52 protein-coding genes, 1 tRNA gene and 1 pseudogene (2 of these 54 running past the window's edge) are annotated in these 57671 nt (G+C 69.4%); 34 read left to right on the top strand and 20 right to left on the bottom strand.

Annotated features, from left to right (window positions below; translation table 11 throughout):
• Positions 1-419, top strand: partial view of a M29 family metallopeptidase gene (locus QRX50_RS49085; protein WP_285969886.1) — the end only. 886 nt of this gene lie to the left of the window's left edge; the window shows 419 of its 1305 coding nt (coding positions 887-1305); its start codon lies beyond the left edge, outside the window; its stop codon occupies positions 417-419.
• Between the two features lie 102 nt (positions 420-521).
• Positions 522-1169 carry an isochorismatase family protein gene (locus tag QRX50_RS49080; RefSeq protein ID WP_285969885.1) on the top strand — a complete coding sequence of 216 codons (648 nt, stop codon included), beginning with the start codon at positions 522-524 and terminating at the stop codon, positions 1167-1169.
• 62 nt (positions 1170-1231) lie between these two features.
• On the opposite strand, the gene QRX50_RS49075 is transcribed toward QRX50_RS49080, so the two are convergent.
• Together QRX50_RS49075 and QRX50_RS49070 are read right to left on the bottom strand one after the other, a co-directional pair.
• Positions 1232-2116: an ATP-binding protein gene (locus QRX50_RS49075; RefSeq protein ID WP_285969884.1), complete on the bottom strand. Its 885-nt coding sequence runs from the start codon at positions 2114-2116 to the stop codon at positions 1232-1234.
• The gene (locus tag QRX50_RS49070) at positions 2113-3183 is read right to left on the bottom strand and encodes a cupin domain-containing protein (RefSeq protein WP_285969883.1); all 1071 of its coding nucleotides are present in this window, start codon (positions 3181-3183) and stop codon (positions 2113-2115) included. Before QRX50_RS49070 ends, QRX50_RS49075 begins: the two co-directional genes overlap by 4 nt.
• 237 nt (positions 3184-3420) lie before the next feature.
• Between QRX50_RS49070 and QRX50_RS49065 the strand changes: the two genes are divergently transcribed.
• Both QRX50_RS49065 and nicT read left to right on the top strand, forming a co-directional pair.
• Positions 3421-4656, top strand: coding sequence for an MFS transporter (locus QRX50_RS49065; RefSeq protein ID WP_285969882.1), 1236 nt, complete (start codon positions 3421-3423; stop codon positions 4654-4656).
• A 68-nt stretch (positions 4657-4724) separates the two neighbouring features.
• On the top strand, positions 4725-5828 hold the full coding sequence (nicT, locus tag QRX50_RS49060; RefSeq protein WP_285969881.1) for a Nickel transporter NicT: 1104 nt from the start codon (positions 4725-4727) through the stop codon (positions 5826-5828).
• A gap of 556 nt (positions 5829-6384) precedes the next feature.
• Here the strand turns inward: nicT and QRX50_RS49055 are convergent.
• Both QRX50_RS49055 and QRX50_RS49050 read right to left on the bottom strand, forming a co-directional pair.
• Entirely contained in the window at positions 6385-6747 is a 363-nt protein-coding gene (locus QRX50_RS49055) for a thioesterase, FlK family (protein WP_285969880.1), read from the bottom strand.
• 321 nt (positions 6748-7068) lie between these two features.
• Positions 7069-7746 carry a DNA methyltransferase gene (locus QRX50_RS49050; protein ID WP_285969879.1) on the bottom strand — a complete coding sequence of 226 codons (678 nt, stop codon included), beginning with the start codon at positions 7744-7746 and terminating at the stop codon, positions 7069-7071.
• On the opposite strand from QRX50_RS49050, the gene QRX50_RS49045 reads away from it, so the two are divergent.
• Positions 7709-8278 carry a hypothetical protein gene (locus QRX50_RS49045; protein ID WP_285969878.1) on the top strand — a complete coding sequence of 190 codons (570 nt, stop codon included), beginning with the start codon at positions 7709-7711 and terminating at the stop codon, positions 8276-8278. The two genes, QRX50_RS49050 and QRX50_RS49045, sit on opposite strands and share 38 nt — an antisense overlap.
• 38 nt (positions 8279-8316) lie before the next feature.
• Here QRX50_RS49045 and QRX50_RS49040 read toward each other — a convergent pair whose 3' ends face one another.
• Together QRX50_RS49040 and QRX50_RS49035 are read right to left on the bottom strand one after the other, a co-directional pair.
• Complete coding sequence (locus QRX50_RS49040) at positions 8317-9024, bottom strand: hypothetical protein (RefSeq protein ID WP_285969877.1); 708 nt, start codon at positions 9022-9024, stop codon at positions 8317-8319.
• Positions 9025-9217: 193 nt separating this feature from the next.
• A tRNA-Ala gene (locus QRX50_RS49035) sits at positions 9218-9290 on the bottom strand.
• Positions 9291-9692: 402 nt separating this feature from the next.
• On the opposite strand from QRX50_RS49035, the gene QRX50_RS49030 reads away from it, so the two are divergent.
• Positions 9693-11963, top strand: a complete 2271-nt coding sequence (locus tag QRX50_RS49030) for an RICIN domain-containing protein (RefSeq protein ID WP_285969876.1) — start codon at positions 9693-9695, stop codon at positions 11961-11963.
• 241 nt (positions 11964-12204) lie between these two features.
• Here the strand turns inward: QRX50_RS49030 and QRX50_RS49025 are convergent, their stop codons facing one another.
• A complete protein-coding gene (locus tag QRX50_RS49025) occupies positions 12205-12504 on the bottom strand; it encodes an ester cyclase (protein ID WP_285969875.1) in 300 nt (99 codons plus the stop codon).
• Positions 12505-12678: 174 nt separating this feature from the next.
• Between QRX50_RS49025 and QRX50_RS49020 the strand changes: the two genes are divergently transcribed.
• The 7 genes and pseudogenes from QRX50_RS49020 to QRX50_RS48990 all read left to right on the top strand — a co-directional run bounded on the left by QRX50_RS49020 (position 12679) and on the right by QRX50_RS48990 (position 21778).
• On the top strand, positions 12679-13893 hold the full coding sequence (locus tag QRX50_RS49020) for a sigma factor (protein ID WP_285969874.1): 1215 nt from the start codon (positions 12679-12681) through the stop codon (positions 13891-13893).
• A gap of 130 nt (positions 13894-14023) precedes the next feature.
• Positions 14024-15676, top strand: coding sequence for a response regulator (locus tag QRX50_RS49015; protein ID WP_285969873.1), 1653 nt, complete (start codon positions 14024-14026; stop codon positions 15674-15676).
• A complete protein-coding gene (locus tag QRX50_RS49010; RefSeq protein ID WP_285969872.1) occupies positions 15673-17100 on the top strand; it encodes an ATP-binding protein in 1428 nt (475 codons plus the stop codon). Before QRX50_RS49015 ends, QRX50_RS49010 begins: the two co-directional genes overlap by 4 nt.
• Positions 17101-17333: 233 nt before the next feature.
• Positions 17334-18424, top strand: a pseudogene (locus tag QRX50_RS49005) (hypothetical protein).
• On the top strand, positions 18424-19575 hold the full coding sequence (locus QRX50_RS49000) for a toxic anion resistance protein (protein ID WP_285969870.1): 1152 nt from the start codon (positions 18424-18426) through the stop codon (positions 19573-19575). Before QRX50_RS49005 ends, QRX50_RS49000 begins: the two are co-directional and overlap by 1 nt.
• On the top strand, positions 19572-21194 hold the full coding sequence (locus QRX50_RS48995; RefSeq protein WP_285969869.1) for a vWA domain-containing protein: 1623 nt from the start codon (positions 19572-19574) through the stop codon (positions 21192-21194). The genes QRX50_RS49000 and QRX50_RS48995 overlap by 4 nt, the downstream gene beginning before the upstream one ends.
• Positions 21191-21778, top strand: coding sequence for a hypothetical protein (locus QRX50_RS48990; RefSeq protein WP_285969868.1), 588 nt, complete (start codon positions 21191-21193; stop codon positions 21776-21778). The genes QRX50_RS48995 and QRX50_RS48990 overlap by 4 nt, the downstream gene beginning before the upstream one ends.
• A gap of 8 nt (positions 21779-21786) precedes the next feature.
• On the opposite strand, the gene QRX50_RS48985 is transcribed toward QRX50_RS48990, so the two are convergent.
• Positions 21787-22989 (bottom strand): epoxide hydrolase family protein, encoded by a 1203-nt coding sequence (locus QRX50_RS48985; protein ID WP_285969867.1) that lies wholly within the window; start codon positions 22987-22989, stop codon positions 21787-21789.
• A gap of 148 nt (positions 22990-23137) precedes the next feature.
• Here QRX50_RS48985 and QRX50_RS48980 point away from each other — a divergent pair, with 148 nt between their 5' ends.
• Together QRX50_RS48980 and QRX50_RS48975 are read left to right on the top strand one after the other, a co-directional pair.
• Positions 23138-23791, top strand: a complete 654-nt coding sequence (locus QRX50_RS48980) for a TetR/AcrR family transcriptional regulator (RefSeq protein ID WP_285969866.1) — start codon at positions 23138-23140, stop codon at positions 23789-23791.
• Positions 23791-25032 (top strand): cytochrome P450, encoded by a 1242-nt coding sequence (locus QRX50_RS48975; protein ID WP_285969865.1) that lies wholly within the window; start codon positions 23791-23793, stop codon positions 25030-25032. Before QRX50_RS48980 ends, QRX50_RS48975 begins: the two co-directional genes overlap by 1 nt.
• 4 nt (positions 25033-25036) lie before the next feature.
• Here the strand turns inward: QRX50_RS48975 and QRX50_RS48970 are convergent, their stop codons facing one another.
• The 3 genes from QRX50_RS48970 to QRX50_RS48960 all read right to left on the bottom strand — a co-directional run bounded on the left by QRX50_RS48970 (position 25037) and on the right by QRX50_RS48960 (position 26227).
• Entirely contained in the window at positions 25037-25291 is a 255-nt protein-coding gene (locus QRX50_RS48970) for a hypothetical protein (protein ID WP_285969864.1), read from the bottom strand.
• Positions 25285-25830: a hypothetical protein gene (locus QRX50_RS48965; RefSeq protein ID WP_285969863.1), complete on the bottom strand. Its 546-nt coding sequence runs from the start codon at positions 25828-25830 to the stop codon at positions 25285-25287. The genes QRX50_RS48970 and QRX50_RS48965 overlap by 7 nt, the downstream gene beginning before the upstream one ends.
• Positions 25831-25933: 103 nt before the next feature.
• The gene (locus QRX50_RS48960; RefSeq protein WP_285969862.1) at positions 25934-26227 is read right to left on the bottom strand and encodes a hypothetical protein; all 294 of its coding nucleotides are present in this window, start codon (positions 26225-26227) and stop codon (positions 25934-25936) included.
• 97 nt (positions 26228-26324) lie between these two features.
• Between QRX50_RS48960 and QRX50_RS48955 the strand changes: the two genes are divergently transcribed.
• Genes QRX50_RS48955 through QRX50_RS48945 form a run of 3 tightly spaced genes read left to right on the top strand, consistent with a single transcriptional unit; the run spans position 26325 to position 28301 of the window.
• A complete protein-coding gene (locus QRX50_RS48955; protein WP_285969861.1) occupies positions 26325-26948 on the top strand; it encodes a pentapeptide repeat-containing protein in 624 nt (207 codons plus the stop codon).
• Positions 26949-26988: 40 nt separating this feature from the next.
• Complete coding sequence (locus tag QRX50_RS48950; RefSeq protein WP_285969860.1) at positions 26989-27588, top strand: sulfite oxidase-like oxidoreductase; 600 nt, start codon at positions 26989-26991, stop codon at positions 27586-27588.
• Complete coding sequence (locus QRX50_RS48945) at positions 27558-28301, top strand: ferredoxin reductase (RefSeq protein ID WP_285969859.1); 744 nt, start codon at positions 27558-27560, stop codon at positions 28299-28301. The genes QRX50_RS48950 and QRX50_RS48945 overlap by 31 nt, the downstream gene beginning before the upstream one ends.
• 22 nt (positions 28302-28323) lie before the next feature.
• On the opposite strand, the gene QRX50_RS48940 is transcribed toward QRX50_RS48945, so the two are convergent.
• Together QRX50_RS48940 and QRX50_RS48935 are read right to left on the bottom strand one after the other, a co-directional pair.
• Entirely contained in the window at positions 28324-30879 is a 2556-nt protein-coding gene (locus QRX50_RS48940; RefSeq protein ID WP_285969858.1) for a helix-turn-helix transcriptional regulator, read from the bottom strand.
• Positions 30876-32009, bottom strand: a complete 1134-nt coding sequence (locus tag QRX50_RS48935) for an Hsp70 family protein (protein ID WP_434533395.1) — start codon at positions 32007-32009, stop codon at positions 30876-30878. Before QRX50_RS48935 ends, QRX50_RS48940 begins: the two co-directional genes overlap by 4 nt.
• Before the next feature lie 531 nt (positions 32010-32540).
• Here QRX50_RS48935 and QRX50_RS48930 point away from each other — a divergent pair.
• From QRX50_RS48930 to QRX50_RS48910, 5 genes are all read left to right on the top strand, one after another.
• Entirely contained in the window at positions 32541-33569 is a 1029-nt protein-coding gene (locus QRX50_RS48930; protein ID WP_285969856.1) for an IniB N-terminal domain-containing protein, read from the top strand.
• A gap of 98 nt (positions 33570-33667) precedes the next feature.
• Positions 33668-35440 (top strand): P-loop NTPase family protein, encoded by a 1773-nt coding sequence (locus tag QRX50_RS48925; RefSeq protein ID WP_285969855.1) that lies wholly within the window; start codon positions 33668-33670, stop codon positions 35438-35440.
• Entirely contained in the window at positions 35437-36630 is a 1194-nt protein-coding gene (locus tag QRX50_RS48920; RefSeq protein WP_285969854.1) for a P-loop NTPase family protein, read from the top strand. Before QRX50_RS48925 ends, QRX50_RS48920 begins: the two co-directional genes overlap by 4 nt.
• Positions 36631-36724: 94 nt before the next feature.
• Positions 36725-38284, top strand: a complete 1560-nt coding sequence (locus QRX50_RS48915) for a long-chain-fatty-acid--CoA ligase (protein WP_285969853.1) — start codon at positions 36725-36727, stop codon at positions 38282-38284.
• Positions 38284-38823 (top strand): TetR/AcrR family transcriptional regulator, encoded by a 540-nt coding sequence (locus QRX50_RS48910; RefSeq protein WP_285969852.1) that lies wholly within the window; start codon positions 38284-38286, stop codon positions 38821-38823. Before QRX50_RS48915 ends, QRX50_RS48910 begins: the two co-directional genes overlap by 1 nt.
• Here the strand turns inward: QRX50_RS48910 and QRX50_RS48905 are convergent.
• Positions 38820-39221, bottom strand: a complete 402-nt coding sequence (locus QRX50_RS48905; protein ID WP_285969851.1) for a pyridoxamine 5'-phosphate oxidase family protein — start codon at positions 39219-39221, stop codon at positions 38820-38822. The genes QRX50_RS48910 and QRX50_RS48905 overlap by 4 nt on opposite strands.
• 1097 nt (positions 39222-40318) lie before the next feature.
• On the opposite strand from QRX50_RS48905, the gene ybiA reads away from it, so the two are divergent.
• The gene (gene ybiA, locus QRX50_RS48900; protein ID WP_285969850.1) at positions 40319-40900 is read left to right on the top strand and encodes a riboflavin biosynthesis intermediates N-glycosidase; all 582 of its coding nucleotides are present in this window, start codon (positions 40319-40321) and stop codon (positions 40898-40900) included.
• Here the strand turns inward: ybiA and QRX50_RS48895 are convergent.
• The gene (locus QRX50_RS48895; protein WP_285969849.1) at positions 40858-41838 is read right to left on the bottom strand and encodes a Gfo/Idh/MocA family protein; all 981 of its coding nucleotides are present in this window, start codon (positions 41836-41838) and stop codon (positions 40858-40860) included. The two genes, ybiA and QRX50_RS48895, sit on opposite strands and share 43 nt — an antisense overlap.
• 98 nt (positions 41839-41936) lie before the next feature.
• On the opposite strand from QRX50_RS48895, the gene QRX50_RS48890 reads away from it, so the two are divergent.
• From QRX50_RS48890 to QRX50_RS48875, 4 genes are read left to right on the top strand one after another with little or no spacing between them, the layout of a single operon-like run.
• Positions 41937-42899: an ABC transporter substrate-binding protein gene (locus QRX50_RS48890; protein ID WP_285969848.1), complete on the top strand. Its 963-nt coding sequence runs from the start codon at positions 41937-41939 to the stop codon at positions 42897-42899.
• Positions 42886-43779 carry an amino acid ABC transporter permease gene (locus QRX50_RS48885; protein ID WP_285969847.1) on the top strand — a complete coding sequence of 298 codons (894 nt, stop codon included), beginning with the start codon at positions 42886-42888 and terminating at the stop codon, positions 43777-43779. The genes QRX50_RS48890 and QRX50_RS48885 overlap by 14 nt, the downstream gene beginning before the upstream one ends.
• On the top strand, positions 43772-44539 hold the full coding sequence (locus tag QRX50_RS48880; RefSeq protein WP_285969846.1) for an amino acid ABC transporter ATP-binding protein: 768 nt from the start codon (positions 43772-43774) through the stop codon (positions 44537-44539). The genes QRX50_RS48885 and QRX50_RS48880 overlap by 8 nt, the downstream gene beginning before the upstream one ends.
• A complete protein-coding gene (locus QRX50_RS48875) occupies positions 44536-46260 on the top strand; it encodes an aminotransferase class V-fold PLP-dependent enzyme (protein ID WP_285969845.1) in 1725 nt (574 codons plus the stop codon). The genes QRX50_RS48880 and QRX50_RS48875 overlap by 4 nt, the downstream gene beginning before the upstream one ends.
• A gap of 36 nt (positions 46261-46296) precedes the next feature.
• Here QRX50_RS48875 and QRX50_RS48870 read toward each other — a convergent pair whose 3' ends face one another.
• Complete coding sequence (locus QRX50_RS48870) at positions 46297-47355, bottom strand: hypothetical protein (RefSeq protein WP_285969844.1); 1059 nt, start codon at positions 47353-47355, stop codon at positions 46297-46299.
• Between the two features lie 185 nt (positions 47356-47540).
• Positions 47541-48710 (bottom strand): macrolide family glycosyltransferase, encoded by a 1170-nt coding sequence (locus QRX50_RS48865; protein WP_285969843.1) that lies wholly within the window; start codon positions 48708-48710, stop codon positions 47541-47543.
• A gap of 297 nt (positions 48711-49007) precedes the next feature.
• Between QRX50_RS48865 and QRX50_RS48860 the strand changes: the two genes are divergently transcribed.
• From QRX50_RS48860 to QRX50_RS48835, 6 genes are all read left to right on the top strand, one after another.
• Positions 49008-50576 carry an alpha/beta hydrolase gene (locus QRX50_RS48860; RefSeq protein WP_285969842.1) on the top strand — a complete coding sequence of 523 codons (1569 nt, stop codon included), beginning with the start codon at positions 49008-49010 and terminating at the stop codon, positions 50574-50576.
• 172 nt (positions 50577-50748) lie between these two features.
• Positions 50749-51663 carry an ABC transporter ATP-binding protein gene (locus tag QRX50_RS48855; RefSeq protein WP_285969841.1) on the top strand — a complete coding sequence of 305 codons (915 nt, stop codon included), beginning with the start codon at positions 50749-50751 and terminating at the stop codon, positions 51661-51663.
• A complete protein-coding gene (locus QRX50_RS48850) occupies positions 51660-52394 on the top strand; it encodes an ABC transporter permease (protein WP_285969840.1) in 735 nt (244 codons plus the stop codon). Before QRX50_RS48855 ends, QRX50_RS48850 begins: the two co-directional genes overlap by 4 nt.
• Before the next feature lie 156 nt (positions 52395-52550).
• Positions 52551-53204: a hypothetical protein gene (locus QRX50_RS48845; RefSeq protein ID WP_434533222.1), complete on the top strand. Its 654-nt coding sequence runs from the start codon at positions 52551-52553 to the stop codon at positions 53202-53204.
• Positions 53201-53518, top strand: a complete 318-nt coding sequence (locus QRX50_RS48840) for a transcriptional regulator (RefSeq protein WP_220246822.1) — start codon at positions 53201-53203, stop codon at positions 53516-53518. The genes QRX50_RS48845 and QRX50_RS48840 overlap by 4 nt, the downstream gene beginning before the upstream one ends.
• A gap of 1 nt (position 53519) precedes the next feature.
• Positions 53520-54839, top strand: coding sequence for a DNA polymerase IV (locus QRX50_RS48835; RefSeq protein ID WP_285969839.1), 1320 nt, complete (start codon positions 53520-53522; stop codon positions 54837-54839).
• Between the two features lie 107 nt (positions 54840-54946).
• Here QRX50_RS48835 and QRX50_RS48830 read toward each other — a convergent pair whose 3' ends face one another.
• The 3 genes from QRX50_RS48830 to QRX50_RS48820 all read right to left on the bottom strand — a co-directional run.
• Entirely contained in the window at positions 54947-56020 is a 1074-nt protein-coding gene (locus tag QRX50_RS48830) for a glycoside hydrolase family 88 protein (RefSeq protein ID WP_285969838.1), read from the bottom strand.
• 92 nt (positions 56021-56112) lie between these two features.
• Positions 56113-56790 carry a FadR/GntR family transcriptional regulator gene (locus QRX50_RS48825; RefSeq protein ID WP_285969837.1) on the bottom strand — a complete coding sequence of 226 codons (678 nt, stop codon included), beginning with the start codon at positions 56788-56790 and terminating at the stop codon, positions 56113-56115.
• Positions 56791-56803: 13 nt separating this feature from the next.
• On the bottom strand, positions 56804-57671 hold the 3' portion of the coding sequence (locus tag QRX50_RS48820; RefSeq protein WP_285969836.1) for an ABC transporter permease. 176 nt of this gene lie beyond the right edge of the window; the window shows 868 of its 1044 coding nt (coding positions 177-1044); its start codon lies beyond the right edge, outside the window; its stop codon occupies positions 56804-56806.

Raw genomic sequence — 57671 nt, 5'->3', positions numbered from 1 at the left:
CGGTGCGGTCGCCGAACATCAACATGGTCTCCTCCGGAGGCTTTGAGTGGGAGCGCCGTCGCGCCGGCGTCATCCACTGCGGCATGGGCACGCGCTGGCGCGCCGGCGAGGAGGCCTGGGCCGCGAAGAACAACGTCAAGTACGGGCACCTTCACGTTCACCTGCTTTTCCCGACCTACGAGATCACCACTCGCGAGGGAAACGTCATTCCCGTCATCCAAAATGGACACTTGAACGCATTGGACGACCCGGCCGTGGTCGACCTTGCGCGCGGTTACGGCGGGGACCCCGACGTGTTCCTGAAAGAGCGGTGGATTCCGGCGGTTCCTGGAATCACGGTGCCGGGCTCGTACGACGACTTCGCTCGTGACCCAGCCCCGTTCATCTACGACGACAATCGGAAGCTTTACGTCGCCTGACGAAGCCCCGACAACAGGTGTTTCTCGACGGGGCTGCCGGACTTCGGTTCGGCAGCCCCGTCGCTTGCGTTACCGAAAGGTAGGTTTGTGGTGAAAGAGTGGATGACCGTCCTTCCGCCGGCCGAGATCGCCACTTACCGCCGCGCCGGGTTTCTCGACGGGTTCCGGCTCGGCGCGCGGCCGGCGCTGCTGGTGGTCGACGTGACTTACGGCTTCACCGGGTCGCGAGGACTGACCTTCGACGAGGCGATCAGGGAGTTTTCGACGGCCTGCGGTCCGGCCGCCTGGGCGACGATGCCCACCATCGAGAGGCTGATCGGGATGTTCCGTGGCCGGGGCGCCCCGATCATCTTCACGCGCGCCGATACGGACGGCCAGCGCTTCACCGGACGTGCGACGAAGAACAAGGGCTCGAGCAAGGCGGCGCCGGGATACGGCGAGTTTCCGGACGAGTGCGCGCCGCGCGAGGGCGAGTGGGTGCTGGGCAAGACGAAGGCCAGTGCGTTCTTCCACACGCCGCTCCTGCCGTACCTGGTCCAGGAGCGGGTCGACTCGCTCGTGGTCTGCGGCGTGTCCACGTCGGGGTGCGTTCGGGCGACGGTCGTCGACGCGTGCTCGTACGGGTTCGACACGATCGTCGTCGACGACGCGTGCTTCGATCGGTCGTGGTTTTCCCACTGCACCAACTTGTTCGACATGAACGCGAAGTACGCCAGCGTGCTGTCACTGCACGAGCTGGCCGACTCCTGAAATGCGCGTTGCCCGGGTCGGTGACCGAAGTGGCACCAACCCGGGCAACGCGCGGTTTCTGATCAGCCCAAGTAGTCGAGCTGCGTCGCGCGGCGCAGGTCGTCGGCCGTGAGCCGATTCGGGTCGAGGGCGACCTCGGTGCGCACGGTAAGCGCTCCGAGGATCGCCTTGCGGACCCGCCGCCCGTCGAGGCCCCGCAGGCCTTTGGCCAGTTCCGCGCGCAGGTCGGCATCCTGGGCGAGCGGCATGAGCCCGGTCCACTGCTCGGCCAGTTCGGTCAGCGAGGACGCCACGATCTGCTCGATGACGTCCTCATCGGGCAAGGTGGTGTTCATGACCAGGTCGGCCCGCGAGAGCACCGCTTCGTCGACCGCGTCGATGAAGTTGGTCGTGGCCACGAGCACCAGGTTCGGGCACTGCGCCCGCAGCTGGTCGAGACCGGACAGCACGGCGTCCGTCGCGCGGTGCACGTCGACCGGGTTGGTCTCGAACGACGCCGAACTCCGGCGCACGGCGAGCGCTTCGACCTCGTCGATCACCACCACGGTGTGCGGTCGCCGCGCGGCGATCTCGGGCAGGGTGTCGAGAAACAGCCGCGACACGGCCCGCTGGCTTTCCCCGAGCATGTCACTCGGGAACGCGTGCGGGTCGACCTCGACGAGCGTGGTGGCACCGCGCGGGGCCATTTTCCGGGCGGCGGCCTGCGCCAGGCCTTGCGCGAGTGTCGTCTTTCCCGTTCCCGGCGGTCCGGCCAGCATGATGAGGCCGTGCGGCGCGCCGGAGAGCCCGCTGAGCAACCGGCCCTGCCGCAGGACGAGCAGCGCGGTGCCGAGCAGTCTCTCCTTGGTGCCCGCCGGCACGATCATCGAGTCCCACGGCCCGTCGTGGTGGTCCGAGGGGAGCGCGTGCAGTCCGATGACTCCGGGCGGGAGCGTCCGCTCGCTCACGGCCAGGACGGCCGGTCGAGGGCGGGCCACACGATCGTGGTGACGTCGCCGGCCTGGGCGTCGCGGATGTGCTCCGGCGGCTCTTCGAAGAGCACCGCGGGATCCATCAGCGCCCGCATCGTCTCGAGCAGGCTGTCGAACATGTGGATGCGCACGACCCGCGCGGTGTTTTCCTTCGAGTCGTTGAAGTGCTGGTGCCACAGGAAGTGGTCGACCACGATCAGGTCGCCCTTCTTCCACGGGTGGTTCTCCCCGCCCTCCGGCTCGGTGCCGAGGTAGGAGTGACCGTCGCCTTCGACCACGTACAGCCAGGCCTCGCCGGCGTGGCGGTGCATCGACTGCTGCCGGCCCTGGCCGATCTCGAACATCGCCATCGTGATGCCGGAAGCCTGGTAGCCGATGGCGCGGTCGAGGAGGAAGGTCGTGCGGGTGCCGCGCGGGGTGTTGAGCATTTCGAGTTCGTCCCAGTCGGTGTGGAGCCGGCCGCTGCGGCGCTTCTGCTGCTCCTTGCCGAGGCGGCGCAGGCGACGGGCGTACGCGTCGTCACCCTGCACGTCGGGCGCGCTGAACTCGGGCCGGCCGGGGAGGTTCTCGACCGGCTCGTGCCCGCGGTCGTCGAGGACCGACATGCCCATCGTGGCGAGCATCGGCTCGCTGGAGAAGGTGAGGTAGCGGAACGTCGCCTCGCCGTCGTTGCCCGAACGGTGCCACGCCCACGCCGGGATGTGGGCCGAGTCGCCGGGAGCGACGTTCACCCGTTCGCCGTCGATCTCGAGCCAGCCTTCACCGCCGACGCCGAACACCATGGCGTCCCAGGAGTGCCGGTGGATCGTGGTGAGCTTCCCGTGGTCGACCTCGTGCACGAGGGCGTCGATCGAGCGGGTCGGGTTGTCGCCGTCCTCGCCCATGTAGACGCCGGTGCGCATGCCCCGCACGGTTTCGGCGAGGGTGACGTCCTCGCTCCGGATGATCGTGCGGTGGTTCGCGCGCCAGTCCTCCAGGAACTTCGCCCGCCGGGCTTTCTGCTGGTGGTAATGGCTTGTCTTCGTCGTGGTCTTCGTCGACACCTAAGCCTCCTTGATTGGCAGGACCATTATACCTTCAGCATTGTGGGTCGCCGGGCACACTACCGCAACTATGGACTTTTGGTCATACCATAAGGCAATATGATGGGCCGAATCGAAGATCCTCGCTGCTCGGTGCCGCCCGACTGCGGCTGAGTCGTTCTACAAGGAGGTAGGCGTGTCCGATTCGGCGACAACCACCCGGCTCGGCTGTGAGCGAGAACACCACGGTGGCGCCCGATGAAAGTTGCCGAGGTTCTGCGCAACCGCCACTTCGACATCTACTGGGGTGGCGTTGTCCTCTCGCAGATCGGCAGCCGCGGCACGATCGCGGCGAACCTGTACCAGGTCTACGAACTCTCCGGTTCGGTCGCGCAAACCGGCCTAGTGGGCGCCGCCCAGGTCGCGGCGCTGGTGGTCCTCAGCCCACTGGGGGGTGTTTACGCGGACCGGGTCGATCGGCGCAAGCTGCTTCAGTGGGCGCAAGCCGTGGCCATGGTCGTGGCGGTCGCGCTCGCCGCCACCAGCTTCACCGGTCACGCCGACGTGCTGCAAGTGGTTACCTCTGTGGTGCTCACGACCGCGGCGGCCAGTTTTGACCAGCCCGCCCGGCAGGCTCTGATCCCGGCCCTGGTTCCGCGAGCGCAGCTGCCGCAGGCGTTCGCGTTACTCAATCCCTCCAGGGAGCTGGCCGTGCTGTTGGGCCCGGCCGTAGCCGGTGTGCTCATCGCCGTGAGCGGGCCGGGCATGATGTACGCGGTCGACGCGGCGACCTACCTGCTGCTCATGGTCACCCTGGCCGTGCTCCGAATCCCGGAACTTCCCGTGTCGGGGGCGAACGTGCCCCTTCGAGTGCAGTTCACACAGGGTGTCCGTTTTGTGCTGGGACGACGAATCGTGTCGCAGATGGTGCTGCTCGACCTGGTGGCGACCGTGTTCGCGGCGTACCGGGTCCTCCTGCCGGCCCTCGCGGTCAACCGGTTCCACCTGGGCGCCACGGCCTACGGCCTGCTCTCGGCGGCGCCGTCAGCGGGAGCTCTCTTGGCGACGTACACGGTGTTCCGAGTGGTCGACCGCAGCAAACGACTCGGGAGAGTCCTGCTCTACTCGACCATCGCGTATGGGCTGAGTGCCGTGCTCCTCGCCTACGCCAACGCGCTGCTGATCGCGCTGCTGGCGTGCCTGCTGCTCGGCGTTTTCGACGCGATGGCCACGACGATTCGGCAAGCGGCCGTGCAACTCGAGACGCCGGACGACATGCGCGGCCGGGTTTCCGCGATCTACCAAATGGCCTCCCGCGGCGGCCCCGCCCTCGGCGACACGGTCATCGGTGGCGTCGCCGCCGCGATCGGTCCCGTGCTCGCCCTCATGATCGGCGGCCTCGCGACCGTCGCCTTCGCCATTGGCCACTTCGGCCGATCCAACCCGGTACGCAAGTACGCCCGAGCGCAAGCCGAGGAGCCGACACAGGCGTGACCCCAGGACTCCAGCGCCGTTCGTGACGGCAGTTTCAGAAGTCGAACGAAGAGAAAGAAGGTATCTCGATGGCCGTCTCCGCACCCTCCACCTCCGGCAGGCAGCCGCTGTCGAGGCGGGAGTGGGGGTCGCTGTCCGGGATGGCGGCGGTGATCCTGCTGCTGAACCTCGTGGGCTGGGGTGTGCTCGTGCTGTTCATCGCCCCGCACCACTACGACCTCGGTGCGTCGGGTGTGTTCGGGATCGGGCTGGGGGTCACGGCGTTCACGCTCGGCATGCGCCATGCGTTCGACGCGGACCACATCGCGGCGATCGACAACACCACGCGCAAGCTCATCACCGACGGCCAGCGTCCGCTGTCGGTCGGGTTCTGGTTCTCGCTCGGGCACTCGACGATCGTGTTCGGGTTGTGCCTGCTGCTCTCGTTCGGCGTTCGCGCGCTCGCCGGGCAACTCGAAGATGACGGGTCGACGCTGCACCAGACGACCGGGCTCATCGGTACGTCGGTTTCGGCCGTTTTTCTTTATTTGATCGCGATCATCAACCTCGTGGCGCTCGTCGGGATCGTCCGGGTCTTCGCGCAGATGCGCCGCGGCGAGCTCGACGAGGAGTCGCTGGAGCGCCACCTCGACAACCGCGGCCTGATGAACCGCCTGCTGCGCGGCGCGACCAAGGCCGTGCGCAAGCCGTGGCACATCTACCCGGTGGGTGTCCTCTTCGGACTCGGCTTCGACACCGCCACGGAGATCGGCCTGCTGGTCCTCGCGGCCGGCGCCGCGGCGTTCGCCCTGCCCTGGTACGCGATCCTCGTACTGCCCGTGCTCTTCGCCGGAGGCATGAGCCTGTTCGACGCCGCCGACGGCGTGTTCATGAACTTCGCCTACGGCTGGGCGTTCTCACGGCCCATCCGCAAGATCTACTACAACATCACCGTCACAGCACTGTCCGTGGCCGTCGCGCTGGTCATCGGCACGATCGAGCTCGTGTCGATCCTCGCCGAGAAGCTCGACATCACCCACGGCCCGCTCGCCGCGATCGCCGACGTGAACCTCGACTACGTCGGGTTCGCGATCGTCGGGCTGTTCATCTTCACCTGGGTGGTCGCGCTCGCCGTGTGGCGGTTCGGGCGCATCGAGGAGAAGTGGTCGGCGCGGCTCAACCCGGTTGGGTAGGCCGCGGCCGGCGAGGTTGCGCATCGCAGGCAAGGGGAAACGGTGAAACCGCGACTCCCTTATCTCGGCAGCCAGCGGGTGTCGTGGACGGGGCCTGCCGATTGGTCTGGGACGTTGCTGGCACGAGGAGAGATGAAGATCAGCAGTGGACGTCGCGCCCTCCGACGGCACGTTGTGGTTGACGATAAGCAACACGGTCACCAGTTCTTGCCGAACAGTGTGGCCGGGTGAGGGGCTGAGTGTGTCGGGCATGAGCTGTACCTGCGCTCCCTCGGGGAGGTCGTGGATGGAGCGGCGACAGGCTGCGGATGCGCATGCAGACGGCGGCGTGCCCTGACCGACTTGGGCGATAGTGCCGGGCCGTTGAGAAAAACGTTGCGGTAGCGGCGCCACACCGTTAACCGGACTAACCCGTTTGATGCAGCGATCAGCCTGGGCTTGGTGACGCCGTCCCATCGCCGGAGGGGACGGCGGAGTGCTGTTTCGGGACGACGCGCCGGCGTTCGAAGTCGGCCAGGTCGACCACGACGAAGCCGAGCGACCCACGCCAGAAATCTTAGTGTCCGTCGTGGACGGTCATCACCCGCCATTCGCTGTAGGCGCCTTGGGCCGCCGCGCAGCGGGCGGTGATCCGTAGCCGGGCGCCGATGACGACGGCTCCCCGGTGCTCGACGTGCTGGCGGGTGCCGAGGGTAGACCCGTGCGGGGCGATGTGTTCGCGCAGGGCGTCCATGCACGGCATCTCGACGAGTTCCAGTAGCCGGGCCGACGCCATGACATCCGGCTTGCGTTCGAGCGGAAAGAGGATCCCCGGAAGCGAGTCGACCACCTGCTCAAGATGGACAGCGGCATGGGACAGATCATCAGTCAGATGATCTTCGAAGCGGTCGACTCTCACGTGTTCTGCCACCCCGATCATGACCCGACCCCGCATTTGCGCCTTGAGGGGCCCAGGTTGGCAACGCCCTGGAACGGGGACAGCCGAACTCAAAATCATTGTCCCAGTTGTTGATCAGCAGGTTTCGACTCCCGACCAGCGGTTACCGAACGTGGTGGCGAAGGCGTAGATCACAGGTCCCGTGCATAGTCAGGACGTGCAGCTCCCCGACAGCCCCAGCCGCAGTGGCAGCTAGTCACGGATCGCACTCAATCGCAGGCGAGATCGTGCTGGGCTCAGCCGGACATCGACCGAGTTCGAGGTGAGCCGTGCTCGTACTCGACATCAGCAGCCCCGACCCCGTCAACGATAGGCAACGTCGCGGTCGGCCAGCGGCCGGGGCCTGGGCCGATTGGGTGGTCGGGGAAGATTCGACTCACGGCTGGTGACCGCGTCGATACGATATGACGTCGTGTGGATTTCGATTGAAGAGACCACAACGTCATCCGCTACCCCGTCCACGACTGCCAGACGGGTTCGCCCCTTCGTGCCGGCAAATGGACCGTCGGGCTCATAGGCGAACCCAAGCTGCGCTGCCACAGCCTGAGCAAACTCGTCCCCCTTCGCCCAGTCTGCCAGCAACACCCGCGAGTCGACGCGTTCATAGAGCGATGGACCGACAGTCAGCATCCGAAAACCTCCGCCGCCCGACCAGCCAACATCCTGGGTGATTCCGCCGGTGTGCTCACCAGCGACGACCTTCTCGAGTCTATGGCGTGTAAAGGAGTTGACGGTCTGCTCTAGCAACTCGACGGTGATCCATTGACGGTTCATCTTGTGAGCGACCGCAGCAGTGGGTCCTGATCCACCAAAACAATCGAGCACTATGTCGCCAGGATTCGAACTTGCATCAATGATCCGCCGGAGTAACTGCTCGGGCTTTTGCGTGTCATACCCACTGTCCTCCTTGGCCTGAGAGTTCACAGGGGGAATAACGGTCCAGATGCCCCAGCAGGCCGTCGAAGCGATCGCCAAACTCATCGTGAGCGCATACAACGCACGCAAGCTCAACCCGCAGCGGCGATGGCGGATCGTCGAAGTCCCAATTCGCCGCTCGATGCCCAGTGATCTCGGAAGCAAGTGGCAGTGGGCAGGCAAGGAACTTTGGTATGGCGACTGGAGCAAGTCAGTCCAGCCCGTCGCCAACTTCGATGCCAAGAGCACCGATTTCAATCTCGCGAATCTGTTCGACAGTTCGAAGATGGTGGACTGGTGGTTGCGCCTTTACGAGCCAGGCGACGCGTACATTGAGCTGGACAACGGCAAACGCTACTACCCGGACTTTGTCGTATTGGACACTGATGGCGTCTTCTGGGTGGTGGAAGGCAAGTCCGATCGTGACGCGGACCGTCTCGACGTGCTAGCAAAGATGAAGGCGGCCCAGGAGTGGGCGCGCTTTGTCCGGGACAAAGGCGAGTTCGGTGTCTGGCGGTACGTGTTCGCAACCGAGAACTTGATCAGGCAGGCCAAGAGCTGGGAAGAACTCCTAGTATTGGCCAAGCCGGAGCGCTGATCGATCCCTTCACCGAGAGGTCCAGCGCGCTCGCTGAGCTATGCGTCGGTGCTTGGCGTGCTCGGCAACAGATCATTGGGGCCTCGATAACGAAGACGGATGCCGGTATCAGCATGGTGCCGCTGAGCACGTAGGACGCCTTGCCGTTCATGGTTGAGGAGAACGGCTGCCTCCCCGAGCAGATCGAAGCCTGTAGACCAAATTTTGATCTTGTCTGGGGCAGCGTCGGTTACGCGCAACCAGTTGCCCGGCTCCGGTGCCGTCCCGTACCAGGTAACGTCGTCCAAGTCCTCGGTTTGACGACTCCACCGTCGCGAACGGCGTGTCCGGGAGGGGTTGACGAAAGTTTCCCATGCTGACCGTGAGCCGGGTGTGGGCCAGTCCGCGCTGAGGGTCTGCGCGGGTCCGAGGTCATCGATCCACTGGCGCATGCTGGCCGCCGAGTCGAACGTGGCGTTGGTGCTTGTGACTGCCGATATGGCCGCGAGACGGTGGTCGAAGCCGGAGCGGATGAGGACGGAGGCCGCCCGGTTGAAGGTTCCTGTTTCGATTGCGGTCACCGCCGAGCCCGACAGGGTGTCGGCGTCGGCATTGCTCTGGGCAGCTTCGTAGACTCTGGCGGCTTCCATTCCCCAAACCAGCCGGTAGATGACGTCGGCCTCGATGAACTGAGCTACGTCGACGCGATCGCCGGAAAGGGCGCTGAGCGGCGATCCGTGTACCCAGTGCCGCAACACCTCACGCAAGATTCACCCATCAGGGGCACGATCGCGGCAGCCCGGGTGACCCCGTTGCGCGGTCGCGGACCTGCTTTGCTCCAGGTTTGCTCCACTTTTCGCGTCACTGCGGAAGTTAGGTATCCAAAAACTCGATGTCTGTGACCACGAAAAAACCGCCCTACCTGGATCTTTGGATCCGGTGGACGGTGTTTCGTCACTGTGGAGCTAAGGGGACTCGAACCCCTGACCCCCTCACTGCCAGTGAGGTGCGCTACCAGCTGCGCCATAGCCCCGAAGCGAAGGTGAACTCCGCATCTCGTGTGAACAAAGAGTACACCCCGCCCTAGGCCGCTTCAGCAGGGGGGTGGACCAACGGGCCGGCAAGCCAAATCCCCAGGTCAGCCGACGCTATGACAGCTTCGCGGAGATCCACTCAGGCGGCGAGGGCGGGCCCGAAGCCGACGATCCCGCCTCCGGAGCGTGACCTCAGCCCGCCCGCTTCGAGAACTCCCAGCTCAAGAGCGTCTTCATGACTTATTTTTAGCTCTGTATTGACTCCCCGTGTGGCCGCCGTTACATTTTCACCCGGTTGTGACGCCGAGGTCCCCGCCCGCTACGCCGCGTCTTTCATCCTTGGGCATGAGCCTTGCCGTTTCCTGCTCGTCGAACGCCGTGGTGCGGTGGAGGAGGTTCCGATGGGATTGCGGAGAGTGGGCACGGTGGTGCTGTCCGCGTTCGCGCTGGTGAGTGGGTATGCGGGGGTGTCGCAGGCGGAGCCGGCAGCTCAAGCGCAACCCCCAGCCCAAGCCCAGCCCCAAGCACAAGCTCAGCCCCAAGCACAAGCCCAGGCAGCCGCCATCGCGCCTGATCAGTGGTACACGGTGCAGGCCGTGAACAGCGGGAAGTGTGTGGACGCGAAAGCCGCCGCGAGTGCGAACGGGACTGTCGTGCAGCAGTACGCGTGCAACCAGACGTCCTCGCAGGTCTGGCAGTTCCAGCCCACCAGCGACGGCTACATGCGCGTGAACACGCAGCTCAACGCGGCGCAGGCGTGGGACATCACGAACGTCTCGAAGGACGACGGCGGGCTGGTGCAGCTGTGGTCTTACTCGAACGGGGTCAACCAGCAGTGGCAGCCGGTGCAGGAAGCGGGCGGTGCATACCACTTCGTGAACCGCAACAGCGGCAAGTGCCTGGACGTGCCGGGCGCCTCTATCGCAGACAGCGTTCAGCTCGAGCAGTACACCTGTAATAACACCAGCGCGCAATCGTTCACAATTACTCCTGTGGGTGGCACTACAACTCCTCCGGACTCCGACCAGCCGGACCTCGGCCCGAACGTCGTGGTCTTCGACCCGTCGATGTCGAGCGCCAGCATCCAGAGCCGACTGAACAGCATCTTCAGCCAGCAAGAGAAGAACCAGTTCGGCAGCCAGCGCTACGCCGTGATGTTCAAGCCGGGCACGTACTCCAACGACGTGAACGTCGGCTTTTACACGCAGGTCCTCGGCCTCGGGCTCAACCCCGACGCCGTGACGATCAACGGCGCCGTGCACGTCGAAGCCGACTGGTTCCCGCCGCAGAACGCGACGCAGAACTTCTGGCGCGGCGCCGAGAACCTGTCGGTGAACCCGACCGGCGGCGCCGACCGCTGGGCCGTGTCGCAGGCGGCGCCCTACCGGCGCATGCACGTGCGTGGCGACCTGCAGCTCGACGACGGCGGCTGGGCCAGCGGCGGCTGGATCTCCGACTCGAAGATCGACGGCCAGGTCCGCTCGGGCTCGCAGCAGCAGTGGATCTCGCGCGATTCGCAGTTCGGCAGCTGGAACGGCTCCAACTGGAACATGGTCTTCGTCGGCGTGAACGGCGCGCCGCAGAACACCTTCCCGAGCCCGCCCTACACCACGGTCGGCCAGGCGCCGGTGGTCCGCGAGAAGCCGTTCCTCTACATCGACAGCGCCGGCAAGTACCAGGTCTTCGTGCCGGCCCTGCGCACCAACACCTCGGGCACCAGCTGGGCCAACGGCAATGCGCCGGGCTCCTCGCTGCCGATGGACCAGTTCTACATCGCCAAGCCGGGTGCCTCGGCAGCCGACATGAACGCCGCGCTGGCGGCGGGCAAGAACCTGCTGATCACGCCGGGTGTGTACCACCTCAACCAGACCCTGCACGTGACCCGCCCCGACACCGTGGTCCTCGGCCTCGGCATTGCGACCCTGGTGCCCGACAACGGCATCACCGCGATGAACGTGGACGACGTCAACGGCGTGAAGGTGGCCGGCCTGCTCGTCGACGCCGGCACGACGAACTCCAACACGCTCATGCAGGTCGGCGCGCCCGGCTCGACCGCCGACCACTCGGCCGACCCGACGTCGCTGCACGACGTGTTCTTCCGCATCGGCGGCCCGGCGGTCGGCAAGGCCACCAACAGCCTGGTGGTGAACAGCAACAACGTGATCGGCGACCACATGTGGATCTGGCGCGCCGACCACGCGGCGAACAACAGCTTCGTCGGCTGGAACACCAACACCGCCGACAACGGGCTGACGGTCAACGGCAACAACGTCACCATGTACGGCCTGTTCGTCGAGCACTATCAGAAGACGCAGGTCGTCTGGAACGGCAACGGCGGGCGCACGTACTTCTTCCAGAACGAGATGCCCTACGACGTGCCCAACCAGGCCGCCTGGATGAACGGCTCCTCTCAGGGCTTCTCCGCCTACAAGGTGGGGCCGGACGTCACGAGCCACGAAGCGTGGGGCCTGGGCAGCTACTGCTTCTTCAACACCAACCCGTCGGTGGCCAGCGCCCACGCGTACGAGGCGCCGAACACTCCGGGCGTGCGGTTCCACGACATGGTCACAGTGTCGCTGAACCACGCGGGCACGATCACCCACGTCATCAACACGACGGGCGCGACCACACCCGACGGGACGCGGCCGGTGAACCTGGTGAGCTACCCGTAGCCCAGGCGCTCCAGACAACCGGTGCGCGCCGTGGTGGCGGCCTCGGCGCGCACCGGTTCCCAGTCCACATGAGAACGAGCAAGAGATCGACAAGAATCGTCGACGCGCTCGTGCGCACGCAGCCGCTGCCGTTGCCGGGCACGGAGTGAACGTGTCGTTCGGGACGCAGCCGGTCCTGCCGGTGAGCTGAGCCGGGCCCGCCGTCGGAGACCGTGCCCCGGTCTCCGACGGCGGCCTTCGCTCAGGCGGCGACCTGCCGCAGCAGGCCGTGGAAGTCGAGCATCGGCCACAGCTCGGCGATGCGGCCGTCGCGCAGACCGAACACGACGGTGGCGCGCAGGCTGATCGCCTTGCCGGTGGGCGGGGTGCCGAGGAAGTCACCGTCGTGGGTGGCGGTCATCGTCCAGCGCACGGCGGCTTTGTCGCCGTCGATCAGGATGTCGTCCACGTGCAGCACGGCGTCGGAGAACGACGTGCGCACGATCTCGCCGGCACCGACGACGGCCTCGCGGGCCGGTTCGTCGGTGGGTCCGTGGTTCACGGCGTCGGGGGTGAGCAGTTCGTCGAGCAGGGTGAAGTCGCGCCCGTTGAACAGGGTCGGCGTAGAAGCGTTCGACGGTTTCGCGGGTGGTGGCCACAGGGGTCCCCTCTCTACTGTGGTGGTGATTGCGGTCTTCGTGTGTGGCGCAGTGAGGACTGAACAGGGGAGCGCCTTGTGACAACCACGCCCGAACTCTTCGACGGCGAACGCGGCCGGCTCTTCGGCCTGGCCTACCGGCTGCTGGGTTCGGCGGCCGACGCCGAGGACGCGGTGCAGGACGCCTACCTGCGCTGGCGCCGCGCCGACCACGCCGGCATCACCGCTCCCCGCGCCTGGCTCACGAAAGCGGTGACGAACCTCTGCCTCACCCGCCTGACGTCCGCCCACGCCCGGCACGAGTCCGCCGCGGGCGACGAGCTCCCGGAACCCGCGCTGACCGGCGGCGGCGCACTGGGGCCGCTGGAGACGGTGGAACAGCGTGAGTCGGTGTCGTTCGCGATGCTCGTGCTGATGCGAGCACTGACTCCGGTGGAACGCGCGGTCTTCGTGCTGCGGACGGCTTTCGACTACCCCTACCCAGAGCTCGCGAGCTTGCTGGAGCTCACGGAGGCCGGCGCCCGGCAGCACTGCAGCCGCGCCCGCCGCCGGATCGACGCGGGCGAGACCCGGTTCCCGACGTCCGACAGCGGCTCGATGCGGCTCACCGAGAGCTTCATGACGGCCGTCCGCTCGGGCCGGCTGGAGCTGCTCGAAGACCTGCTGATGGCCGACATCGCCACGTGGATGGACCTCGGCGGCGGCGAACGCGTGCACGTCCGCGGCCGCGACGCCGTGCGCCGCAACGCCGCCGCGACGCTCGCGCGTTTCGCGTCCGTGTCGGAGTTCGTGCTCACGGAGGTCAACGGCGGCCCGGGCATCCTCTTCCTCTCAGGCGGCACAGTCGTCGGACTGACGGTCGTGGAGACGCGGGGTGGGCGCATCGCTGCCCTGCGCACCGTCGCGGACCCCGCGCGGCTGGGTTTCCTGCGGGCGCAGTGGAACGCGGTTGCCGGCGTCTCGCGCGAGAACGAGGAGTCCTTCTTCCGGCGCCTGGTCATCGCCGTCGGGGATCTGGCGCAGCCGGCCGCGGCGCAGATCGCGCTGCTCGAGAAGCAGGGGCTGCGCGACGCCGACGAGCTCGCGCTGGAGTTCGACCAGTACTTCGCGGTGCTCAAGCACGCGCTGCCCGCCGGCACCGTCGCGGTGCCGGCGGAGCTCGATGCCCTCCTCGAAGAGATGAGCGGCCCGACGGGGCCGTGGTCGTTCGAAGCACTGGCGACCGCGCCGGAGTGGGCTCGGGTGCGGGAGCTGGCCGCGCGGGCGTTCGTGTTGCTGGGCCGCCCGGCCTGAACCGGAGTGGCACGAACGGACCGTTCGCGCAGGCACTTCCGGCACCGATCCCCAGGTCCAGGCCCGGCTGGAGCAGGTCCACCCCGCGATGCCGTTCTCCGCTCGTGGACACGGCCGTAGGCTGTCGGGTGTGAGCCAGCCGATCCTGATGACCGTCGACGACGACCCCGCTGTTTCGCGGTCGGTCGCGCGTGACCTGCGTCGCCGCTACGGCAAGGACTACCGCGTGATCCGTGCGGACTCCGGGGCCGACGCCCTCGACGCCCTGCGCGAGATCAAGCTGCGCGGCGACGCCGTCGCGGCGATCCTCGCCGACTACCGCATGCCCCACATGGACGGGATCTCCTTCCTCGAGAAGGCGATGGACCTGTTCCCCAACGCCCGCCGCGCGCTGCTGACGGCCTACGCCGACACGGACGCGGCCATCCAGGCGATCAACGTGGTCGACGTCGACCACTACCTGCTCAAGCCGTGGGACCCGCCGGAGGAGAAGCTGTACCCGGTCATCGACTCCCTCGTGGAGACGTGGCTCGCGGTCGGCGACAAGTCCGTCGAGGAGACCAAGCTGGTCGGTCACCGGTACTCGGCGCCCTCGTTCAAGGTGCGCGACTTCCTCGCCCGCAACGCCGTGCCCTACCGCTGGTACTCGGTGGACGAGGACGAGGGCGGCCGCATCCTGCAGGCCGCCGGCGCCGTGGAGACCGACATCCCGGTGGTCGTGACGCCGGACGGCACGGTGCTCAAGCAGCCCACCGGCGGCGAGATCGCGGTCGCGGTGGGCCTGTCCACGCGGCCGGCGCAGGAGTTCTACGACCTCGTGGTGATCGGCGGCGGCCCGGCCGGGCTCGGCGCGGCCGTGTACGGCGCTTCGGAAGGCCTGCGCACGGTGCTCGTCGAGCGCAAGGCCACGGGCGGACAGGCGGGCACGAGCTCGCGCATCGAGAACTACCTCGGGTTCCCCGACGGCGTCTCCGGCGCGCAGCTCACCGACCGCGCCCGGCGTCAGGCTCAGAAGTTCGGCGCCGAAGTCCTGACCGCCCGCGACGTGGTGGGGCTGGAGGTGCGCGGGTCGAGCCGCGTGGTCACCTTCGGCGACGGCTCCGAGATCGCCGCCCACGCCGTGATCCTCGCGAGCGGCGTCACCTACCGCGCGCACGAGGCCGACGGCATCCGCGAGCTCACCGGCAGCGGCGTCTACTACGGCTCCGCGGCCACGGAAGCGCCCGAGTGCAAGGGCCAGCACGTCTACATCGTCGGCGGCGCGAACTCCGCGGGCCAGGCGGCGGTGTTCTTCGCGCAGCACGCGAGCGAGGTGTCGCTGCTGGTGCGCGGCGACTCGCTGGAGAAGTCGATGTCGCACTACCTCATCGAGCAGATCGCGGCCATCGACAACATCACCGTCCGCACCGGCACCACCGTCGTCCAGGCCCACGGCGCCGACCACCTCGAAGCCGTGACCCTGTGCCACAGCGATACGACGGAGACCGTCGAGACCGGGCACTTGTTCATCTTCATCGGCGCGGCACCGCGCACCGACTGGCTCGGCGAGGTGATCCAGCGCGACCACCACGGGTTCGTCCAGACGGGGCCCGACCTGGTCACCGAGGGCCGTAAACCCGCCGGCTGGCCGCTCGACCGCGACCCGTACCACCTGGAGTCGTCCGTGCCCGGGGTGTTCGTGGCCGGTGACGTCCGGTCGCAGTCGGTGAAACGCGTGGCCTCCGCCGTCGGCGAGGGCGCCATGGCCGTCACCCTGGTCCACCGCTACCTGGAGGAGCAGTGAAGGAGCCCGCACTGCCGCGCGAAGAACTCCGCGGCCTCTTCCTGTTCGAGCACCTCTCCGACGAGCAGCTCGACTGGATCGAACAGCACGCCGTGCTGGAACACTACGACGGCGACACCGCGGTGCACCGCGAGGGCGATCCGGCCACCTGCTTCTACATCCTGCTCTCGGGCGCGCTGCGGATGTCGCGGCTGGTGAGCGGCGCCGACGTCGAGGTGAAGCGCTCCGACCAGCGCGGCTCCTACTTCGGCGCCACGCAGTTCTTCGTGCACCAGGAAACCGAGCACACCTACGGTGCCACCGTGCATGCGATCGGGGACCTGACGCTGCTCGCGCTGCCGTCGGCGGAGTTCGCGGTGGAGTTCCGCAATTGGTTCCCGATGGCGGCGCACCTGCTGGAGGGCATGTACCTCGGCTGGCGCAACAGCGACACCGTGATCTCCTCGCGGCGCCGGCTGCTCGCGCTCGGCGAGCTGTCGGCCGGGCTCACCCACGAGCTCAACAACCCGGCCGCGGCCGCGGTGCGCGCCACGGCGTCGCTGCGCGAGCGCGTGGCCGGCATGCGCCACAAGCTCGCCCTGCTGGCGAAGAAGGACATCGACCCGGACCTGCTGGAGCAGCTGCTCGACGTGCAGGAACAGCTGGTCAAGACGGTCGCCGACGCGCCGCGGCTCTCGGCGATGCAGCAGTCCGATCGTGAGGACGAGATCAGCGACTGGTTCGACGACCACGACATCGACCAGGGCTGGGACCTCGCCGCGATCTTCGTCGCGGCCGGACTCAAGACCGAGAACCTCGACGGCGTCCTCGAATCCGTCGGCGAGGGCCTGCTCGACGGCGCCCTGCGCTGGCTCGCCTACGCGCTCGAGACCGAGATCCTCATGGGCGAGATCGAGGACTCGACCACGCGCATCTCGGTGCTCGTGGGCGCGGCCAAGCAGTACTCGCAGATGGACCGCGCGCCGCACCAGTGGATCGACGTCCACGAAGGACTCGACTCCACGCTGGTGATGCTCTCGGGCAAGATCGGCGACGGGATCCGGGTCGTGAAGAACTACGACCGCGGCATCGACCACATCCCGGCCTACGCCGCCGAGCTGAACCAGGTGTGGACCAACATCATCGACAACGCCGTGCAGGCCATGGGCGGCGAGGGCACGCTGACGCTGCGCACGTGGCAGGAGAGCAAGCAGGTGCGCGTCGAGATCGGCGACACCGGCCCCGGCATCCCGGAAGAGGTGCGCCAGCGCATCTTCGAGCCGTTCTTCACCACCAAGGGCGTCGGCGAGGGCACGGGCCTCGGCCTCGACATCTCGTGGCGCATCGTCGTGGAACGGCACTCGGGCGACATCAAGGTGACGTCCGTGCCGGGTGACACGCGGTTCGAGATCTGCCTGCCGGTGGAGGAACAAGCCTCACTCTGAGCCGTTCGCTTTCGAACCGCCCGCGTGCGGTCGCCGTGATCAACCGGCGGCAGCACGCGGGCGGTTCGTGATTTCCCTTCCGTCGCAAGGAAAGCCGGGGCCTCACCGGATCCCGATCGACCCCGTTCGTTCATTGATCGTTCACTTCGAACTCCTCGTGCCGCGAGTCAAACGAGTTGCGGGGGCTGAAGGATCCGAGGTGACGCGTCGCGGGACGTGCGGAAGGTGGGTTCGTGAAACGCCGGTTGTCCATCGGGCTGGCTGTGGTTCTGGTGCTCGCCGTCGTGGCCGTGATCGTGTGGGGGCGGTCCGGGAGCGACGAAGCGTCGGGAGGGGGGACCTCACCGTCGTGCGCGGGGTGATCGGCTCGGAGAAGCAGGCCTTCTTCACCGACCAGCGCGTGGTCGACGCGTTCGCCAAGCACGGTCTGAAGGTGGAGGTCGACACCGCGGGTTCGCGCCAGATCGCGACCACGGTCGACCTCGCCAAGTACGAGTTCGCGTTCCCCTCGTCGTCGCCGGCGGCGCAGAAGATCCAGCGCGACCGCAAGGTGACCACGGTGTACACGCCGTTCCAGTCGCCGATGGCGATCGCGACGTTCGAGCCGATCGTGCAGCTGCTCAGCGCCGCGGGCGCCGTGCACAAGGGCGCGGGCGACTACCAGGTGCTCGACATCGCGAAGTACCTGCAGCTCACGCAGGCCGGCACGCGCTGGGACCAGCTGCCGGGCAACACCGCCTACCCCGTGCGCAAGAACATCCTCGTGACGACCACCGACCCGCGGGAGTCGAACTCCGCGGCGATGTACCTGTCGATCGTCTCCTTTGTGGCCAACGGCAACAACGTCGTCTCGACGCCGGACCAGGAAGCCAAGGTGCTGCCGCAGGTGTCGAAGCTGTTCCTCGACCAGGGGTACACGCAGAACAGCACCGAGGGACCGTTCGAGGACTACCTCTCGGCCGGCATGGGCAAGACGCCGCTCGCGCTGATCTACGAGTCGCAGTACGTGGATCGGCTCGTGCGCCACGACGGGTCGATCCGGCCCGACATGCGGATGCTCTACACGGCGCCCACGGTGTACTCGAAGCACACGCTGGTTCCGTTCTCTCCCAACGGGGACAAGATCGGCCAGCTGCTCTCGACCGACCCGGAGCTGGGCAAGCTCGCCGCGACGTTCGGCTTCCGCACCACGAACCCGCAGCTGTTCCGCGACGTCGTGGCCGCGGCCAAGGCCCCGGTGCCGGCCGATCTCGTGGACACGGTGCAACCGCCGTCGTTCGAGACGCTGGAACGGCTGCTCGACGCGATCCAGAAGCAGTACTGATGGACGAGTTCACCCTCACCCCACCGGAGCCGGTGGCGGCGGTCCCCGTGGAGCGTGCCGCCGGGCTGATCGCGCTCGGTGACGACACGCGGGCCGACATCGCCCGTCGCGCCGGCGAGTTCGCGACGCGGCTGGAAGCACTCGACGTCAAGGCGCCCGAGTTCACCACGCTGCTCGACGAGATCCTCGCGGTCGGCGAAGCGGACATGCGGGCGGCTGCCACGGTCGCCGGCACGATGCTCGACCGCTCGACGAAGGCGCTGGAATCCGCGCGCGGCTCCGTCGGCTCGCCGCAGCAACAGGTGACCACGAGCTTGGTCGAGCTCCGCCGCACAGTCGCCGAGCTCGACCCGGCCAAGCTGCCGATCACCGGCCGCAAGCTCCTTGGCATCTTCCCGGCGGCCGCGACCGCCAAGCGCGCCCTCGACCGCTACCGCGCGGCCAACGAGCCGGTGAACGCGCTGGTCCGCGAGCTGCGCACCCGCCAGGACGTGCTCCGCCGAGACAACGCGGCCCTCAAGGGCGAGCGCGAACGGCTCTGGGCCACGCTCGGCCGGCTCGCCGAGGCGGCGGCGTTCGCGGAGGCCGTGGACGGCGCGATCGACCGGCAGGCCGGCGTCTTCGACCTCACGGATCCCTCGCACGCCAACGCATTGCGCGCCGACATCCTGTACCCGATCCGCCAGCGCCACCAGGACGTGCTGACGCAGCTGGCCGTGAGTGCGCAGGGCTACCTCGCGCTGGACCTGGTGCGCCGCACCAACGACGAGCTGATCCGCGGCGTCGAGCGGGCGGTGTCCACCACCGTCTCCGCGCTGCGCGTGGCCCTGCTGGTGAGCGCGGCGCTGGCGAACCAGCGCGACGTGCTCGACGAGGTCGCAGCTCTGCAGTCGACTACCGACGGCTTGCTGCGCGCCAACGCCGCCCTGCTCGAGTCGCAGAGCGCGGAGATCCGCAAGGCGTCGAGCGACCCGGCCGTCGCCGTCGACACGCTGCGCGACTCGTTCGACCGGATCTACTCGGCCCTCGACGCGATCGACGGGTTCAAGGCCGAGGCCGTGATGCACATGGCGTCCACAGTGGAGTCGTTGTCCGGCGAGCTGCGGCGCGCCGAGGACCGGCTGCGCCGTTCGCACGAGGGGGAGCTGTGAAGAAACTCGCGGTACTGGCGCTCGCCGCCGCACTGCTGGTGACGGGGTGTTCGTCGGCGGATCCGAGCTCCGGCGACGACGCCGGGCCGCCCGAAGCCGGCACCTTGCGCATCCTCGCGGGCAGCGAGCTGGCCGACATGCAGCCGGTGCTCGACGAGGCCGCCAAGGCCACGGGCGTGAAGGTGAAGTTCACGTTCACCGGCACGCTGGAGGGCGCCGAGTCGCTCGCCAACGGCAGCCTCGACGGCAAGTACGACGCCGTCTGGTTCTCCTCGAACCGTTACCCCGCAGGCATTCCCGAGGCGGCCAAGCGCCTGGGCAACCAGGTGAAGATCATGAGCTCGCCCGTGGTGCTGGGCCTGTCGCAGCCGGTCGCGCAGCGGCTCGGGTGGGATAAAAAAGCGCCGACGTGGGGGGACATCGCCGCGGCGGCGGGCAAGAAGGAGTTCACCTACGGGATGACCGACCCGTCGGCGTCCAACTCCGGCTTCTCGGCGCTGGTAGGGGTCGCGTCCGCGCTGGCCCACTCCGGCACGGCGATCGACGCGCAGCAGATCGCCGCCGTCACGCCGCAGCTCACGCAGTTCTTCAGCGCGCAGGTGATGTCCGCCGGCTCGTCGGGCTGGCTCTCCGACGCGTTCCAGCGCCGCGCGACCGGCCAGGATCCGGGCGCGAAGGTCGACGGCCTGGTGAACTACGAGTCGGTGCTGCTGTCGATGAACTCCTCCGGCAAGCTGCCGCAGCCGATGAAGCTGATCTACCCCAGCGACGGCGTCGTCACCGCTGACTATCCGCTCACGCTGCTGACCAGCGCGAGCAACGACGCCCGCGACGCGCACCAGCGGCTCACCGACTACCTGCGTACCCCCGACGTGCAGCGGCGGATCATGCAAGTCACGCAGCGGCGTCCGGTGGTTCCAGGCGTGCAGCTCGGTGGGCAGTTCGTGCCCCACGACCTGGTCGAGCTGCCGTTCCCGGCGACGCAGCAGGCCATCGACGCGCTGCTTTCGGCCTACTTCAGCAAGATCCGCCGTCCCTCGCGCACGCTCTACGTGCTCGACACGTCGGGCTCGATGCAGGGTGACCGCATCCAGGCGCTGCGCACGGCGCTGGCCGGCCTCACGGGCGCGGACAACTCGCTCGTCGGCCGCTACCGGCAGTTCCGCAGCCGCGAGGAGGTGACGATGCTGCCGTTCAACACCGCGCCGGGCGAACCGGTCACGTTCACCGTGCCCGAGCAGAACCCGCAGGGCGAGCTGGCGAAGATCAAGAGCTTCGCCGAAGGCCTGCAGGCCGACGGCGGCACCGCGATCTACGACAGCCTCGACCGCGCGTACCAGGTGATGGAACCGCTCGTGGCTCAGGATCCGGATCGGTTCAACTCGATCGTGCTGATGACCGACGGCGAGAACGAGAGCGGCTCGAACCTCGGCGGCTTCAAGTCCGCCTTCGCCTCGCTGCCCGCGGCGATGAAGCAGATCCCGGTGTTCACGGTGCTGTTCGGCGAGGGCAGTGGCGACGAGCTCACGCAGGTCGCCACGATGACCGGTGGCAAGGTCTTCGACGCCCGCAACACCCAGCTGTCCAGTGTCTTCCAGGAGATTCGCGGGTACCAATGAGGCGTTGGTTCGGCTCCACCAAGAACATCGCCGGCTGCGTCGGCGGCCTGATCGGCCTCGTGCTCTACGCGGTCGGCGTGATCGGGCCGCTGTGGCTGATGTTCGTGGTCATGGCCGTGCTCTACACGGCGGGCGCGCTCGTCGCGCCGCCCGAGAAGGTGCGGCTCGTCGTCGACCCGACCGTGGAGGCGGCGGAGGTGCGCTCGTCGCTGGAAGCGTTGGTGCAGAAGGTGTCCAGCCATTCCGGGCGCCTGCCACCGTCCGCTGTGGACGGTGTGTGCCATGTCGCCGAGGTGCTGTCCGACCTGCTGAAGGACCCGCTGCGGCTCGCCTCGACGCCGGATCTGCAGTACCGCGTGCTGCTGCTCGCGCGCACGGACCTGCCGCTGTCGGTGGAGACGTACCTGAACCTGCCGCGCTGGTTCGCCTCCCGGCGGGACGCCGACGGAACGAGCGCGGAGGACGAGCTCGCGAAGCAGCTGGACCTGCTGCGGGGCAAGGCGGAGAAGCTCGCCGGCGAGTACTACTCGGCCGACGTGAACCGCCAGGAGGACCACACGCGCTACCTCGGCGAAGATTCCTAGCCGAGGTATCAGCGCCGCCCGCGGAACGTCCGGCGCAGGTCGGCGACCCACTCGTCCGGGATTTCCCACGGGATGAAGTGGCCGCCGTGGTCGTGGGCCGTGAGGTTCACGTGGTGGTACCAGGCGGCGCGATCGCTGTCGAGGAACTGCTGCACACGCCCCTCGGTGGTTACGCCGGGCGGGTTCTCGTGCGCGACGAACGTGATGCCGGTCGGCGCTTCGATCACGGGCCACCGGTCGTGCGAGGGCGTCCACGGGTAGCGGTTGTTGTTGGCGTAGGTGCGGATCGACGTGCCGATGGAGTTGGTGGCCCAGAAGATCGTGGCGTGGGTGAGCAGCTCGTCGCGGGTGAACGCGGTGTCGGCGCCGCCGTCGCTCCAGAGGTCCCAGCGGCGCAGGATCCACGCGAGCATCCCGACGGGGGAGTCGGACAGCCCGTAGGCCAGCGTGCTCCCGTCGAGCACGTGCACGGCCAGGTGCGTGGCGAACCGCTTGTCCAGTTCGAGCACGCGTGCGTGGGGTTCGGGGGACAGGCCTTCGGGGATCGGCTTGCCACCGCTCAAGTCCCACGCGCGGTCGCCGGTGAACAGGTCGAGCTTCAGCCCTGAGCCGATGTGGATGGCGTGCAGCTCGTCGGCGTACTTGTGGCCGAGCTGCCCGGTCACCAGCGCCCCGACGTCGCAGCCGGCCGCCGCGTACTTCTCGTGGCCGAGCGTTTCGGTCATCAGCGTGTGCCAGAGGTCGGCGACCTTCCAGAAGTTCAGGTCCGGCCGGTTCGGCAACGGTGTCGAGAAGCCGAAACCGGGGAACGACGGCACGATCACGTCGAACGCGTCGGCGGGCTCGCCGCCGTGGGCCGCGGGGTCGGCGAGCGGGCCGACGACCTTGGCCCAGTGCCAGAACGTCCACGGCCAGCCGTGCGTGAGGATCAGCGGGGTCGCGTCCGGCGTGGCACCGGGGACGCGCATGAAGTGCACGGGCACGCCGTCGACCTCGACGCGGTAGTGCTCATGGGTGTTGATCTCGGCTTCGGCCCTGCGCCAGTCGTACTGCGTGCGCCAGTACTCGGCGAGCTCCTGCAGGTAGACCCGGTCGACGCCGTAGAAGGAGTCGCGGTTGCCGGCGTCTTCCGGCCAGCGCGTGTGGCCCAGGCGGTGGCGGAGGTCTTCGAGCACGTCGTCGGCGACGTGGATCGGGGTCGGCGTGAGCATGGGTCCTCCACGGGTTCCGACGGCAACGCGGGCGAGCTTAGCCACGGCGGCGGCCGGTCTCGGGGATTTTCCGACCGGGTGGTTGGCAGACACGTGTCTTACGACTAGCGTCGTAAGAAGATCGTCTTACAAAGCAGGGGAGCAGGTCGTGGAGACGAGTTCGCGCCGGGAACAGGCCGAGGCGACTCGCGAGCTCCTCCTCCGTACGGCAGAACGGCTGTTCGCCGAACGCGGGCTCGCGCAGGTGTCCAACCGTCAGATCGTGGAAGCCGCCGGACAGGCCAACAACTCCGCGCTGGCCTACCACGTCGGCACGCGCGAAGACCTGATCCGCGCCATCACGCGCTCGCACGTCGAGCCGATCGCCGCGCGGGCCAGGGAACGCGTGGCGGCCGTCCGGCGTTCGAAGCGGCCGCGCGATCATGTGGCCAGCCTCGTGCTGCCCTACACCGAGCACCTCGCGAGCCTCGGCAACCCCAGCTGGTGCGCCCGGTTCCTGGCGCAGGTTGTGACCGATCCGGCACTGCTCGACGTCGAAGGCGTCGAGCCGGTGCTGGCGGTCGAGTTCGTCGAGGGCACGGCCGCGGTGTGGGCGCACGTGACGCCGTTGCCGGCCGCCGAATCGGCTCTGCGGAGCCAAACCGCGCGCGTCGCGGTGATCCACACGTGCGCCGAGCAGGAGCGGCTCGCCGCGGTCACCGGCGTGCCCGCGGACTGGGCGCTGGTCGGCGAGGCCCTGACCGACGCCCTCACCGGTCTGCTGACCGCCCCGCGTGTTCCCACCACCCGGAAGGATCGTTGATGTCCGCCACGAAACCGCCCACGATGCGCCGCCCGGTCCCGCCGGAGATGCTGGAGCGCGGCGAGTGCCCGTTCGACCCGCCCGCCGTGCTCGCGGAAAAGGCGCCGGTGTCGCGGCTCGAGCTGGTCAACGGCGCGCACGCCTGGGTGGTCACCGGCTACGAGCAGGGCCGCGCGGTGCTGGCCGACACGAGGTTCAGCTCCGACAACGTGCGCAACCGCAGCGCGATGGACCTGCGCCCCGACGAGGTCGGCGAGGCGCGCTGCCCCGTGGACGTGCCGCAGCGCGACGACGGCCGGTTCATCTTCATGGACCCGCCCGAGCACACGCGGCTGCGCCGGCTGCTCACCGGCCAGTTCACCGTGCGGCGCATGCAGTTGCTGGAGGAGCGGATCCGCGAGATCTCGATCGAGCACCTCGACGCCATGCGCGCGGCCGGGAACGAGGGCGACGTCGTGCCCGCGTTCGCCTTGCCGTTGCCCTCGCTGGTGATCTGCGAACTGCTGGGGGTGGACTACGCGGACCGCGCGGAGTTCCAGGAGCACACGGGCATCGCGCTCAACCTGACCAAGAGCGACGAGGAGCGGGCGAAGGCCTCGGAGTCGATCTACGCGTTCATGCGCAAGCTGGTGGCGCACAAGCGGGAACACCCGGCCGACGACCTCGTGTCCGGCCTGATCCACGGCGACGCCGACCCGGCGCTGACCGAGCAGGAATTGGTCGACATCGCGACCGTGCTGCTCGGCGCCGGCCACGAGACCACGGCGAACATGCTGGCGCTGGGCACTTTCGCGCTGCTCGAACACCCGGACCAGCTGGCTCTCGTCCGTGAGGACCCGGCCGTGCTGGACAACGGCGTCGACGAGCTGTTGCGTTACCTGTCGATCATCCACATCGGACCGAGCCGCGTCGCGACCGAGGACATCGAGGTCGGTGGTGTCACGATCCCGGCGGGGGACACCGTGCTGATCTCGGTGCCGCAGGCCAACCGCTCGGCCGAGCACTGGCCGGAGCCGGAGCGGCTGGACCTCAAGCGTCCGCGCACGCCGCACCTGGCGTTCGGCCACGGGGTGCACCAGTGCCTCGGGCAGCAGCTGGCGCGTTCGGAACTCCGGGTGGGCTTGGCGGAGCTGGTCGCTCGCCTGCCGGAGGTGCGCCTCGCGATTCCGGCCGAGGAAGTGCCGCTGCGTACCGACATGCTCGTCTACGGCGTGCATTCCCTGCCGGTGGCGTGGTCCTGAGAGGTTACCGGAACCGGGGCAACGTCAGCGTGAGCGCGGCCGTCGTGAGCCAGGCCAGCAGGTCGGGCAGCGGGACGCGGGAGAGGCGCGCGGGCCACTCGTCGGCGACGGTGTGGAGCACGAGCTCGTCTTCGGCCGGCCGCACGGCGGTGAGCCGCAGCCCCTTCGGCAGCTCGGGCAGCGGCAGCACGACGGGCCGGATCCGTTTCGGGGCGCGGAACTCCCGCTGTCCGATGTGGAGGGTTGTCGGGGTCAGCACCACGGCGTCGCCGGCGACGGCGGACGTGAGCGTGAGCCGGCCCAGCCGGGGTGCTTGGCCCAGCGCACCTGGAACCCGTCGTCGTGCGGGGTCGCGACGAGATCCGGCCGGGCCTGCGCCACGCGCTCCCGCACGACGCCGCCGGGCACGGTGATGTCCAGCTCGACCTTTCCGGGAACCACGTTGGGCGTCGGCAGGCTGCGCAGCCTGACTTCCTTGGCCAGCAGGACAACGCGGCGCAGCGGGATGGTGCTCGTCGCGGACGTCGGCCACTCGACGTCCGCGGCGGCCAGGCGCACGTCGCCGAGGCGGCCGGTGGCCAGGCGCAGGGAATCGGCGGGGTAGTCGAGTTCGGTGAGGGTGAAGCGGGCTTCGCCGCCGTTGGCCTTCGCCGTGAGACGGCGGCCGACGAGCTGTTCGGTGACCGTGCGGGCGAGGGCCGCCGGCGTGGCGGGCACGTTCGGCAGCAGGGAACGACCCGCCGCGGCGGCGAGGCCCGCGATTTCGGGCCAGCCCTCGAACCATCTGCCTTCGGTCACCCGGCCATCGTATGGGGCGCGGTAACCAGTCGCGTCCGGCTGTGGCGTTCACCGCGTTTCCCCGGTTATCGGCGCAAAACACGTTTGGCCGGGGGAAAACGGGTCAGCGGGCGACCAGCCGGGCGATGATCCCGCTCACGACCAGCCAGAACACCGCGGCGAGGCCGTAGTTGAGGATGACGGCGAGGTCGGGATTGCTCACCGGGAACAGACCCGGGAAAAACAGTGCGAGCGGGTCGGCCAATGATCGGATGAAGATGAAGAAGCCGTTCGCGGCGTTGGCGCCGGCGAGCAGCATCACCAGATAGAGCACCTCGATGAACGCGAACAACGCGCCGATTCCGGTGATCACTCGGGCTGCCGTGTTGGTTCTGGTGGAAGTTCGCCATCTGGACATGCTGGTTAATTCCCACTTCCGGGTGACGGTGAAACGCGTCGCCGGTCGAATTGCGCCGGTTGGCCGATCACCGGCGCGCGGCGGCTAGCCTGGCCGCGTGCCCGCCACCGCTGAGCCCCCAGAGTCCGAGCATCCGGCGACCGAGCTGACCTTCCGCCGCGAGGACTGGTACGCCGAGGAGTTCACCGGGCGCCGGTTCGAGCGGTGCGAGTTCCACGACGTCGACCTCACCGAGGCCGTCACGCGCGGTGTCTCGTCCGTCGACTGCGTGTTCGGCAACGTGCGCTTCAACGCCTCGAAGCACGTGGACACGGCGTTCACCGGCTGCAGCTTCACGCGCTGCAACCTGTTCGACGCGGAGTTCAGCGGGTGCAAGCTCGTCGGCAGCCGATTCACCGAGTGCGCGCTGCGGCCGATGAAGGTGCTCGGGGGCGACTGGTCGTTCGCGGGACTCGCGGGCGCGGACCTGCGCGGCGCGACGTTCAAGGGCGTGCGGATGCGCGAAGCCGACCTCACGCGCGCGGACTGCACGGGGGCGACGTTCGCCGACGTCGACCTGTCGGGCGCGGAGCTGCTGGAGGTGAAGTTCGGCGGCGCCGAGCTGCGGGGGAGTGACCTGTCGGCGCTCGACCCGGTGCACGCGGAGCTCGGCGGGGCCATCGTGTCGCCTGAACAAGCGACGGTGCTGGTGACGTCGCTCGGATTGCACGTTCGCGGGTAGGCTGCGCTGGGCGTGGCAGGGTCGGCGAAAGGAGTCCGCGATGGGTGTCATCACCCCTGGGTTCACCGGTCGCGCCCGCGGGGGCAACCCGCGGCTGCCGCCCGGCCAGTACCTCACGGAGGACTTCCCCGTGCTGTCGGCGGGGCCGACGCAGCGCGTGCACCTGGACAAGTGGGAGTTCGCGGTCACCACGGAGAAGGGCGAGAAGCGCTCGTGGTCGTTCCGCGAGCTGACCTCTCTGCCGAGCGAGAAGTTCACCGTGGACATCCACTGCGTCACGCAGTGGTCCAAACTCGACACGCGCTGGCGCGGCGTGCCCGTGGAGACGCTGATCGGCGACCTCGGCACCGAGGCCGACTACGTGCTGGCGCATTCCTACGGCGGCTACACCACCAACCTGCCGCTCGCCGACCTGCTCGACGGGCAGGCGTGGATCGCGTACGAGTACAACGGCAAGCCGCTCACCCCGGAACACGGCGGCCCCGCGCGGCTGCTGGTGCCGCACCTGTACTTCTGGAAGTCGGCGAAGTGGGTGCGCGGCCTGGAACTTGCCACGAAGGACGAGCCGGGCTTCTGGGAGTCCTCCGGCTACCACGACTACGGAGACCCATGGCGCGAACAGCGGTATCAGGGCGACTAGCTTGGCGCGTCGCGTACCTCGCGGAGATCCGCCAGGAGACGGCGACGGCCCGCACCCTCGTGTTCGACGCCCCCGGCTGGCCCGGCCACCTCGCGGGCCAGCACGTCGATGTCCGCCTCACCGCCGCCGACGGCTACACCGCCCAGCGCAGCTACTCCCTCGCCGCGCCCTCCGACGGTGACCGCCTCGAGCTGACGATCCAGCGCGTCCCCGGCGGCGAGGTCTCGGAACACCTCACGGGCCCCTACGCCGTGGGCGACCCTGTCGAGATCCGCGGCCCGATCGGCGGCTGGTTCGTCTGGCGCCCCACCGACCCCGCCCCCGTCCTCCTCGTCGCGGGCGGCTCCGGTGTCGTGCCGCTGATGGCGATGATCCGCGCCCGCCGCGCCGCCGGGAGCCGCGCGCTGTTCCGCCTGGTGTACTCCGCGCGGACCCCCGCGGACCTCTTCTACGCCGACGAGCTGCGCAAACCGTACGCCGGCCTGGACGTCACGTACGTCTACACCCGCGAGCTCCCCGACGGCGCGGCCGGGATTCCGCGCCGCCTCAGCGTCGCGACCCTCAACACGGCCAGCTGGCCGACGGACTTCGGGCCCACGTCGTTCGTCTGCGGCCCCACCGCGTTCGTCGAGACGGTGGCCGACGCGCTGTTGGCGCTGGGCCACTCGCCGCACTCGATCCGGACGGAACGCTTCGGCCCCAGCCGAGACTGACGTCCAGGCCCGGTCACTCCAGTCAGGACAGGTCGGGCTTGGCGAGCAGCTCCCGCAGCGTCGCGAGCAGCTCGCGCCGGTCCGCGGCGCCCAGCTTGGCGCGGATCCGCGCCATGTGGTGTTCCACGGTTTTGCCCGAGATGAAGAGCTTGCTGCCGGCCTGTTTGTACGTCAGGCCGTCGACGACGAGGCGGGCGACTTCGAGCTCGCGTTCGCTCAGCGTGCTGAGGCCGGGTGCGGCGCCGGGTTCCGGAGTGGCGGATTCGCGGCGGCCGGTGCCGGCCTGGAATTGGCGGGCGGCTTCGAGGAGCTGGACCATGGCTTTGCGGTCGGATGTGCGGATAGCGGCCTGGCCCGCCAACCGGGCGGCGTCCCAGCAGAGGTCGAGTTCGTGGAGTTCGGCGGCGGTCGCGGAGACCTCGTCGTGGTCGAAGGCGCCGCTGAGAACGGCGAGCCAGCAGGTGGCGGCGCGGGCCAGCGCGGCGGGGTAGCGGCCGTGGCCGGCGAAGCTCGTCAGGGCGGCCAGTTGGTGGGAAGCGGTGTCGAGGTCTTCGACGGTGATGGCGGCGTGCAGCTCGTGCCAGCACAGGGAAACCGTCCACAGTGGAGGGTTGCCGAGTTCGCCGAGCATGGCGTGGGCGTGGCGCAGCTGGCGAGTGAGCTTCGCGTGCGCGCCGGTGCGGGCGGCGGCGATGGCCAGCTCGCCCAGCGGCAGCAGCGTGAACAGGTCGGTCTGCTGCCGCATTGACGCCTGGTAGGCGCGGTCCCACGACTGCTGCAGCCCCACCAGGTCGCTCGCGCGCCGGGCGAGGCCGAGTTCGAGCGTCGCGAAGAAGAGCTCGTCGCGGGCTTCGAGACGGGTGCCCGCCACAGCGTCGCGGTGCTCGGCGGCGGCGGTGAGGTGCCCGCTGGTCATCGCGACCCAGCCGAGCAACAGCCGGTGCCGCGCGGTGAGCAGGTCGCCGCCGACTTCGCTGGCCAGCGCGCGGTCCAGCACCGATTCGGCGAGCCCCAGCTCACCCGAGTGCAGCCCGACGAGCGCGGCCAGCGCGGCCGGGCTGTCCGGCAGCGGTGCGCCCGTCGCGGCCGGCTCGAGCATCGCGGCCGCCCCGACGAGCGCCGAGAGCGTGTCCGCGCCCTGCCCGCTCACCGAATCGACGATGCCGCCGGCCGTCCGCGTCACGGCGCCCGCGAACAGCGTCGGCGCCACGCCGGGCACGGGCGCGTCCACGAGGTTCCGCGCCGCGTCCAGCTGTCCGGTCCCGACGAGCGCGATCGCGGCGAACGCGTTCGCGGCGCCGCGCCCGGCCCACCGGTACACCTCGGGCCCACGCGTGTTGTTCCACGAAGGCGCCCAAGCGTCGCCGGGCACCGGCGCGTTGTGGCCGGGCGTCGATCGGGGCGCGCCCCAAGCCGACGCCGTCAGATCCGGCCCGTCACCGTCGGCAGGCGCACAAGCGTCCGCCGCCGCGGCCCACCGGTACAGCTCCGCACTCCGCGCCAGCTCACCTCGATGCGCCAGCACCGTCGCGGCGATCTCCGCCCCCGCGGCCCGCGCCTCGGGATCGTCGCCGCTCAACATCCCGTCACCCAGCCGCAGCGCCGTGTCGAGGTCACCCGACAACGCCGCCGCCCGGGCCCACCCCGTCGTCACGGCCGTGTCGCGCGCCCCGGCCTCGGCGGCGGCTTCGAACAGCCGCGCCGCCAGCTTCGCGTCCCCGGGCAGCGCCTCGCCCGCGGCCGCCGCAAACGCGGCGGCGGCGCTGGCGCCCGAACTTCCCGTGTCCAGCAACGACTTCGCCAGCTCCAGCACAGGCAACCCGCCCCGCAGCTGGATTTCCACGAGCTGCTGCAGCACCGTCAGCCGGCGCGCCGGCGGCCCGTAGGTCCGCACGGCCTCCGCGGCCACGGGCAACAACTCGTCGTTCGCGTCGAGCAGTCCCGTCGCCCGGGCACCGTCGACGACCTCGGGCAACCGGTCCGGCGCCAGCTCCAGCAAGGCGCACAGCAGGTCGAGATTGCGGCCGGCCCCGGCCTCCGCGGCGATCAAGTACCGCAGCACGTCGTCGTCGAGCTCCGCCAGCTCGGCCCGGAACTCACCGAGCTGCCCGGTCACCGCCCGCTCCACCAGCCGCGGCACCCCGCCGGTGCGGGAGTGCAACGCAGCCGCCGCCGTCCCGTCGACGAGCCGGCCCGTGAGCTGCCGGGCGAGCGCGCCGACCTCCTCGGCGTCCAGCGGCGGCAAGGCCACCTGCCGGGCAAAGGGCTCCGCCAACGCGCGCAGCGCTTCCGAACGCGGGTTCGGCCGGTGCGCCAGCACGACCGGTCCCGCCAGCGCCGTCAGTCTCGTCAGGTCGTCTTCGCCGAGCTGGTCGGCGTCGTCGACGAGCGTCGCGTCGACGCCGGCCTCACGGCAGCCCGACTCGAGCGCGCCGAGCAGCGTGGTCTTGCCGTAGCCACCCGGCGCGACGACCACGAGCCGCGCGGGCGTCGCGGTCGCAGCCGCAAGCTCCGCGAGGAGCAGGTGCGCAACGGGGTGGACGGCGTCGGTGCCGGTCTTCGCCAGCAGTGCGTTCAACAGTGACCTTCACCGGTGGGGGCCGCGCCCGGGTGGGCGCATGACGTGAGGGACGCGGGGTGGGCCGGGGCGGTTCCCTTGTCCGCCGTGGCTTCGTGGGAGGAGAGAGCGGCGATCAGGACGGAGGAACCGATCGCGAGCACCGCTGCCGCGGCGGCGAGCGGACGCCACCGGCGGAGCAGTTTCGCGACGCCTTCGGGCTCGGGGAGCTCGAACGGCGTGATGTCCACCGGCGGCGGGGAGGGCCGCTCGGTGAGCTCGGGTAGCGAGTCGACCTTGGGGATCAGGGTCGTCTCCGCGACGGGCTGCTCCCGCCGGGCGGGCGGGCTCATCCGTTGAGCAGCGAGGCTACTGGCTCCGAACGCGGCCGTGAGCGGGGGCTGGGGTGAGGTGAACACGGGGCACGGCAACCGGCCCGGCAGCGCACCCGGACCCGGTTCGCCGGAGAACACGATGCCCGCCAGCTTCTCGGGCAGCACCGAAATCCCGTGGGCGAGCGCGAAAGCCGTGCTCACGGCCGCCGCGGGGGCCACGCCCTCGGTGCTCGTGCGCGCGACCCAGCCGCCCGCGCCGGACGCCGTGGCGAGCGTGACGGTGACGCCGTCGGGCCCGAACTCGCAGACCGCGGCCGTGTGGTCGCCGGGTCCGGGATCGGGCAGATGGGCATAAAGTGCGCCCACGGAACTGGGCACCAGAGTCACGGCGGCGAAGCCGGATTCACCCAGCGCTCGTCGCAGAAGGTCACGCCGGTAGTCGCCCCAATCACCGGGGTGGGTGACGAGGAGGTGGCGGGGTGCTCCTCCCAGTTGAGCGCCCGCGTGCTCCGCGATGCCCTCGACGAGGACTGCGGTGAGTGACTCCGGAGAGAACCGCTCGCCCCCGACGAACACGGGGACGTCGTCGCCGATGCGGCGGTGGAAGCCCGTCAGCAGCCGAGACGGAACGCTCGTTCCGGCGCGCGCTGCGGCGTCGCCGGTGAGCAAGTAACCCTCATCGTCCAGGAACAACGCGGTGGCCGCGGCCGGCGAGCTTTCGCCGAGCCACAGCGGTTCGGGGGCGCCCCAGCCGTCGGTCAGCTTCCGGCGGGTGGCGGCGTGGGTCCGGGTGTGGGCGACATCGATGCCGAGCACATAGGGCAACGCCGCTTCCTCCCTTCGTCGCACTGGGACGGGCCAAGGAGAGCAATCCGCCCCCTAGGGGTACGCCATCCTCACCCGTTCGGGTCATTCGGGCAAGCGCGGGTGGGATTTACCCAACCGAGCCCCCGAATGGATGAGCCCGTAGCTCCCTAACGATCTCATATCGACCCCCTAACGGCTGAGCGAGCTGCGACTGTTAGTGAACGCCGAAGTGAACAGGGGTGCGGAGCCGGTTTCGAGGGGGCTTCCCGGAGGGGCGCACGGTCGAATCCCGGGGCCCCCGGTCATCCTCACGCGATCGGGTCACCGACGACAAGCGAATGTCGGTTTTCACCTCACTGCTGGGTCGATGAGTCACCCATGCTCCCTAACGGGGAGCCGTCGACCCCCTAACGGCGCAACGCGTGACAACTGGGAGTGAACCCCGATGTGGGCGGGGAGCCCCGTCTCTACCTTCATCGGCAACCTGGCCGGGGACGGCCGGGCCAATCCCCCGTTATCGACACCTCTGGAGATCCCCACATGGACCCGGTGCAGACCCTGCACGACTTCACGCTCAACCTGCTCAGCGACCCGATGTCGCTGGCCGCCTTCGCGCAGGACCCGACGGCCGCGCTGCAGGCCGCCGGCCTCGGCGACATCAGCGCCGCCGACGTGCAAGAGGTCATGCCGCTGGTGCTCGACTACATCCCGGTCGACGACCTGGGCTCGCTCGGCAACCTCCCGCAGGCGGGCGACCTCACCGGCGTCCTCGCCGACGGCCCCCAGGGCGCCATCGAGCAGCTGCAGGCGCTGACCGCGTCGCTGGGCCTGCCCGGCGTCGACGGCCTCTCCGTCCCGACGCTGCCGGCCGTCCCGGGTCTGCCGGCGCTGCCGGCCGTCGGCGAGCTGCCCGCGGTGGGCGAGCTCCCGGCCGTGGGCGAGCTGCCCGTCGTCGGCGCACTGTCCGGCGTGACCGACCTGCAGAACACCGCTGCGGGCGTCACCGCCCTCGCGCAGGACCCGACAAATGCCTTCGGCCTGGTCAACGACCTCTCCGGCGGCCTCGACGCCGGCGCGGTCAGTGGCGCCGTCGCGCAGGCCCAGGATGTCGCCGGCCAGGTCACCGGTGCGGTCGACGGCTCCGCGCCGCTGCACGTGAGCGACCTGCCGGTCGCCGGTGGCGCCATGGCCCCCGTGGGTGGCCTGACGAGCAATCTCGCCCAGGCCGCCGGCGGCGTCGAGGGTCACGTCGGCGACCTCGCGGGCTCCGTCACCGACCAGGTCGGCAACCTCACCAGCGGCCTCGGCGCCGGCGGCCTGGACCACGCCGTGGGCGGCGTGACCCACGAGGTCCAGGGCCTCACGCACTCGGTCGTTCCGGACCTGGGCGGCGAGCGCGCCGACACCCACACCGGCACCGACGCGCACACGGGCACCGACGCCGGCCTCGGCGTGGTGCACGACTCCGTCTCGACCGTCACGGACCTGGGCCAGCACACGCTGGGCCTCGACCTCCAGGCCGGTGCGGAGACCAGCCACGGCGGCGCCGGGCTCGACCTGCACCTCTGATTCACAAGCTCTGACGGAGTGGCTCCGCGGTCTGGGTGCGACCGCGGAGCCACCACCCGGTTCGCTCACTCCTCGTGCACGGGGGACACTCCTTCGACGTGACCGCTTCCGCTTGGCTCGAAGTGCTCGACGAGACCTTGGACGCCTGCCGGTCCCACGGCCGCGAAGACCTGGTGCAGCGCCTGCGCCGGCGCCGCGACCGCCCGCCGGGCGTCACCCGCATCGCCGTGTTGGGTTTTCCCAAGCAGGGCAAGGGCTACCTGGTCAACGCCGTGCTCAACGCCCCCGTCTGCAGCGTCGGCGACGCCGCGACTCCCGCCGTGCCGGTGGAGATCGGCTACTCCGCCCAGCCCGCCGCCACGCTCGTGGGCCGCGCCGACGAGCGCGTGCCCGTGCCGGTCGAACGCCTCACCGGTGAACTCGGCGCGCGCCCCCCGGGCTCGCTGCGCCGCGTGGAGGTCGGCGTGCCGCGTGAACTGCTTTCGGCGGGCCTCGTGCTCGTCGACACCCCCGCGATCGGCGACCCGCGCTCGCCGCGCACCGCCGCCGCCCTCGACGTGCTGGCCGACGCCGACGCCGTCGTGCTCGTCTCCGATGCCACCACCCCGCTCAGCGAGGCGGAGGTCGCGCTCGCCCACCACGTCCGCACGTGGTGCCCCCACGTCGTGGTCGCCCTGACGAAGATCGACGTCTGCCCGAGCTGGCGCGCCGTCGCCGAGCGCGATCGCGCGTTGCTCGCGGGCGCCGGCATCGACTCGCCCGTGCTGCCGGTATCGGCCACCGTGCGCATGGCCGCGGCGAAGGCGGGGGACCAGGACCTCAACTCGCGCTCCGGCTTTCCCCCGCTGCTCGCGTGGATCGCGGAGCAGGCCGCGCGGCCGCCGGAGCACACGAGCGCCGTGCTGGCCGCGCTGAGCGTGCGTGCGGCGACCGCGGAGCTCGTGGAGACGCTGCGGGCCCGCGCGGAGCTCGCCGGGCAGGACGCGGGCGTGGACCAGACGACCCTGCTGCACCGCGCGCAGCGCAAGGCCGACGAGCTGCGCAAGCGCAACACCCGCTGGCAGAACCTGCTCGCCGACGAGATCGCGGACCTGCAGTCCGACGCCGAGTACGACCTGCGCGAGCGCACCCGCAAGATCGTCGAGACCATCGACGAGACCTTCGACAAGGGCGACCCGGTGAAGGTGTGGGACGAGTTCGGGCCGTGGCTCGACAAGACGCTCGCCGAGGCCGTGGAGACGAACTACAACTTCACCGCCGATCGCGCGGAGTGGATCGCGCAGGCGGTCGCGGCAGCTTTCGGGGCGCAGTACGACCTGCACGACCTGCGGCTCGGGGAGTCGGGCGCCGAGCTGATCGCCGACGTCCGCCAGCCGCGCATCGAGGGGTTCAAGATCGGGCAGAAGCTGTTCACGGGTCTGCGTGGTTCCTACGGTGGTGTGCTGATGTTCGGCCTCGTCACGAGCCTCGCCGGGCTGCCGCTGATCAACCCCGTCTCGCTCGGCGCGGGCGCGGCCTTCGCGGCGAAGACGATCAGCGACGAGGGCGGCATGCGGCTGCAGCGCCGCCAGGCCGTGGCGAAGATGACCGCGCAGCGCCACGTCGACGACGTTTTCCTGCGGTTCTCCAAGGAATGCCGCGACGCGATCCGCGGCGTGCAGCGGAAACTGCGCGACCACTTCACGGCGCTGGCCGAGGAGCTGGCCGACCAGCTCGCGCGCGAGCGCGAGACGATCATCGCCGGCTCGGCCGAGCGGGAACGGCGGATGGTGAAGCTGCGCCGCGAGATCGAGCGCCTCGCCGGTCTGCACCAGCGCGCCGGCGAGCTGGGTGTGCTCGCGGGCCGCGCGCCGAGGGAGCTGCCGGCGTGACCGAGGACGTCCGCGGCCTGCTGGCCGAAGCCTGCGGGCTCTACCGCGACAGCCCGCGCGCAGCCGCGTCGCTGCACGAAGCCCTCAACCACCTCGACGAACCGCTGCGCGTCGGCATCACCGGCGCGGCGGGCACCGGCAAGTCGACGCTCGCGGCGGCGCTCGGCGAGACGCGGTCGTTGCGCGACCTGACCCTCGCCGACGACCCGGCCGCCTCGGTGCCGACCGACGCGGCCGTGCGGCTGCTGCGCCACCTCGAGCCCGACGAGCTGGCGAGTGCGCACCCGGCCGCCCGCTCGGCGTTCGCGCGCCAGACGGCCGTGGACACGGTCCTGGTGCTCGCGCGCGCCGACGAGACGGGCGCGGGCCGGATCGACGCGCTGCTCACGGCCAAGCAGCTGGCGCGCCGGGCGTGGCGCGAGGACCCGTTGTGCAGCGGCGCGCAGGGCGTGATCGCCGTGGCCGCGCAGCTCGCGTACGGCGCTCGTGCGTTCACCGACGACGAGTTCGAGCTGCTGGCCGCGTTCGCCGCCGTGCCGCGTGAGGAGCTGGAGCGCTACCTGCTGTCGGTGGACGCGTTCACCGATCCCGCGTTCCCGGGGCCGGTTTCCGTGGACACGCGGCGGTCGCTGGTTTCGCGGTTCGGGTTGTTCGGGGTGAAGCTGGCGCTGACGTTGATCCGCACGGGCAGCGACAGCCGCGTGAAGCTGTCCACGGAGCTGGTGCGGCGCAGTGGGCTGGGGGAGCTGCGGGACACCGTCGCGGGGTGCTTCGCGGCGCGCGCTGAGGCGCTGAAGGCGCGGACGGCGGTGGTGCGGCTGGAAGCCGTGCTGCAGAACGAACCGCGGCCGGGGAGCGACCGGCTGGAGGCGCGCGTGGAGCGCTTCGCGGCGACCGCTCACGACTTCACGGAGCTGCGCCTGATCGCCGACATCCGTGGCGGGCGGACCGCGCTGTCCGGCGAGCCTGCGGACGAAGCCGTGCGGCTGCTGGGGGCGCAGGGGACCACGCCGGAGGAACGGCTGGGCCTCGACTTCGAGACCGACCCGCGGGAGGTCTACGCCGCCGGCGCGGACGCCGTGCTGCGGTGGCGGCACGAGGCCGAACGGCAGGACCGCCCGCCGGCCGAGCGCGCTGCCGCGCACGTGGTGGTCCGCAGCGCCGAAGGGGTGCTGGCGCTCTTCGCCTGAGTGACTTTCCCCTGGCCGGGGTGTTGACGGCCGGGGTTTCGGCGTCGCACCATAGAGCACTCTATGGCGCTGGTGCCTGCGAAGGGAGCCGCACGTGGCTGTCGACGACCGTCCCGATTTCCGCCTGCTCGGAGACGTCCTCGAACACTGGGCGCGCGAGCGGGGCGACGAGCCGGCGGTGACCTTCGGCGGTATCACGCGGACCTGGGCGGAGTTCGACGAGCGGGTGCGGCGGCTGTCCGCGGCTCTGGCGGCCGAGGGCGTCGGCCGCGGCGACCGGGTGGCGTTCGTGGACAAGAACCACCCCGCGTGCCTCGAGGTGTCCTTCGCCGTGGCGGCCCTGGGAGCGGCCAACGCGATCGTGAACTGGCGGCTGTCGCCGGACGAGCTGGCTTACATTCTCGCGGATTCCGGTGCGGAGATCGTTTTCGTCGGGGCGGAGCTGGTGCCGGTTCTGGAGGAGATCCGAGAGCGGCTGCCCGCGTTGCGGCGGTTCGTTGTCGTGGGCGGGGACTCCGACGCGTTCGAAGCTCTTGTCTCGGCGGGTGATCCGTCCTCTGTGGACTTGCCGCCGGCAACCGAGGACGACGGTGTGCTCGTGATGTACACCAGCGGCACCACGGGTTTCCCGAAGGGCGCCGTGCTGACTCACCGCAGCGTGCTGACGCACGGCATCGCGGTGGGCACGGCGTTCCCGATGACCGACGGCGACAAGAACCTGGTGGCCATGCCGCTGTTCCACGTCGGCGGGACCTGTTACGCCATCCTGGGTTTCCTCACCGGCCTGCCGACGATCATGACCCGCGAACCGGACGCCCCGTCGCTGTTCGGCGCCCTGGCCGCGGGGGCGACGCACGCGTTCCTCGTGCCGGCGGTGGTCGGCGCGATCGTGCAGGCGGGCGAACAGGCGATCGCCGGCTTCTCCCGCCTGAAGTACCTCGGCTACGGCGCGTCTCCCATGCCGCTCCCACTCCTGCGCACGGCTCTGGCCGCGTGGCCGGACATGGAGTTCGTGCAGGTGTACGGCATGACGGAGCTGTCCGGCGCCGTGACCACCCTCGACGGCGTCGCGCACCGCGACGCGTCGCGCCCCGAGCGCCTGGCTTCCGCCGGCACCCCCGTCCCCGGCGTCGACGTGCGGATCGTCGACCCGGCGACCTTGGCGGACGCCGAGTCCGGCGAGGTGTGGATCCGCACCGACCAACGGATGTCGGGTTACCTGGGCAAACCCGAGGCCTCCGCTGAGACGATCGTCGACGGCTGGGTGCGCACGGGCGACATCGGCCGCGTCGACGACGGCGGGTTCGTCTTTCTCGAAGACCGCGTGAAGGACATGATCATCACCGGCGGCGAGAACGTCTATTCGCCCGAGGTGGAACGCGTGGTGGCCGAGTTCCCCGGCGTCGCGGAGGTCGCCGTGATCGGCGTGCCGGACGAGCGGTGGGGCGAGCAGGTGAAGGCCGTGATCGCGCCAGTCCCTGGCGAGGTCCTCGACGTGGACAAGCTGCTGGAGTTCTGCCGCGAACGCTTGGCCCACTTCAAGTGCCCGAGCAGCGTCGACGTCCTCGAAGCCCTGCCACGCAACGCGACGGGGAAGATCCTGAAACGTTCTCTGCGCGAGCCTTATTGGCGGGATCGGGACCGCAACGTCTGATGGCGGCGGTGACCCGGGAACAGTACTTCGAGTCGGCCCTGGAGATTCTGGCCGGTGACGGTTTCGCCGGCTTGAACGTCGGCCGCCTTTGCCGCGATCTGGGCGTGACCAGCGGGTCCTTTTATCACCATTTCGGCGGCTGGTCGGCTTTCGTCGAAGAATTGCTCGTCTTCTGGGAGAATCGGCAGATCCTGATCCTGGCTTCGGGCTCGTTCGGCCAGGCCGGCCCCGCCGCTGATTTCGCGGCGTTGATGGAACTGACCCTCGGCCTGCACCACAAGGCCGAGGCGGCGATCCGCGCCTGGGCCGCCAACGACGAAGCCGTGCGGGCAGCCCAGAAACGAGTCGACGACGCCCGACTGAAAACCGTGGGGCGGGCCGTGAAGGGCCTGGTGGGGGACGCTGCCCTCGCCCGCACCCTGACCGCTCTCGGCCTGGCCATGCTCATCGGGCACCAGCAACTGGCGGCTGCCGGAGAAGATACGGACCTCGCCGCCTTGATCGCGGAGTACACCTGGCTGGTGCACGCCCGCGCCTAGGCGTTGCCGATGACCCTCTTGATCCGGATCTCCAACACGACCCGCTTCGGGTTCGGCTTCGGCTGCCGGTACCGAGCGGCGTACCGATCCTCGGCATCCTTGACAGCTTCCGCGTCTTCGCGCAGGAACATGCGGCCCTCCAACGTGGACCAGACCGGGCCTTCGAGCTGGCACACCGCCGCCGCCACGCCGTCTTCACCCGCCGCCTTGGCAAGGCGCGCCTTGTGGGAGTCGGAGAACGTGATGACCCTCGCGACACCGGCCTCGAAGTCGACCGTGACGCCCACCGCCACGACGTGGGGCGTTCCGTCGGGCCGGACCGTCGTGAGGGAGGCGAGCCGACGCTCGGTCCAGAAGGCCCGGAACTCGTCGCCGCGGGTGCTGAGGTCGATCTCCATACGGGCCACGCTAGCTGGCGAGGTGGTCTGAACTGGGCGGGGGTTGGGTTCCCGCTGTCGGGGCCGGGTGTGCGGTGCGCAGGGGATTTCTCGGTGGTGGGCTTGATGGCGGCGCACGCCGTCGCATCGCCGACCCTCGACCTGGACTGCAACGAAGAAACCTGCTCTGCGTATGGGCTTTTCGTTGCACTGCCGACCCCACTCAGGCTGTAACGGAACTCCGGCTTTTGATCTTTTCTTTGCATTTGGCGACCCCCCACTCAGGCTGCAACGAAAACTCCTTCAACATCCTTTCCCCCGGTGACCCCCCGATTCTTTACCTTCTCTACGGTGCTTGCTTTGTGTCAAGGTACTCTTTCCCGCCTTGACGCAAAGCGAGCACCGTAGAACGATAGAAAAATCGGGGTGGTGATATATGCATATCTTTTCCGCCGTAGGCGGGTCTTTCCTCCCCCACTGAACACCCCTCGCCTAACGGTGAAAGACAACAGCACTTGGCGAGAGCTCCCCGAAGCCGACAATTGTGGCTACGGTTCGGGGCTGGTTGTCAAGGCGGGAAAGAGTACCTTGACAACCAGCCCCGAACCGCGCTGAGGCTTCTTGTCGGGGAGCCGGGAGGGGAAGGGGAGGGGGGTGGGAGGTCTCCCGCAGCTGGGAGGGCCTGTTGCGTTTTGTGGTGGGGGAAAGGTGTCGCTTGTGTGGGGGGAACCGGGGGGAGTGGGGAGGGGGTTCTGTCGGGAGGCCGTGTGGCGTTGCGTTGTTGGGATGAGCCGCTTCGCGCGGTAGGGATGGGTCGATCAGCGTTGCCGGCGTGGGTCGACTCGCGTAACCATGATGGTTCGGTCGGTGTTGCCGCCGTGAGGCAAATCGCGCTGCCGGGGCGAGCCGCGTTCCGCTGTCAGATCAGCCCAAACTCCCACTCCCACACCAAAACAGCCACCCCGCCAACACCCCTCACCCAGCCGCACAACCGCCGAACTACTCACCAACACCCCCCAACCCAATCCCACTCAGCGACACCCCTTCAAAGCCACCCCAACCCCGTCAACCTGCGCAAACCCCGGGCAAAACTCCCCAGACTCGTTCACACTGTCGGTATGGGACCACAGCCGCGGACGTTCGATGAGCTCTGTCGTGCCCTGGACCGGGGGCGGAGGTTCAAGTATCTGGCCTTCTGGGGGCACCGGCCGGAGCCGGGTGGGCGGATCGGGGCGGGGTGTCTGAGTCAGTGGTGGCCGGCGGGGTTCGAGGTGGGTGGGCGGCTGTTCGCGACGGCCGAGCATTACATGATGTGGCGGAAGGCGACGCTGTTCGGGGATGAGGCCGCGGCGGAGCGGATTCACCGGGCCGTGCATCCGGGCGCGGCGAAGGCGCTCGGTCGCGAAGTAAGAGGCTTCAGCGACGAAGTGTGGAACGCCAACCGGTTCGAGATCGTCGTGGAAGGGAACGGGGCGAAGTTCGGGCAGAACGCCGGGCTGGCCGAGTTCCTGGTGAACACCGGGGAGCGCGTGCTGGTCGAGGCGAGCCCGGTGGATCGGGTGTGGGGGATCGGGTTGGCGCCGGACGACGAGCGGGTGGGCGAGCCCCGCGCGTGGCGGGGGCTCAATCTGCTGGGGTTCGCGTTGATGAGGGTGCGTCAGGACGTGGGGACGCGGGGGCGCAAGCCGGCGGCTTCGTAGATCGCGTCGATGGCGGTCATGGTTTCGATGGCGTCGGCAGGTGACGTCAAAGGCGGCACGTCGCGCAACACCGCGTCCGCGAAGGCTTCGAGTTGGTAGGCGTACGAAGGCCGGTGGGAGAAGCGTTCCACTGAGCGGGAATCGCCGCGTCGGACGGACAGGCGGTGCCAGAACTGCGGGGAGAGCGGGTTGATCGCCCGCAGCTCGCCACCGCTGCAGACAACGCGGGCGCTGATGCGCAGCACGTCCGAGGACCACAGTGAGGCGCGCACCCGGCCCGTCGCGCTGGACGGGAAGCGCAGGGACGCGGTCATGGCGCGGTCGATTTCCGGGGACCGCAGCTTGGCGCGGGCATCGACGACGGTGGGGGTCGCGCCGCCCAGGACGCGGGCCATGTGGACGGCGTAGCAGCCCGCGTCCATGGTGGCGCCGCCCGCCAGGGACAGGTTGTAGCGGATGTCGGAGAACTTCGGCAGCGGGAAGCATACGGCGGTCTCGATGTGCTGCACCTCGCCCAGCTCGCCGGAGGCGAGCAGTTCCTCCATGCGCCGCGTGAACGGGTGGTAGCGGTAGTGGAAGGCCTCCATCACCACGAGCCCGGCCGCTTCGGCCGCGTCGGCGACTAGGCGGGCTTCGGAAGCGTTGGCGCTGAAGGGTTTCTCGCACAGCACGTGCTTGCCGGCGGCCAGGGCGGCGAGGGTCCAGCGGCCGTGGAGACCGTTGGGCGTCGGGTTGTAGACGGCGTCGATGGACGGGTCGGCGAGCAGCTCTTCGTAGGTCGCGTGCACCTCGGGGACGCGGTGCTTCGCGGCGAACTCGTGGGCACGCGAGATGTCGCGCGCGGCGATGGCCGCGATGTCGACATCGGGGTTCTCCCGGGCCGGCTTGAGCAGGGCTTCCGGCACGATTCCGGCGGCTCCGAGCACTCCGATGCGCATGATCGAACCTTATCGGACCAGCGAATTTCAACTGACTGTTGACCACTTCAACAACCAGTTGTACCGTTCCGCCCATCACGACGCCCTGGAGGTCCCTGATGCCGTCGCCGTCCCGTACCCGCGCCTGGCAGGCCGCCCTGCTGACCGGTGCGCTCGCCCTCGTCACCGCGGCCTGCGGAGGTGGTCCCGACGGCGCCTGCGGCACGCAGCAGCCGGCCGGCGGGGGAGCCTCGCCGATCCCGGACAACGCCGCGCTCATCGCCGCCGTGAAGCCGGACGCGCAGCTCACCGCCGCCCTGCCGCCGGCCGTCGCGCAGGTCAAGACGCTGCACCTCGCGTCGAACATCCAGTCGGCGCCCAACAACTTCTACTCGAGCGACGGCAAGACGCCGATCGGCTACGAGGTGGACCTGGCCAAGGCGATCGGCGCGAAGCTGGGTGTCACGGTGTCCTATCAGGACATGGCGTTCGGCTCGCTGATCACGAGCTTGCAGTCCGGCCGCGTGGACCTGACCATGGCCGCGATGAACGACACCAAAGAACGCCAGCAGCAGATCGACTTCGTCGACTACTTCTCCTCTGGTATCACGATCATGGTCCGCAAGGGCAACCCCGACGCCATCACTGGGCCGGACACGCTGTGCGGCAAGAACGTCGCCGTGGTGCAGGGCACGAGCCACCAGAAGTTCGCCGCCGCGCAGAGCACCAAGTGCACGCAGGCAGGCAAGCCGGCGATCACTGTCACAGCCACCGACTCCGACACGCAGAACCAGAACCAGCTGCGCACCGGCCGCGTCGCCGCGATCCTCAACGACCTGCCCAGCGCCGTCTACATCTCGCGCACCGCGGGCGACGGCAAGTTCTTCGAGGTCGTGCCGGGCGCGCCGATCGAGGGCGGGCCGTACGGGATCGGCTTCACCAAGAGCAACACGAAGCTGCGCGACGCCGTGAAGCAGGCGCTGCAGGAGCTCGTCACCGACGGTACGTACGGCAAGATCCTGCAGGCCTGGGGCGTGGAGCAGGGCGCGGTCAAGGAGGCGGCCGTCAATGGCGGGAGCTGAGCCGCTGCCGATCGTCCGGCTGAAACACTGGGGCCGCTGGGTCAGCGCGATGGTCATCGTCGCCCTGCTCGTGCTGCTGGGGTTCGCGCTCGCGCAGGCCCAGATCGAGTGGGACTCGGTGCCCGACTTCGTGTTCTACCGCGTGATGGCCGTCGGGCTGCTCAACACCGTGGTGCTCGCGGTGATCTCGCAGGCCGTGGCGATCGTGCTCGGCATCCTGATCGCCCTGTTGCGCCGCAGCGCCAACCCGGTGGCGAAGTGGTTCGCGGCCGCGTACATCTGGCTCTTCCGCGGGCTTCCGGTGCTGCTGCAGATCCTGATCTGGTACAACCTCGCGCTGATCTTTCCGACGATCTCGATCCCGCTGCCCTTCGGCGGTTACCTCGTCCACGAGCAGACGAACGTGCTGATCAGCGCGTTCACCGCGGCGCTGCTCGGTTTGGCCTTGAACGAAAGCGCCTACATGGCCGAGATCGTGCGCGCGGGGCTGACCAGTGTGGACGTCGGACAGACCGAGGCCGCGAAGTCCATCGGCATGACGCCGGGCGCGACGCTGCGGCGCGTGGTGCTGCCGCAGGCCATGCGCGTGATCATCCCGCCGACCGGCAACGACTTCATCAACATGCTCAAGGGCACGTCGATGGCGTCGGTGATCGGCGTGACCGAGCTGATCCACGCGGCCAACAACATCTCGTCCAACAACCTGCTGGTCATGGAAACGCTCATCGCGGCCGCGATCTGGTACATGGTCGTGGTGACCGTGGCCGGCGTTGGGCAGCACTACCTGGAACGCTCGTTCGGCGCGGCCGATCGCGGGCCCGCGGCGAGGGTGGGGAAGGCGTTGCGGGGGATGCCGCTCGTGAGGAGTGCCCGTGTCTGAACCACTGCTGCGTGCCGTCGGCGTGCGCAAGAGCTACGGGAACACCGAGGTGCTCAAGGGCATCGACCTGGAGGTACGCCGGGGGCAGGTGGTGTGCTTGCTCGGGCCGTCGGGGGCGGGCAAGAGCACCTTTCTCAGGTGCCTCAACCACCTCGAGACCATCGACGCCGGGCAGGTGTGGGTCGACGGCGAGCCGATCGGCTTCCGGCTGCGCGGCGGGAAGCTGTACGAGCTGCGCGAAAAGGACGTCGCTCGCCAGCGCCGCGACATCGGCATGGTGTTCCAGCGGTTCAACCTGTTCGGGCACCGGACGGCGCTGGAGAACGTGGTCGAGGGGCCGGTGCGCGTGCTCGGGACGAACCCGGCGCAGGCCCGCGCGGAGGCGTTGGAGCTGCTGGACCGCGTGGGCCTCGCCCACCGCGCGGACGCGTACCCGGCGCAGCTTTCCGGCGGGCAGCAGCAGCGCGTGGCGATCGCGCGGTCGCTGGCGATGAAGCCGAAGCTGATGTTGTTCGACGAGCCGACGTCGGCGCTCGACCCGGAGCTGGTGGGGGAGGTGCTGGCGGTGATGGGTACGTTGGCGCGGGAGGGGATGACGATGGTGGTCGTGACGCACGAGATGGCCTTCGCCGCCGAGGCGGCCGACGAGGTGGTGTTCCTCGCCGACGGTGCGGTGGTCGAGACGGGCCCGCCCGAGACCGTGCTGAAGAACCCGGAGCACGAGCGCACCCGCCAGTTCCTCGCGCGGGTCCTCTCGTGACGCGGATCTCGCCCCGGTACCTGCTGCAGTTCGACGAGCCCGCCGGCTACCTCGACTTCGCGCGGTTCGGGCCGCCGTCGCACGCGGTGCTCGACACCACGGCGAACCTGCTGGAAGCCGCGACGAAGGCCGGCCCGTCCACTGTGGACGAGCTGATGCGCCAGGAGACGCGCGCGAAGGCGGCCGCGGCGCGGCTGTGCGGCAGCGACACCGACCACACTGTGCTGCTGCCGCACACGAGCCTGGGGTTGTTCCAGGCGGCGTTCAACTCCCACGGTGAGGTGCTGGTCTCGGCAGGGGAGTTCCCGGCGAACACGTATCCGTGGGCACGTGCTTCGCAGGCTGGGCGGGTGGTCCTGCGGCGGCTGCCAGCCGGGCCTGTGACTGCTTCGCGGGTGGCTGAGGCGTTGACGCCCGAGACGACGGTCGTGTCGGTGAGTGCCGTCGACTTCCGCACCGGCTACCGCGCCGACCTCGCCGCGTTGCGCGAGGTGGTGGGCGACCGGCTGCTGGTCGTCGACGGGATCCAGGGTTTCGGCGTGATCGAGGCGCCGTGGGAGGTCGCGGACGTGCTCGTGGTCGGCGGCCAGAAGTGGCTGCGGGCCGGCTGGGGCACGGGCTTCGCGGTGCTGTCCGACCGCGCGCTGGAGCGCATGGACCCGATCCTGTCCGGCTGGACGGGCGCGCGTGACCCCGGCCTGTTCGACGACGAGATCCACCCCGCCGACACGACCGCCGCCGGCTGGTCGATCTCGAACCTCAGCCCCATCACGTCGGGCGCCTTCGCGGCGGCTTTGGAGCTGGTGGAGGAGGCGGGTGTCGGAGCGATCGCTCTGCGCGTGAGTGAGCGCGTGGCTGAGCTGGAAGAGGTGCTGCTGTCGCTGGGCGCGTCGATCGTGTCCGCAGTGGACCGTCGCGCCGGGATCCTGGCGTTCGAGCTGCCCGGCCACCCCGCGGAACAGGTGGGCGCGGCTCTGTCGGCGGCCGGCATCGCGGCGACGGTGCGGCCGGAACACGTCCGCCTCTCACCGCACGCCTCGACGCCCGTTTCCGCGGCCGAGGCCGTCCGGTCCGCTTTGGAAAGTCTCCTGCACCCGGGTACTTCGGTGACCTTTCCGTCGGTGGTCTCAGGTGGCGCGACACACGCGTTGCTGGCCGCCCTGATCCCCGCCGTCGACGGCCTGGCCACCATGCTGGGCCCCGGCAACGAGGTCCTGCTCCACGACCTGTCCCGCCTGCCCGACTCCATCGTCGCCATCGCGGGCGACGTCACCGGCCGCTCCGTCGGCGGGCCCATGACGGATTTCCTGCTGGGCCTCGTCCGCCGTGGCACCACCCAGGACCTGACCAACTACCGCACCCACGGGCCGGATGGCCGCGCGATCCGCTCGTCCACCCTGTTCCTCCGCGACGCCGACGGCGTGGCGGTCGGCTGCCTGTGCGTGAACAGCGAAACGTCGCCTTCCCCGGACGCGCCCGCCTCGCGGCCCGAGACGTTCCCGCCCGACGTCGACAGCCTGCAACGCTTCCTGGTCGAGCGCGCCATCGGCAAGGCGGGCATCCCCGTGGACCTCATGAAGAAGCGCCACAAGGCCGCCGTCGTGCGCGAACTGGACGAGGCGGGGTTCTTCCTCATCAAGGACGCGGTGGACCACCTGGCCACGCACCTGGACGTGACCCGGTACACGATCTACAACTACTTGAACGAGATCAGGGCTTGATTGGTCAATGGCGAGGTGCCGTCTCTACGTAACTGCTCATGCCGCCGCGAGTCCTGGCTCGCCCACCAAGCGAGGCAACCAGTCGCTCAGGGTCTTGACCAGCCGCTTCTTCACCTCATTGGTCAGCAGTGTTGTCAGCGGGTCCACGCAGTACCGCACCACCGCCTCATGTCGCTCCGGGGACTTGCAGATCAGCACCGCCAGGATCCGTATGATCGGCAGGGCCTTGCGGAACCCGTTGATCCAACCAAGCGGCGTCAGCGACTTGATCAGCGTCCATACACTCTTGACTGCTACTTTGACCACGAATTCTTCGAGCGGAAGCCGTCGGTCTTCCTCGCGGCTCGCCAGGATGAGCGCGGTCGCCCGGTCCGGCAGGTTGTCGAACAGGGTGAGACCCTCGTCTATCACGTGCGCGATCTGCGCGAGCAGATCGCACCAGAAGTGGTCTGCGAGAGCCACTTTGGTCGATTCCGGTACGGGGCCCTGGTGAGCTCGCTCGATATCCTTCAGCGCCACGTCGGTCAGCGCGTTGCCGAGCTGCTCGATCTTCTCGACGGTGCCGTATTCCGAGGAGCTGCGTGAGATCTCGCCGGTGCCACTGTCATCGCCGGCTCCTTGTCCGCGCCTCCCGGCGGTGGCCTCGGGCGGACCTCCCCAGCCCTCCGCCTGACGTGTCTCAGCCTGATGTGGCTCCGAGTGGATCTGGCGTGACAGCTCCGGGTGATTATTGTCGATAACGGTGTTTCCGGCGGTGCGGATGTCGCTTGAATTGTCAGATACGAGTTCCGCTGCTCGATGGGTTCGTGGGGGCTTTTCGGCATATTCCTGCGCGAGGAAATCGATGATCTCGGCCACTGTGCTGTCGATGGCCGCCGCCTTCTGAGGGTAGGTCGCACGCTGAGATGGACGGGATTTATCGGCGGTGGAGGCATGCCATGCTTTGTCGGCGGCGCCGCGTAGCTCCTGTCGTGCCCGCGGATCCGATGCCTTGGCCAATTCTATCGATCCGGTCCAGCCATGTTCGGTGCCACAGCACATCTGGCACTGGCAGGTACGGCTTCGGGCGCGTTCGCAGCTTGCGTAGTGTTTCATTTATCCCCTCTGGTCCCCTCGGCAATCCATTGATCGTCCTCGGGTTTTCGGGGATGTTCGTACCGCTGAGTCGGTGAATCGCGCTTCGTGGTGTCGAGTGAATGGGGAGACACGAATAGACCAGTGAGAGTATGCGAATACCTCGGCGATGATTACCGCCGAGGTATTCGCGGTACGCGTGTGGGTTACTTCAAGAACGCCTCCACCGCATCAGTCGCCGCCGGAATACCGCCGTGGGCGCGGATTTCCGTGGACAGCGACGACAGCCGGGCGGCCACCTCGGCGGAGCCCGCGACCTCGGCCACCGCCGAGCGCAAAGAAGCCGCGGTCACCGACGAAGCGGGCAGGTGCCGTCCGACGCCCAGGGCCTGCAGTTGCGCGGCGTTGCCGAACTGGTCGGCGGCCTGCGGGATGGCCACCGTGGGGACGCCGTACCAGAGCGCTTCCGTGCAGCTGCCCATCCCGGCGTGGGTGATGAAGGCCGAGGCCGCCGACAGCACCGCGAGCTGGGGGACGCGGGAGTGCACCTCGAACGACGGTGGCAGTGGCCCCAGGCCCGAAGCGGACACGAAGACGCCGATCGACATCACGACGTGCCAGGGTGAATCCGCGAAAGCCGAAAGGCAAGCCCGGTACACCGGCAGCTGATCGGTGAACGCCGTCCCGAAAGACACCAGCAGCACCGGCTTCCCGGACGAAGGCGGTGTCCACGGCTCCGCCAGTCGATCGGGTGACAGGCACGGTCCGACGAACTGGACATGCGAGCCGACGCGCGAGGCGTTGGGCTGCATCGCGCGCGGAATGAGTGACAGCACCTGAGACGGGTGTCCCAGCCAGGTCCAGGCGTCCTCGGTCTCACCGTTTTCCCGCAGCCACGCGGTCATCGTGCGGGCGTAGTCCACACCGGACGGTGAAGCCTTGATCGGGTCCATCACCGAACTCATGTCCTCGTCGTAGCCCTCCCACGCCACCAACGTCGGCGACAGCTGCACGGCGGGCACGCCGTACCGGGACGCGAGCAGGGGCGCGCCGAGGCCGCCGATGTCGTAGAGGACCAGGTCGGGGCGGTCGCCGTCGAACGTCGACTGGAGCAGTGGGTGCACGGCGATCGCCTCGTCCAGGAAGACGCGCATGGCGTCGGCCGGGTCGTCGGGCCACACGCCGGCCTCGCCGAGGGGCAGGAGGGTCGGGTGGGTGACGACGCGGGCGCCCGTCGGGGCGACCAGCGATTCAAGGGGTGATCCCACCACGTAGCTCACCCGGTGTCCGCGCCGCACGAGCTCGGCGATGACGCCCAGGGACGGGTAGATGTGGCTCGGCGCGGTGCTGCCGACCATCACGATGTGTTCGCGCATGAAAACGCAGGTCCTTTCCGTCAAAGAGGGAGGACCCGGCGCGCAAGGATGACGGCCGCGTTCAGAACAAGCGGCCGTGAAGAGTCACGCCGGGGCTAGAGCTGCCGCAAGCGCTGGAAGATCGTCATGGCAGCCACCGTAACGGCGACCGGGTGGGGGGACCAACCGAATTTCCGGCGTCCACCTTTCGTAGGGACTATCGGGCAGAGCGGCACGAACAACCGGCCGGGCGCCGCGAAGACGACTAACGTCTGGCGGACCCGACAGACGAGAACCCCGACAGAGAAGGAAACTCCCGTGAGACGTGCTGTCTTCGCGGCAGTCGCCGTCGCGACGCTGGCCTCACTGGTCACCGCGCCCGTCGCGTCAGCGGCGCCGGCCACCGCCCCCGCCGCCTACACCCCGCCGCCCGTGGCGTGGGGTCAGTGCGACAACGCCGGCCTCCAAGCGGCCGGCGCCCAGTGCGGTTTCGTGACCGTGCCCCTGGACTACAGCAATCCGGGCGGCCAGAAGGCGCAGCTCGCTGTCAGCCGCATCAAGCACAAGACCCCGGACGCGCAGTACCAGGGCGTCATGCTCACCAACCCCGGCGGCCCCGGCGGCTCCGGCCTGACGCTTTCGCGCGTCGGCGCCAACGTGCCCAACCACGCGGGTGACGCCTACGACTGGATCGGCTTCGACCCGCGCGGCGTCGGTTCGAGCAAGCCCGCGCTGTCGTGCGACAACGGCTACACGAGCTTCGACCGGCCCTCGTACGTGCCGCTCACGCCGAGCCTCGAGAAGACGTGGCTCAACCGCGCCAAGGGCTACGCCGAGGACTGCGCCAAGAAGAACCCGAAGGCGCTGCTCGACAACCTGAAGACCACCGACTCGGTGCGCGACATGGATTCCATCCGCGCCGCCCTGGGTGCCGACCAGATCAACTTCTACGGCTACTCCTACGGCACCTACCTCGGCCAGGTCTACGGCACGATGTTCCCGCAGCGCGTGCGCCGCATGGTGCTCGACTCGACGGTGGACCCGCGCGACGTCTGGTACCAGGCGAACCTGAACCAGGATGTGGCGTTCGACCGCAACATCAACATCTGGTTCGGCTGGCTCGCCAAGTACGACAGCACCTACCACCTGGGCAAGACGCAGGCTTCGGTGAAGGCGACCGTCGACCGTGAGCTGGTCAAGCTCGCGCTCAAGCCCGCGGGCGGCCAGATCGGGCCCGACGAGCTCACCGACGTGATCCAGCAGGCCGGCTACTACCAGCTGACCTGGCTCGACGTGGCCGACGCACTGTCGGCGATCGTGACCAAGGGCGACCCGGCAGGTGTCAAGGCGCTGTACGAGTCCGACAGCGACAACGGTTACGCCGTGTACCTCGGCGTGCAGTGCACCGACGTGCAGTGGCCGACGAACTGGAACCAGTGGCGTCTCGACAACTGGAAGACCTTCCTCAAGGCGCCGTACTTCACCTGGCAGAACGCCTGGTTCAACGCGCCCTGCGTCTACTGGCCCGCCAAGGCGAGCAAGCCCGTGCAGGTCAACGGCAAGGGCGTGCAGAGCGTGCTGATGATCGACGAGACGCTCGACGCGGCCACGCCGTACGAGGGCAGCCTCGAGGTCCGCAGCCGCTTCCCGGGTGCGTCGCTGATCGCGGAGCCGGGTGGCACGAGCCACGCCATCACGCCGCGCGGCAACGCGTGCGTGGACACCAAGATCGCGGACTACCTGGCGACCGGCGCCCTGCCGGCCCGCAAGCCGGGCCGCACCGCCGACGTCGAGTGCGCGCCGCTGCCGCAGCCGCAACCGGCCCCGTCGGCGTCCGCGCAGGCGAAGGCGAAGGCGGACACGCTGCCGCTGCTGGGTCACCTCTGACCAGCTGAAACACCGGCTCGAAGCGCCGGGTGGGGATGCTCCCCACCCGGCGCTTCGGCGTTCTCGGGCCATGATCAAACAACTTCGCCCCACGTAGGGCTTTTCATTACAGCGAGGTTTGTGTTACAAAGTTCCCCAGCAGGTTTGCAACGCAAAGTCGATGGGGGACCAGATGAGTGAGGCGTTCAGTCTGAGAGGCCTGACGAAACGGTTCGGGCCGGTGCACGCAGTCGAGGAGCTGACCATCGAGGTCAGCCGCGGCGAGGTCGTGGCGCTGCTCGGCCCCAACGGCGCCGGCAAGTCGACCACCATCGACATGCTGCTCGGGCTCACGCGGCCCGACGAGGGCGAGGTGCGGGTGTTCGGCGGCGACGCGCGGGCGGCCGTCGACGCCGGGCGCATGGCCGCGATGGTGCAGAACGGCTTCCTGCTGCGCGACACCACGCCGGCCGAGCTCGTCGGGCTGATGCGCTCGATGTACCGCGAGCCGCTGCCGGCCGCCGAGGTCTTCGAGCGCGCCGGCATCACGGACTTCGCGAACCGCCGCTGCGGCAAGCTTTCCGGCGGCCAGCTGCAGCGCGTGCGCTACGCGCTGGCCCTGGCCGGCGACCCCGAGCTGCTGGTGCTCGACGAGCCGACCGCCGCCATGGACGTGGACGGCCGGCGCTCGTTCTGGGCCTCGATGCACGAGTTCAGCGCAGGCGGCCGCACGGTGCTGTTCGCCACGCACTACCTGGCCGAGGCCGAGGACTACGCCGACCGCGTGGTGCTCGTGCGCCACGGCCGCGTCGTCGCCGACGGCACGGTCGCCGAGGTTCGCGCCGCCGTGTCCGGGCGCGTGCTGCGGGCCGTGGTGCGCGGCGCGAACAAGGTCGAGCTCGCCGCGCTCTCCGGCGTCACCACCGCCCGGATCCAGGGCGGCCGCGCGGAGCTGGCGTGCGCCGACTCCGACCTCGCGATCCGCGCACTGCTCACCACGTTCCCGGACGCGAGCGACATCGAGATCACCGCGGTAGGTCTCGAAGAAGCGTTCCTCGCGCTGACCGGCGACGAGCACACCGACGAGCCGGAAGGAGCCCTGCGATGAACCTCGTCTATCTGCGCCTGGAGATCCTGCGCATCGTGCGCGCCCCGCAGTTCGCGCTGTTCACGATCGTCGTGCCGCTGGGCATGTTCCTGCTCTTCGGTGGCCTGTTCGGCGACTACGTCGGCCCGGACGGGCTGAAGGCGAGCACCACCACGATGATCAACATGGGCGCGTACGGCGCCCTGAGCGGGGCGTTGTTCACCGGCACGCGGGTGGCCACCCAACGCACCGACGGCTGGCAGCGGCAGCTGCGGCTCACGCCGATGCGCGCCGCGGACTACGTGTTCGTGAAGATCGCCTCCGCCATGGCGATGGCGCTGCCCGTGGTGCTCGTGATCTTCGTGGCCGGTGCCCTGCGCGGGGTCGACCTGACAGCGACGCAGTGGGTGCTGACGGCGCTCGCGCTGTGGCTCGGGGCTCTGCCGTTCGCGGTGCTGGGCCTGCTGCTCGGCCTGTTCGGCAAGGGCGACACGGTGGGCGCGATGACCGGCGCGCTGATGCTGCCGCTCGGGGTGTTCGGCGGGTTGTGGATGCCGCTGTCGATCATGCCGGCCTGGATGACCACGATCGCCCACTTCGTCCCGACGTACTGGCTCGGCCGCGTCGGCACGATGCCGGTGGGTGGTGCGAGTGGGCTGGGGCTCGCCGTGGGGGTGCTGGCCGCGTGGCTGGTCGTCCCTGCACTCGTGGTGGTGCGGCGGTTCCGGTTGGACACGGCGAAGGTCGGCTGACAGCTGTTACCAATCCGACCAGAAGTAGGCGGGCACGGAACCGGACGTTACCGTGTGTGGCAGCCCTTCCCGCCGTGACTGTGGTCGGATTGGTAACCAACAGCACAGTAACTTCCGTGCTGCATAGGGGTCAGCACGGTGGGAGGGCGAAACAAGGTGGATGACGACGAAGAGCAGCCGATGTCGGCAGCCGAGTCGCTGAACCTCATCGCCCGGCAGGACGAGCGGACGCGCCGGGAGCTGGGGGCCAGCCCGGCGCGTCTGCTCGGCGTCTGGGCCTTCACGTGGCTGGTCGGCTGGGGACTGGTGTTCCTGGCCGACGAGAGCCACGCGAGGCCACTGATGCCCGGGTGGGTCGCGGGGATCGTGGTCGCGGTCCTGTTCGTGGCGGCGATCGTCTACTCCGCCTACTACGGGAGCCGGATCAGCCGCGGCATTCGTGGCCCGTCGCGTCGCATCGGCGCGATGTACGGCTGGAGCTGGATGATCTCGTTCGCCGCGCTGTCCCTGATCAACATCAGCGTCATGAACGCGGGGAGGCTGGACCCGCACACGATCTCTCTACTGTGGTCGGGCACCTCGCTCCTGCTGACCGGCGTGATGTACCTGGCGGGCGGGATGCTGTGGCAGGACAAGCTGCAGTACGGCTTCGGCGTGTGGATCGTCGTCTGCGGCGGCGCGAGTGTGCTCGTGGGTGTGCCGGGCAACTTCCTGGTGCTGTCCCTCGCTGGCGGCGGTGGGTTCCTCGTGGCGTCGCTCGTGTACTTCGTGCGGGAACGCCGTGGTCGGCCGGCTCGGGAGACCACGTGACGGAGGCGAGCCTGCCGGAGCTCGACCCGGTGATCCACGCCCAGGCCAGGCTGCGCGTCACCGTCGCGCTCGCCGGGCTGCACCACGGCGACCAGATCACCTTCCCGAGGCTGCAGCAGCTGCTCGACATGACCGCCGGCAACCTCTCCACGCACCTGCGCAAGCTCGAAGACGCCGAGTACGTGGAGATCACCAAGGCCTACGAGCACCGCACACCCGTCACGCTCGTGAAGCTGACCGCCAAGGGCCGCGCGGCGTTCGAGTCCTACACGACGGCGTTGCACCGGCTGCTGGACGCCACCGGCGGGAGCTGACGTGACCCGCTGGGTCGTCCACCTCGACCTGGACGCCTTCTACGCCTCGGTCGAGCAGCTCACGCGCCCGACGCTGCGGGGCCGCGCGGTCGTCGTCGGCGGGACCGGGCCGCGCGGGGTCGTCGCGGGCGCGAGTTACGAGTCTCGGGAGTACGGCGCGCGTTCGGCGATGCCGATGTCGCAGGCGCGCCGGTTGCTGCCGCCGGGTGCGGTGGTCCTGCCGCCGCGGTTCCGGTTGTACGAGACGTTGAGCAAGCAGGTCTTCGATATCGTCGCGGACGTCGCTCCGGTGCTGGAGCGGATTTCGCTGGACGAGGCGTTCGCGGAGCCGCCTTCGCTGGCCGGAGCGCCGGTGGCGGAGGTGACGCGGTTCGCCGAGGAGCTTCGGGCGCGGATTCGCGCGGAGACCGGGCTCACGGCGTCGATCGGGGCGGGGACGGGCAAGCAGGTCGCGAAGATCGGCTCCGACCGGGCCAAACCCGACGGCTTGCTCGTGGTGCCGCCGGGCACCGAGCGGGAGTTTCTGGCGCCGCTGCCGGTGCGCGCCTTGTGGGGGATCGGGCCGGTGGCCGAAGCGAAGCTGCGGACGATCGGTGTGCTGACGCTGGGGGAGCTGGCGGCGTTGTCGGAGCCGGACGCGGTGGCGACGCTGGGCGGCGTGGTCGGGCGCGAGCTGCGCAAGCTGGCCGGCGGCACGGACGACCGGCCCGTGGCCGAACGCGGGGAGGCCAAGCAGGTCAGCGCGGAGACGACGTTCGACGTCGACATCGTGGACCTCACCCGGCTGCGCGCGGAAGTCCGCAAGATCGCGGCGGGCGCCCACTCGCGGCTGGTGAAGGCGGGCCGGGTGGCGCGCACGGTCGTGATCAAGCTGCGGCACACGGACATGAGCACGGTGACGCGCTCGGAAACCACGGCCTCGCCCACCGACGACCTCAACCAGCTCGCCGCCACCGCGGAGCGGTTGTTGCTGGATCCGCAGGAGTTCGGCGGCGTGCGGCTGGTCGGCGTGGCGTTCAGCGGGCTTTCCGTGCCGCACCAGGACGCGTTGTTCACCCTTGCCGTGCCCGGGACTTCGGCTGAGCCCGTGGTGGCGGTGGTGCCGTCGCCGGGCGGCTCGGCGCCGGTGTCGTCGAGCGGCTGGCGCCCGGGCGACGACGTGGTGCACCCGGAGTTCGGCACCGGCTGGGTCCAGGGCGCAGGCCACGGCCGCGTGACCGTGCGCTTCGAAACACGCACCTCCGGCCCCGGCGTGGCCAAAACCTTCGAACAAACCGACCCGGCGCTGACGCGCGGCGACCCCCAGGACTGTCTCGAGTAGCTGACCACTTCACCAACCCTCGCCCCAATGTGGCGTTGGTTGCGTTGGGCGCACCCAATGTGGCGTTCGGTGCGTTGGGCGCACCGAACGCCACATTGGGGCGCGACTCACAAGGCGCAGCCCGGGGTGAGGTCGGCGACCTGCTGACCGGCCAGGAGGAACGCCCCGACACCGGCGGCCGAGGTGTCCGTGGCCTTCGCCGAACCCGGCCCGTCGGTCTTCGGCTGGACGTAACCCACGAACCCGTCGGTTGTCTCCGCCTTGGTGGACAAGGACTTCCACGCCCGGTCGACCACCGGCTTGAACCATCGGCTGTCGAGGACCCCGGCGTTGACGCCCCACGCGAGGCCGTAGGTGATCAGCGACGTGCCGCTGCTCTCCGGGCCGCCGAACGGGTTGAGCAGGTTGGCGTTCCAGAAGCCGTCCGGCCGCTGCAGCACGCTCAGCGTCGTCGCCGTCTTCTTGAACACGCGCAGATACTCCGGCCACCGCGGGTCGTTCGCGGGCAGTACCTGCAGCACCTTCGTCAGGGCCGCCAGCGCCCAGCCGTTGCCCTGCGCCCAGTACGACGGCGAGTGCGCGTCGGTTCGCCACAGGCCGGAGAACTCGTCGAACAGGCTCTTCTCCGTGTGCTGGAACAGCTTCTGCATCGCGGCGAGCGTCGGCTCCGAGGAGTCCAGCACGCCGATGCGGGCGAACGAGGGCATCGCCATGTTCAGCGCGCTCACGTGGTCCCAGTAGTCCGTGTGCCCGGCCTGCACGCTCGCGACCTCGTCGGCCAGGCGCGACCGCAGGTCGGCCAGGATCGGCGGGTCGGGGTGGAAGTAGGTGTACAGGTCGAGGTACGCCTCGCCCGCGGCCTCGTCCTCGGCCGCGAACGGCTGACCCGGGGTCGTCGGCAGCAGGTAGTTGTTGGCCTCGCCCCACGGCAGGGTCTGGTGGTTGGACACGCCGGTGGTGCGGACCACGGCGAGGTTGCCCACGTGGAACGTCGCGTTCTGCCAGTCGGCCGGTGCGAGGTTCGTCCCGTGGGCGACCCAGTAGTCACCGGCCTTCACCATCGCGTCGGCCACGGAGCACTGCGCGGCCGGTGCCGCACTGGCCACGGCGGCGGGGGCCAGCCCGCCGGCCGTCACCGCCGCCGCGAGCACGGCGAAACCGCGGATTCCCGGGAAACGCATGGGTGCGTCCTCCTCAAGCAGCTCATGGCGGCGGAGGCCATCGTGATCGGTGGCCGGTCGATCACGGACTATGGTGTGGACCACTGGGTGTGTCAAGGTGCCGGTGAGTGGTACGCCGCAACGGTTTCCAGCAGCCGGCGCGTCGCGTTCTCGGCTCCTTCGGCATTCTTCGCGAGCACCGTGGTGAGCACGCGCGAGTGGGCCACGAGCGTGCCCGCCGTCGGCTCGGGTGCGGCGCGCAGGGCGGCGACGACCGGCACCTGCAGCTGGGTGAGCAACGCGTTGCCCGCGGCCCGCACGAGGGCGGCGTGGAACAGCGTGTCGGCCTCGGTGAACGCCTCCGTGTCCTCGCGTTCGACGGCGTCGGTCATCAGCCCGTACGCCGCCGCCAGCGCGGAGAGCTCATCCGGCGCGCGGTGCCGGGCCGCCAGCCGCGCGGCCTGCGGCTCCACGAGGTGCCGCAGCTCCATCAGGTCGTGCAGCTGCCGCAGCGAATCCGGGCCGCCGACGCGCCAGCCGATCACGTCGGGGTCGATCGCGTCCCACGCCTCCGGCGGCTGCGGCCACGTGCCGACGCGCGGCCGCGCCGCCACGAGTCCCTTCGACTCCAGGACTCGCAAGGCCTCCCGGACCACCGTCCGAGAGGCCTTGAAGCGGCGCCCGATGTCCTCGGGCACGATCGGCTCGCCGGTGGGCAGCGCCCCTTCGACGATCAGCCGGCCGAGCGCGTCGACGATGCGGGCGTGCAGGCCGGCCCCGTCAGCCCCCACGACTGCGCCCACGTCAGGCCGGCAGACCGACGCGGCGCTCCCCGCTGCGCAGCTGCTGCAGCACGACGGCGACCACGAGCAGCGCGCCGTGGGCCACGTTCTGCCAGAACTGGTTGATGCCCAGGCCGGACATGCCGTTGTCGAGCACGCCGAGGATGAACACCGCCAGCACCGTGGAGACGATGGATCCCTTGCCGCCCTTGAGCATCGTGCCGCCGAGTGCCGCGCCCGTCACGGCCTGCAGCTCGAGGCCTTCGGACCCGGACGTCGGCTGGCCCGAGCCCGTGCGCGCCGTGATCAGCACACCCGCGATGGCCGCGACCACGCCGACGAGCGCGTAGACCCCGATGATGTAGCGGTTGATGTTGATGCCCGCCAGGCGCGCGGCCGTGTCGTTGCCGCCGATGGCGAACACGTTGCGGCCGATGTCGGTGTACTTCAGCAGGAAGTGCAGCACCGCCGCGACGATCAGGAACACCCACACCAGCGTCGGCAACCCGAGCACGCTTCCCTTGGCCAGGAAGATGAACAGGTCGTCGGCGCCGGTGTAACCCTGCGCCTTGCCGTCGGACACGACCTGCGCGATGCCCTTGTACGTGGCGAGCGTGGCCAGCGTGGCGACGACCGGGTTCACGCGACCGAAGATGATGATCAGGCCGTTGACCAGGCCACACGCGATGCCCGTGCCGACGGCGGCGAGGATGCCGACGATCGAGTTGCCGGTGGCCGTGAACGCCATGGCCGAGATCACCGACGCGAGCCCGGCCATGGAGCCGACGGAGATGTCGAGCGCGCCGAGGATGATCACCAGCGTCTGCACCAGAGACAGCAGGCCCATGATGGTGACCGCGCTGCCGATCAGGAGCAGGTTGTTGGTGCGG

Source organism: Amycolatopsis sp. 2-15, from assembly GCF_030285625.1.
Classification (GTDB): Bacteria; Actinomycetota; Actinomycetes; order Mycobacteriales; family Pseudonocardiaceae; genus Amycolatopsis; species Amycolatopsis carbonis.
This window is presented reverse-complemented; position numbering and strand designations above follow the sequence as displayed.

Excerpts from the sequence above, each read along its gene's own strand:
- QRX50_RS48985 (WP_285969867.1), bottom strand. The coding sequence starts at position 22,989 with ATGCTCACGCCGACCCCGATCCACGTCGCCGACGACGTGCTCGAAGAC.
- QRX50_RS49065 (WP_285969882.1), top strand. The coding sequence starts at position 3,421 with ATGAAAGTTGCCGAGGTTCTGCGCAACCGCCACTTCGACATCTACTGG.
- QRX50_RS48885 (WP_285969847.1), top strand. The coding sequence starts at position 42,886 with ATGGCGGGAGCTGAGCCGCTGCCGATCGTCCGGCTGAAACACTGGGGC.
- QRX50_RS49000 (WP_285969870.1), top strand. The coding sequence starts at position 18,424 with ATGGACGAGTTCACCCTCACCCCACCGGAGCCGGTGGCGGCGGTCCCC.
- QRX50_RS49055 (WP_285969880.1), bottom strand. The coding sequence starts at position 6,747 with ATGATCGGGGTGGCAGAACACGTGAGAGTCGACCGCTTCGAAGATCAT.
- QRX50_RS48905 (WP_285969851.1), bottom strand. The coding sequence starts at position 39,221 with ATGGAGATCGACCTCAGCACCCGCGGCGACGAGTTCCGGGCCTTCTGG.
- QRX50_RS48870 (WP_285969844.1), bottom strand. The coding sequence starts at position 47,355 with ATGAAACACTACGCAAGCTGCGAACGCGCCCGAAGCCGTACCTGCCAG.
- QRX50_RS48950 (WP_285969860.1), top strand. The coding sequence starts at position 26,989 with ATGGGTGTCATCACCCCTGGGTTCACCGGTCGCGCCCGCGGGGGCAAC.
- QRX50_RS48960 (WP_285969862.1), bottom strand. The coding sequence starts at position 26,227 with ATGTCCAGATGGCGAACTTCCACCAGAACCAACACGGCAGCCCGAGTG.
- QRX50_RS48930 (WP_285969856.1), top strand. The coding sequence starts at position 32,541 with ATGGACCCGGTGCAGACCCTGCACGACTTCACGCTCAACCTGCTCAGC.
- QRX50_RS48890 (WP_285969848.1), top strand. The coding sequence starts at position 41,937 with ATGCCGTCGCCGTCCCGTACCCGCGCCTGGCAGGCCGCCCTGCTGACC.
- QRX50_RS49030 (WP_285969876.1), top strand. The coding sequence starts at position 9,693 with ATGGGATTGCGGAGAGTGGGCACGGTGGTGCTGTCCGCGTTCGCGCTG.
- QRX50_RS48865 (WP_285969843.1), bottom strand. The coding sequence starts at position 48,710 with ATGCGCGAACACATCGTGATGGTCGGCAGCACCGCGCCGAGCCACATC.
- QRX50_RS48990 (WP_285969868.1), top strand. The coding sequence starts at position 21,191 with ATGAGGCGTTGGTTCGGCTCCACCAAGAACATCGCCGGCTGCGTCGGC.
- QRX50_RS48945 (WP_285969859.1), top strand. The coding sequence starts at position 27,558 with ATGGCGCGAACAGCGGTATCAGGGCGACTAGCTTGGCGCGTCGCGTAC.
- nicT (WP_285969881.1), top strand. The coding sequence starts at position 4,725 with ATGGCCGTCTCCGCACCCTCCACCTCCGGCAGGCAGCCGCTGTCGAGG.
- QRX50_RS48855 (WP_285969841.1), top strand. The coding sequence starts at position 50,749 with ATGAGTGAGGCGTTCAGTCTGAGAGGCCTGACGAAACGGTTCGGGCCG.
- QRX50_RS49080 (WP_285969885.1), top strand. The coding sequence starts at position 522 with ATGACCGTCCTTCCGCCGGCCGAGATCGCCACTTACCGCCGCGCCGGG.
- QRX50_RS48910 (WP_285969852.1), top strand. The coding sequence starts at position 38,284 with ATGGCGGCGGTGACCCGGGAACAGTACTTCGAGTCGGCCCTGGAGATT.
- QRX50_RS48850 (WP_285969840.1), top strand. The coding sequence starts at position 51,660 with ATGAACCTCGTCTATCTGCGCCTGGAGATCCTGCGCATCGTGCGCGCC.
- QRX50_RS49050 (WP_285969879.1), bottom strand. The coding sequence starts at position 7,746 with ATGAGTTTGGCGATCGCTTCGACGGCCTGCTGGGGCATCTGGACCGTT.
- QRX50_RS49045 (WP_285969878.1), top strand. The coding sequence starts at position 7,709 with ATGCCCCAGCAGGCCGTCGAAGCGATCGCCAAACTCATCGTGAGCGCA.
- QRX50_RS48975 (WP_285969865.1), top strand. The coding sequence starts at position 23,791 with ATGTCCGCCACGAAACCGCCCACGATGCGCCGCCCGGTCCCGCCGGAG.
- QRX50_RS48895 (WP_285969849.1), bottom strand. The coding sequence starts at position 41,838 with ATGCGCATCGGAGTGCTCGGAGCCGCCGGAATCGTGCCGGAAGCCCTG.
- ybiA (WP_285969850.1), top strand. The coding sequence starts at position 40,319 with ATGGGACCACAGCCGCGGACGTTCGATGAGCTCTGTCGTGCCCTGGAC.
- QRX50_RS48830 (WP_285969838.1), bottom strand. The coding sequence starts at position 56,020 with ATGCGTTTCCCGGGAATCCGCGGTTTCGCCGTGCTCGCGGCGGCGGTG.